Source organism: Bacillus sp. 0909A (assembly GCF_036765115.1).
Lineage (GTDB): Bacteria > Bacillota > Bacilli > Bacillales > Bacillaceae > Bacillus > Bacillus mojavensis.
The window spans coordinates 403,701-458,689 of record NZ_JBAIZU010000001.1; the positions used below are offsets into that span (position 1 = coordinate 403,701).

Consider the following 54,989-nt stretch of genomic DNA (forward strand, 5'->3'; position numbering starts at 1 on the left):
AAGAAGTTAGGTTTCTAGAAGAACCATATGTACCTCACCAAATAGTTGGTCATCATTAATTGTGGTCGAAAACGATATTGTTGGAACAACAAGATATCATGCTTTCGAACTGAGAGAAAGAATAGAGGGCTTATGAATAAAAACTGGTCTATTCCAATTCTTTAAGGAATTCTCAGGCCTAAGGAGCAGGGAGAATGATAGAAAAACAGTATACAATTATCGCGAGTACAGGCTTCGCACGTGCAGCGGCCTTGTTAGTACGTGCGGCTTGTCAATTTAGCTCCAGTATATATCTTGAATATCAAGGGCAAGCTGTCGATCTGAAAAATACACCCAAGTCCCTCATTGATGTGATGTCACTAGGAATTAAACCTAATACCCACATTAGGATAAGAGCTAATGGTGTTGACAAGTATCAGGCTTTACAAGCGATAGAAGATCATTTGCAACAAAATAATTTCACAAAGAACTGAGTGAGAAAACCTTCTCTTTTTTTATTAGCATTTTCAGGGACTCGCTCCAAGTCCCCCTTTTTTTATATGAGAGTTTTATTAACTGCTTTTCTTCAAAGAAACCAACTCATTCTTCATTTAAAAGCCGATTCATATCAAACCAATTAGATTTTTAATCTTACAATAGGGAATGCAATAGCTCTGTAAACACAAGATCCTTTACAAATTTTCGGCTGTTTTTTCCGTAATAAAAAAGGCATCCATAAGGATGCCTAAAATGAGTCTTTACTAGATGTTTATCTGTTGCATCTTTTTACTGGTTTACAACATGGATTTCTTAAGTCACTTCCACAATCATATTCCTCAACGATATTTTCATTCTCTACAGATTGTGTCACTGGATAATAATTTTCTACTCTTGTAACATTTCTATTAACATTAACAATATGAGTAGGCTGAACACGTCTAACAGTACGTTCATTTGTTGTCGTATTTACAACATTTCGTGTGGGAGAAACAATTGTCTCTACATTATTGCCCCCATTACTTCCATTAAAGCCATTAAAGCCATTGAAGCTATTGGTACCGTTGTTCCCGCGGCGAGAGCCGAACATGAATTCGTCCACATTTCTAAACCCACCGTTGCTGCAGCTCATCAAAATCACCCTCTCCAAAAATCTTGTCTTACAATATAAGTTATGATGAAGAAAAAAGGTTGTCCTAGACAAGAAACTCATATTATAAAAAATCCGCTATCATTTTAGGATTTCGGATACACATGACAAGAAAGAGGGCATAGTTTTCTATCATTTTGATTTAGAAAACTAGAATGAGTAATCTATGCAGCTTTTAGTCATAACATTGGTGACGAGTTCAGAAAGTGGTTTCAGATAACCATGTGACTGGAAGCTATAAAAATGGAGATTCTACGGCTGCTGGTTGATAGAAAAGGCATACTGTGTCCTTATAGCTACGAAACGTGTATGAAAAACAAGTGTATGTGGTTCTTTATTTTTCAGTCTAATGATGTAGCTTATATAAGCTAAATGTATAAAGAATTTTTTCCCCATTTTAGATATATTAGAAGAGGAGGTGCAAATGGTGAAAATAAAAAATCTTGAGATATTTGTTTCTAATTTCCATGAAACTGTAAGCTTTTATAAAGATACCCTACAATTTAAAAGGCTGTTGCTGACTGATACATTAGCCACATTTCAAGTGGGAGAAAGCATTTTAACCTTGCATCAAGATAAAGCGAATCGCTATTCCTATCATTTTGCGTTTAATATCCATTCGAATATTTTCGCAGAAGCTAAAGAATGGCTGAAAAAGAGGGTTGATTTACTTGAAGAAGATGGTGATGATGTAGTGTATTTTTCAAATGCAAAGGCAAGATCGGCATATTTTGAAGATCCAGCAGGTAATATTGTTGAGTTTATTTCTCGATTAGAAACTTCTCCGGAAACGACGTCAAAAGAATTCACGCCCGACAATGTAATAGGGATAAGCGAGATTGGTTTATCTACAAATCATGTTGAAGAATGTTTTGATTACCTTTTAAAGTTGGGAATTCGGCAAAGAAATGATGAACCTTTTTCAAAAAGTCATTTACATTTCATGGGGGAGTATGAAGAGGGAGTCTATATTTTATTAGGTCCTGTCGGCAGAAGGTGGATATTCTCGGATAAATACAGTATAGATGCACCACTTATGATTGAAACTGACCGAGGGATCATCAAAAATTTTGATTAGTAATCAAGCTTTTAATTGGTGTGTGACATATCTTTCATGCATTATTTTTGCTTGCATTGTAATCCCTATATTCCCAAATTTTATCCTCCCTGATGTCGGAAAATTCAGTAATAATGACACTTCTCATATACCTGTTTGATGGTAATATGATCAATACCTGTATTCTCATGGTCTTCAAAATTAACGATTTCTACTTTGTTTGTACGTTTCGCATGCTGTAAGCGATAGTTTACATAGTCAACTGCTATGACACGTTTTGCGCCTTTTAGCCAACAAAACTTTTGAGCAAACAGGCCGACTGGTCCGCAGCCGAGAACGATAACTGTATCGCCGTCTTTTACGCTGGCATTGTCCACACTCCAAAAGCCGGTGGTCATGGCATCGGCAATCACGCTTAATTTCTCATCGGGTTTCTCACAAGATTCAGGGATTTTAAAATGGGTGAAATTCGCAAACGGCACTCTTAAATATTCGGCTTGCCCGCCTGGATAACCGCCAGTTTGCCCTGAATAGCCGAAATAAGTACCCATTTCCCCATTGTCATTAGACTGATCACATTGGCTTTCCAGCTGGTTTTTACAAAAAAAAGCATTCCCCGCAGGCGATCGTAAAAGGGATAATGACGCGGTCACCTTTTTTTACCTTTGTAACCCCTGGCCCAACTTCTTCAACAATTCCCATCGGTTCATGGTCGATGACATAGTCTTCATGCATATTAGGAATGAATCCATGGATTAAGTGTAAATCTGATCCGCAAATGGCTGTACTGGTGACTTTGATAATCATGTCATCGGATTTTTCAATCTTTGGATCGGGGACATCTTTGACAACAAACATTTTTAGTGCCTTGATACGTTACTGCCTCCATGCTTAAAACCTCCAGTGTTAGTGTTCATCAGGTGTCCGATCAAACATCCCTTTGCGATTTGTTTCATCAGGAAAGAGGTTCATATTGCTGACCATGATCGTGTTTTTTGCAGAGAGCTGATCCAGCTTATACTGTTCGCTCAGCTCATATTGATGGAACCATTTTTTGCTGATCATCAGTTCCGTAATCTCTTGGTGCATCGCAATTCCTTGCATCAGCTGTTTCCGCAGCAAGGCTCTTACATCTGGTGAAGCGGTTTCTATCAAAGCTACAGCAGTATTCCTTACGCCTTCCTTAGCTCGTATAAGAAAATCCATCGCGAATGTAGTGTCTGCTAGTTCAGGCACATTCAGCGAATTAATGGGGTCTAAATGATCATTATTCAAAGAGGCTTACCTTCCTTTCAATTGATGATTGGCGTTGGGCGGCTTTGAGGGACAGGGGCCTGAAATGAGGCACGCTCATACACAGCCTGTAATTCAGTAAGGTCTTGAATGGATTGCTGCACATCTTTTTGCATCAAGTCCTTCAGTTCTTGGTCAAACACAAGCCCTTGCATTAACTTTGATTTCGCTATACAAAGTGTTTTAAAGTTCACGATGTCATGTAAGTCAACAGCCTCGTGAGCTGCCAATGTTTGAGGATCCATATTGATGTAACCTCCTTTTATCAACGTTACATTTCCCGAAATGACGTTGAAGCTTACAGAAAGTACACTCGGTATCATTTTTTGTTTTAAGAATCGCTGTTTTTGCTCGTTAGCGTACATTTCTTATGACATGGAATAAACTGCACTTAAATCTGAAATAAGGTGAAGTATGGAAATTTATTTATGTAAACTTGACATAGTGCTGTCAGGTTTCCTTTTGTATCATTAAATTGGATGACCAGTAAAAAGTATGGTTTTATAGGAGGCACTCGATATGAAGCTGTTACAAATTAGACTTTTGGTGAATGATTTTAAGAAAAGCGTCGAGTTTTACAAAGATTCATTAGGACTTCCAATAAGTTGGTTAGAGAATGAAATGGAATATGCACTCTTTGATAATGGGGAAACGAAAATAGAGCTTTTATCTCGAGAAACGATGGCTGATATCGTTGGAGAGGAAAAAAAGCCCTTGGAAGGAGAAGCTCAATCAAAATTTTTGCTTCAGTTTAAGGTAGAAGATGTTGATAGAACATATGACGATTTACACGAAAAAGGAGTTAAATGTGTGAATAAACCGCATGATCGCAAGGAATGGAGCGCCCGAGTTGCTCACTTCAGAGATCCAGATCATAATCTGATTGAAATATATAAAATGTTATGATTTTTCGACTCGCAAAATCATAGAATAACGTTTGATAACGTACCTAAACATTTTTATACGCCCTGGTAAAAGAAAGCAAAGTCATAATAGGTTGCGGACACTGAACTTGCAGCATTTACGCTGATTTGTTTGGTGTCCGTTTTTGATTGGTGAAAAAGGTGGAGTATCCATGAATCGAGGAGAAGCGTGGATACAAGGCAGCAGTACACTGATTGAGTTAATTGGTGGGCACGAAACCGCTAGATCCATGTCCTTTTTCCTAATTGTCAATCGTGATTACTGACTGGATAAATGATTAAAAGCCAAATTTAACACACCATCAGTATCAAGCCTGACTACCATTTATTTTGTATCCTTAATTGTCGAAAACATAGGAATAATTCCACTTTTGAAAGATCTAGTTTATGGTACATTGATAAATATATGGGAGGGGGCATGGTATCTGAAAGTAAATCCTTAACTGGATGTAAGAAAGTCAAAACGTACGGCATTTATAAGGGGAGGGTATAAGATGAATAAGCTAAAGAGGCTAAGTATGCTAACGGTGATGATTGCATCTGTGTTCATTTTTTCTAGCCATGCACTTGCAGTTCAGTATTATACGGTTTCAACAAGCAGCGGTGCTCCTGTCAATATGCGCAGCGGCCCAGGTACAAGTTGGGGGATTGTGACTACTATTCCGAGCGGAACCCGCATCCCGATCTACTGCTACAAAACCGGTACAACTGTAACTGGAAAGTATGGAACGAGTAATATTTGGAACTACACAGAACGGACGCTTGCAAGCGGAGAGATCGTTCCTGGATTTGTCTCTGATACATATATGTATACAGGCTCAGACGGCCCGGTAGTTCCTAAATGCAGCTGGTAGCATATGTTCTATCGTTCTTAAAATGAAGAAATTGAAGAAAGAGGGATGACATTGACTAAACTGAAAAAGCTGAGTATGTTAACCGTGATGATCGCATCATTATTCATTTTTTCCAATCACGCACTTGCCGTTCAGTACTTTACTGTCTCAACAAGCAGCGGTGCTCCTGTCAATATGCGCAGCGGTCCAGGTACAAACTATCCTATTATGCTTTCCATTCCTAGCGGCTCACGTGTTCCTTACTATTGTTACGCTTATGGGACGACTGTTACTGGAAAGTATGGAACGAGTAATATTTGGGATCAAATCCAGTGGAAAGATTCACGTGGTGTCGTGAATATTGGATATGTTTCTGACACGTATGTGTACACAGGTTCAGACGGCCCGGTCGGTTACAAATGCAACTAGCTGTATAATTCGTACAATAGAGTATCTTCAAGAGAAACCATACCAACAATATTGGTATGGTTTTTGCTATTATTATGTCTTCCGCACCTGCATTAGTGGAATGTCGCTATCGAGCGCTTCATCCATAATACGGAACGCGGTCTTTTCATCTGTATCGACCCACCTAAACATAAACGGCTGACCCGCAATCCTGTTCTTCCTTAAAAAGGTATACTTCACAACAAATCTCTCCTCATGGATTATCATAGATTTTCGTATTTTAAAAGAATATCTGATTAACGAAGTAGGATTCTAATGAAATCGCCATCTGCTCCCGGCAACATTCAAGCGAGATTAGAACCATTTTCCCTTTGATTTTTGAACAAGATAATTGTATAATACAAATCGTAATTATTTCGGTTTGGGAAAAGGAGTGTTGTAATGAAAATTTTATTTGCAAAGAGATTAGGGATATTTATGATTGGTTTATTACTAATATTGGCAGGATGTCAGACTTCAGGTTCATCTAAAGGTGAGTCTAATAAAACAACAACATCATCCTCAGCAGGTGAAGAAAAAACTTCTAACACGCAAGAGCAAACATCAGAATCTCATGATCACGATCATGATCATAGCCATAGTCATGCACATGATGAAGAGACAGAAAAAATTTATGAAGGCTATTTTAAAAACAGCCAAGTAAAGGATCGCTCACTTTCTGATTGGGAAGGAGACTGGCAATCTGTATATCCGTACCTGCAAGATGGTACTCTTGACGAAGTATTTTCATATAAATCAAAACATGAAGATGACAAGACAGCTGAAGAATATAAAGAATATTATAAAAAAGGGTATCAAACCGATGTTGACCGTATTGTAATCCAGAAAGATACTGTAACGTTCTTCAAAAATGGAAAAGAGTATTCAGGTAAGTATACGTATGACGGGTACGAAATTCTAACCTATGATGCGGGAAATAGAGGGGTAAGATACATATTCAAACGAGCTAAAAAAGCTGAAGGACTTCCTCAGTATATTCAGTTTAGTGATCATAGTATCTACCCGACTAAAGCTAGCCATTACCATCTGTATTGGGGTGAGGACCGTGAAGCTTTACTTGATGAAGTCAAACACTGGCCTACCTACTACCCGTCAAAAATGGATGGACACGATATTGCCCATGAGATGATGGCGCATTAAATGAAGAGGAACATACCATGCATTTCTATTACACAAACGGTGATTTTTTCACTGTGGAAAATTGATAAAATGGGGAAAAACAAGCTTAGTCCTTTATGGAGTTTGAATGTTTAAATACTTTTAGCTGCTGACTCCTCGTCAGCAGCTTTTTTGCCCTCTTTCGTTTTTATCCGTTTCTTTCTCTTCGCAACGGGGATTGACGGCTCATTAACAAAGTTAAGATACGTAATAACTTAACGGGTTGGGTAAAAGCTTTTTGGAGATAGGGTGAAGAGTAGGGGAGAGTATGAGGAAAAAATGAAATGACTAAAGATGAAGAAGCACTTGGTAGTGGCTTTATTTTCTCTGGTATTATTTCGAAGTTCTGTGAGTGTATGTTATGCGAACACAATAACGAAAGCAAAAACAGTAAGAAAAAGAACCAATGGTTTAAAGCCAACGGTTCTTTTTCAATGTCCTATTTAATGCAGGAAAATTGATTAAAATGTGGCATGTGTAGCCGTGAGTTGAAAGCAGTTAACGGTGCAACCGTTCTATTGAAATTAGCACTCCATGCTTTGAACAACAAGAGACATGCCGTGCTCGTTAAAGCAAATATCATGAAAAAACGATGTAACCGGAAATGCTGTATATCTATACGCGATTTTCTTCCATCGTTCCACTTCCTATCGAACGAAAGCGCGGGTGTTCTGCAAGTATGGAGCTTCTCATTTCTTTTACTGCTGGAAGGTCTGATGCAAAGAACTGAAGTTTGGACTCGTATAGCTCAACTAATTTTCCGTTATCTAGAACACCTAATGTGTCACTCAATTGATAAGCGGCTTTCAAATCATGCGTAATAAAAAAATACGATAACCCAAACTCGTCTTTGAGCTCTTTTAACAAATCGAGTATAAGCGTTTGGGTAACCATGTCCAGACTGCTGACTGATTCGTCTAAAACGATCAGTTTCGGTTTGAGTGAGATTGCCCTGGCGATATTGATCCGCTGCAATTGCCCGCCGCTGAATTGGTGCGGATATTTTGTTAAATCATCTTCACTTAGGCCTACTCTTTCCAACAACTCAATAATGGTTCGTCTTTGTTCCGCCGCAGTGAGGGTTTCATAGTTTTCTAATGGTTCTGCAATAATCTGTTCCGCCGTCATTCGCGGGTTGACGGACGAGTATGAATCTTGAAAGACAGCTTGAAGGTCACGGCGGATTTTTCGCCGGATCGATTTATCTACGCTATACATATCATGGCCTTGAAAAAGGATTTGACCTGATTGCGGCCGTTCTAAACCAAGCAACACTTTTCCCAATGTACTCTTACCGGCTCCACTTGGCCCAATCAAGCCTAAGCATGTACCCTTCTCAATCGAAAAGCTGACATCAGATAGGACTTGTTTAGATTGAAATTTCCATTTGAATAATGAACGCTCCGCATAACGATGAGAGACTTCTTTCACTTGTAATAAACTCACTTGTTCACCTCATTAAAATGCGCTCTTCCGTCAAATTGACCCAATGGCACGTTCATCAATTGGCAATGTCAAACGTGCCCCTAATAGCTTCTTTGTATATTCATGCTTTGGTGCATCAAACAGCTGAAACACATCTGCTTTTTCTGCGATTCTTCCTTTCTGCATCACAGCGACTTCATCCGCCATTTCAGCAATGACGCCCAGATCATGAGATATAAGCAAAATCGCCGTTCCGCATTCAGAGCGCATGGCGTCTAAATGTTTCAGCACGGTCTTCTGATTATTTACGTCTAGTGCGGTTGTTGGTTCATCCGCAATGAGAATGCTTGGATGTAAGCATACCGCGGTTGCAATCATCACCCGTTGAAGCATTCCGCCGCTTAATTGAAAAGGGTAAGATTTTAAAAGTTTAATAGGATTGGATAAGCTCACATTATGCAACGCTTCGATTGCAAGCTCCTTTGCCTGCTTTTTGTTAAAAGACGTATGAGAGCGAATCGTTTCAATCATTTGATGACCAATCGTAAAAACGGGGGTAAAAGCGTTCATCGGATTTTGCATAATATAGGCAATTTCTTTGCCGCGCATTTTGCGCATTTCTTTATCTGCCAATCCGTTTAATTCTCGGCCTAGGAGTGAAATGCTTCCTTTCACCTTGGTTGTTTTCTGATGAAGCATTTGAAGAATGGACATGCCTGTTACTGTTTTTCCACATCCGCTTTCACCAATCAGGCCGAGGACTTGACCGCGCTTCAGTTCGAAATTGACGTCTTGCACTAGAGTAGAAACTCCTTTGTGCGTTTTCGCCTGTACATGCAAATCTCTAACTTGCAGCACCGGTGATTGTTCTGTTCCCAACTTCCTCATTCCTTTTTATCATCGACGTTTGACTCCGTATTTTTCTGATAAGCTTTCGCCCAATAAATTGAACGTTACAACCACAATCATGATCATCATCCCTGGATAAATCATCAACTCAGGGTTCGTCCGGATATACGATTTACCTTCATGAATCATCGCTCCCCATTCCGCAGCCGGTGGCTGGACGCCTAGTCCAAGAAACGACATAGCGGATATGTCCATAATGGCCCAGCCCATTTCCAATGTACCCATGACAACGAGGGGAGGGAGCACATTAGGTATGATATGTTTTTTCAGAATCTTCCATTGTGATGATCCATTGATTTGTGCGGCTTTTATAAAGTTTTCCTCTTTCAGACTAAGCACCATTCCTCTAAAGATTCTCGCATAATAGACCCATTGCACAAGCATGAGGGCAAGAATGACTTGAGGAAGTCCAGGTCCGAATATGCCCACTAGACCAAGAACTAAAATTAAGTTCGGGAAGGCCATCACACCATCACAACATCTCATTAACAGATGATCAATCCATCCGCCTTTATATCCCGAAATCGTACCGACGATGAGACCGATCACAAGTGAGGAAATAAAAATGAGCACTGCAAATCCCAAAGAAATTCGTGTTCCGTACAAAAGGCGAGATAAGTTGCATCTTCCTAAATGATCAGTTCCTAAAGGGAACTCCAAGGATGGAGGGTGCAGCTTATATGCCAAATGAACAGCAACAGGGTTATTCGGCGCAATCCAAGGGGCAAATACAGCGATGAGAAATAGAATTGATAATATGATGATACATGCTGTTATCACTTTTTGACTTTTACATATCATGCGTATGCTTGTGATCATCAATACTGCCCTTCTTTCCTGGAAATGCGCGGATCAATAAACATTTGAATGAGATCAACGATTAAGCTACTCAATATAAAAAATGTGGCGGCTATGAACACATAGCATTGAATGACAGGGATGTCACGATTGAAAATGGCCTCAATAAAATAACGGCCAAAGCCAGGCCAAGAAAAAACCACTTCAACAATAATGGTTCCGGTGAGAAGTTTGCCAAGATTCATTCCTAGGCCTGTAATCATCGGAGAAATGGCCATTTTCAATACATGCTTAGCCATAATGCTTTTATTCTTCAAGCCTCTGATTTTTGCGTATACTACATATGGTTCTTGCAGGTTTTCTATAACACTGGCGCGCAAAAGTCTTGTATACATAGCAATTAAAGGAAGTGCCAGCGTCATTGACGGCAGTACGAGGTGCTGCCATGTCCCAATTCCTTCTACTGGAAAAAGATCTAATTGAACAGAAAAGAAAAAAACCAACATATACCCTAACCAAAAAGTTGGAATGGATGCCCCGAAAAAGGAAATGAAGCGACTGATATGATCAATTGCACGATTTCTTTTCATTCCCGCAAGGAAGCCGAGAGGCACGCTGACAAGCACCGCGATCAATAAACTACCAAGCGCAAGTTCGATCGTTGCTGGCATTCGGAGTGTAACCTCGTCCCAAACCGGCTTATTCGAAACATAAGAAATGCCGAAATCGAATTGGCATTTCTTCAAAATAGAGTTTACATATTGAATAAAGAATGGTTGATCTAAGCCAAACTCATGTCTTTTTTGCTCTAGGATGTTATCGGTTGGCTGGATATGCGCTGCGGCTACATACGCTTCAGCCGGGTCAACCGGTGAGAGTTGAATCATTCCAGTTGTCAGAAGTGTAGCTAAAAGAAACACTGGTATAATGGACATGATTCGTTTCAATATATAGATGCCCATAAAAGCCTCCTACTGCTTAATGCGAATACCTGTAAATGGATGTTCATCACGGTTGGCAGGGAAAGTAAAGTCTGTAATATTCTTTTGGTAGATCGCTGTCTTTTTTATATAAGAGATCGGAACGATGGCTCCCTGATCTTGAAGGGATGTTAAAATAGATGAGTAAAGATGTTGACGCTCTTTTTTATCAGTTGTTTCAGGAACTTTTGCCATCTGCTTCAATAGCTTATCCTTGTTTGGATATGCCGAAATCGCTTCATTAAATCCAAATCCTTTTGACGCGGCAATGTTTACAAATGTATGCGGATCATAGGGTGCGCCATAGTTGCTAAAGAAGTTCATATCAAATTCATTCGCTTTGAACCGTTTAACCTGAGTCGCCAATTCTACTCCTTCAAGATTCAACTTCACCCCGATCGCTGCCCACTCTGCTTGCAGCGTTTCTGCCATTGCTTTTTGAATGGATTCCGCTGAATCATACATTAAACTAAATTCAAGAGGCTTTCCGTCTTTCTCACGCACTGTCTTGCCATTCGGAAGCTTCCAACCTGCTGCATCTAATAACGCTCCCGCTTTTTCCGCATCATATTTCACTGGCTTTACATCAATATCAGACGTGTATGGTAAGGTTGTCGGCAAAATATAATCTGCTTTTTCTTCTAATCCGGAGGTAATGCCTTCCACCATGGCGTCTTTATTAAAACCATAGTGCAGGGCTTGGCGAACACGTTCATCAGAAAGCTGTTCTTTTTTTGTATTCATGACAAGCTGTCTCGTCGCCACCGGTTCGGAAAGGCTTGTTTCATATTGACCTGTCGATTGCAGCTGCTTATATGCATCCAAGCTGATGACGCCTTCACCGTAAATTAAGTCCAGTTCACCTTTTTCAAATGCAAGTACTCTTGTTTCTGCATCTGGGATGACTTTCACCTTGATTTTCTCGACTTTAGGCTTTTCACCCCAATAATTTTCATTGCGTTTAAAAATCGCATATTCATCGGTTTTATGCTCTTCCAATACCCATGGGCCTGTCCCGACCGGTTTTACTACACCTTTTGATGTATCGCCACCCTTAGGGAACCCAGCCTCACCTAAAAACCGAACAGGCCGTACAACTGCAAGCTCCTGAATGGTTGGATAATATGATTCAGTCAGTGTCAATTGAAATGTATGATTATCGATCACTTTTGTTTGAGCTATTTTTGTAATAAATCCTAACCAGCTATGTAACTCAGGATGTTTTAAAATGGAGTCAAAATTCTTTTTCACGATTTTTGCATTAAATGTTGTCCCGTCAGAAAATGTTACATTCTTACGCAAATGAAACGTATACACTTTGCCGTCATGAGATATATCCCAAGACTCAGCCAAATGCGGCTTAAGCTTTCCGCCCGCTTCATAAGAGACCAAAGGCTCGTACACCATTGACTGCGTAAACAATTGGGAAGGATTATAGACATGTGGGTTTATTTCTCCTATATCTCTAGGCCAAGCAATTGTGACCATATTGTGAGGAGCTTTCTTCTCTGTTTGTCCTGCATTTGTACATCCTGCTAATAAAATAGAAAAGATGAGTATCGATACGAAAGTAAATTTAATTTTCAAACGAATCTTCCCGCTAAGCATCTGTATTTCCCCCTAATTGATGTTGATAATCATTTTCATTTTAAGGAGGCAGCATACCCTTGTCAATGTAAGAATATAGGTATTGTTTTGGAACCTGATGTTCTGCCAACGGCAGTGGGCAGTAATCGCAACAAAAACAAGTAATTGATTTCGAAAAGGGTAACAAGTAATCCTTCGAATGATTAAGATGCACCGACTTAGCATAACCAGACGGGAAAAGTTGTCATATATTACTATCTTTTAATAGTGGAGAAGATCTCTCCGAAAACTCCAATAGAATTGAAAGAGAAAGAACAGAAAACTTTTATACGCTGAAATAAAGTAGAGAAAGGACATCTCCTGCGGGGAGTTTTTTAATACAGAGGAGTTGAAAAAACTGAGTCAAATTAATGTACTTCTAAGATTTTCACAGGGAGGGGTGCTTAGAGTATTCTTTAACTTTAGTTTGACCAATTGTAGTGATTTATTATCTGGGCCATATTTGCAGGCAAGGATCCTAGTCGAAGCGGTCAAACTGTAATAGCCGTGAACAAGATTATTTATTGAATTATTGATCTTTGTCACTTTTTTTGTTTTATATTGCTACACTATATAATTCAGCTGAGCGTATAAAATGGCTCTGGATCAATATGAATGATGTAAGGTAAAACTGTGGACGTTTTAAAAAAGCTCATAGAGTTTCAGAAAGATCAAGATTTGTAATTTATATTTCTCTGTTACAGAAAATTTGTCAGGATAAGGAGTTATCACATTACAATACAAAACGCCATAAAGATTTCTTATGGCGTTTAGCCGAACAGGGAGGTGCTGCTACGGAGGAGTTAGTCTAGATTTAACTTAATATCTAAAGAAAGCTGCTCCGACAATGATTAACAAGATGAATAGCACCACAATTAACGCGAAGGAACTACCGTAACCATTAGACATATTGCCACCTCCTTTAGTGAGGGTAGTATAAGATATGCCAAACGATAGTTTTCGACATAGATTTACGTCTAAATGAGAAAAAATGAATTTTTTGTCTAAAAAACAAATGAAAACGCCATAAAAGTTTCTTATGGCGTCAAACAGAACATGGAGGTATTCCTGCATATCGCGTTAAATAGGAACGCCTTCAGGATAGCCTCCGAAGAAAGCTGCTCCAACAATGATTAGTAAGATGAATAGCACCACGATTAATGCGAAGGAGCTACCACAACCATTTGAGTATCCCATATGTCCACCTCCTTTAAAAGAGGATAGTACATGATATGCCGATCGAGTTCCTTCGATAGGGATGCTAGTTGAAATAAATTTTAAATTGATATTTTAGTCTAAATTGAAATAGAGATCATTGTTAGGCAAGTATTGTCCACATCGGATCTTGCCAGAGTTAAGGCTGTCATAGAAGCCGATTGGAAGGTGCCGGGCGGGAAATCAGGCTCAAGCCAAACAAGTGCGGCCAAGAAAAAACCATTAGCCCAAGCAGCAAACAAACGTCTTATACGCGCCGTCTGGCATTTTCAAGTGAAGGGCCCAACGAGAGAGGGGAAGGTAACACAAATTCAAAAAGTACTGGCGGCAACCAAGATAAAGGAGCGAACAATACCGATAAAGACGGCAATTATGGAACGTAAACGATATCGGAAATTGAGTCTCTCTTGAAATAAACTGGAGAAAATACGTCGGCACACAATTATATACCTGCTCTTTTTTATATGCACCTCTACTTGGATACTATGTTCTAGGTAGGGGGCTTATTTTTGTTTGTATATCTCAGGCTGTTACACTCCTTAAAGAAAACTTTTACTCATGGGAACTTCATTAATGTTGTACATTATTAAAAATTTTATCCTAATTCTTATGTAATATGTGTTTCTTTCTGATTTGAAGTGTATACATAATTAGCAATTTAATTATAAATTGTGAAGAAATAAACCTTCTCAACTATCCCCCTGTTGTCTTGGCAACGATTCATGCACCTTACAAGTGATGAAGCATTATAGCCCTACACTTAACCAAACGATAAACTAGAAGGATTGGATTAAAAAAGAGTTGTATCCTGATATTAATTTGGGTATATTGTATATAAAGTATATATACAATATGATAGCGGGGTTTTATATGCAAATTATCATTTCAAATCATTCAAAAGATCCTATTTATGAGCAAATTTATACTCAAATTAAAAAACATATTTTGACCAATGAATTACATGCAGGGCAATCCTTACCTTCAATGCGACAGTTAGCGAAGGATTTGGATATTAGTGTTATTACAACAAAACGCGCCTATGAGGAACTGGAGAAGAACGGATTCATATATTCGGTTGTTGGGAAAGGTTCTTTTGTATCGGACCAGGACAGTGAGATGATGAAAGAGAGAAAAATGAAGGTAATTGAAGAGCAATTGTTGACGGCAATTCAAAACAGTAAAGAAATTGGCATCTCACTTACAGAATTAAAGGACATACTTACACTGTTATATAGGGAGGAAGAATAGTGGAAAATGTTATTGAATTAAAACATGTTTATAAATCATTTGGTGATTTTCAACTAAAAGATATTTCAATGACAGTTAAAAAAGGATTTATAACTGGGTTTATTGGTGGTAATGGTGTTGGAAAATCTTCAACGATTAAACTTATGATGAACTTATTGCAACCAGATAGCGGGTCAATATCAATTTTTGGGCTAGATCATAAAAAACATGAAAAAGAGATTAAGCGACGGATTGGCTTTGTCTTTGATGAAAATATGTTCTACTCACACATAACATTTGCAGAAATGAAGAAGATGATAAGGCCCTGCTATATGAATTGGGATGATAGCCTATTTAATTACTATGTTGAAAAATTTGAACTGCCGTTAAATAAAAAAATCAAATCATTTTCTAAAGGAATGATGATGAAAGCTTCTTTATCAATAGCCTTATCACATCATGCAGAGTTAATTATTATGGATGAACCTACATCGGGGTTAGACCCAATATTTCGCAGGGAGCTTCTAGATATTCTACATAATATAATGCAAGATGGAAAGAAAACGATCTTCTTTTCTACTCATATTACAACAGATTTAGATCGTATTGCAGATTATATTACTTTTATTCATAATGGCGAGCATATTTTCACAAAGAAGTCTTATCAAATTCAAGAAGAGTATGCCATTGTAAAAGGAGGCATAGAGCTATTAGATCGAGATACAGAACAGGAATTTATCTCCATTCGGAAATCTAATGCTGGTTTTGAGGCATTAACAGCCAATAAAGCACGTATAGAAGATGTGTTTGGTGACTTAGTTTTGATCGAAAAACCAACGATTGAAGAGCTGATGTTCTATACAAAGAAAGGGGCTAAGTAAGGTGTTTCAATTAATAAAAAAAGATATCATTTTACAAAAGAAATCTCTTATGATATTACTGCCTGTTTTATTTGTTTATTTAACGTTAAATATATCATATATCTGGTCAGGTTTTGTGTTTAGTATTGTCATAATAATGAACGCTTTTTCAATGGATGAAAAAGACCGAATAAATACTCTGCTGAATTCACTTCCTTATACACGAAGGGAAATTGTTAGTTCAAAGTACATCGGGGTGCTTATCTTTACTTTAATTGTTGTTTTTACAATTTTTATAGGAAACTTGATCATTCATAGAGAACTAACAATATGGATAGATCTAATGTTTATCGTATGCCTTGTGATGGTATCTGCTTCATTTATCTTTCCATTTAGTTATCAGTTTAAAAGCCAATATTTGTTCAAAGGCTCACTTATCTTATTTGGTATTTATATGGTATTAGTTAATACCTTGTTCCGAAATTTGAATGATATAATCAGAGAAAATGTTAGAATATTATTATCATTACAAAATCTTAATGTTTATTTGTTAATTCTGTTTTCGGTTATCATTTTATATGTTTGTTCTTGGCTTCTATCGATACGTATTTATAGAAATAAAGAATTTTAAAGGAAGGGTGTAGAATTCTTAAGAAAGCCTATTCTCATATGTTGCAAAAGGAACGGTATCTTAAATCAATGTTTTTTCGTTTTTTTCATTTCGCGTAAATGCATGATGAGGATTTTATTATTAATTACAAAAGGGGGGAGCATAGATTTTCCATCACTGATTGATTAAATAAATGTTGGGTCAGCTTCCTGTAAACATGTTCAAACGGGGTACTGCGCATGTCTTAGAAGCTCCTGAGCTTGGCAGAACAGTGATTCAAACTGTAAAGGGCAGCTTTGCGCGGATTAATCATCAGATAGATTTTCAGGTTATGTAAATGAATAATTGAAAAAAACCACTAAAATGTGGGTTCTTTATATGCGCTAACGGGGTAATAACTATTCTTCATCTTCAAAGAAACCGAATAGTTTTTCTTCATCATATTCATATTTACGTCCTAGATTATCTGTATCTCTTTCGTGCTGTAAAAGAACTTTATAGTTTTTTCCCTTTGAAGATTCGTTTTCAGTAACACTTAGGACGGTTACTTTATCGTTCTCATATGTCTTTGCAAAAAGTCTAATCTCCTCAATTGTATCCTTTAAATCTGTTTCATCACCATTAAAAAAGTCTAAAGAAACTTCAGTTGTGTATTTTTCAATCATGGCTAGCTCCCTGCAAAAAATGTATTAGTTCTTAAAGTATAACGGAAAATCTAATTAACAGCTATCACTGGATGGTCAAAGAGGTTCAACAGTTGGCTCTATGGTTCAGCAACTCTAATGTAAAATTGGGGTGTTGCTCAGTATGGATGAGATGGTGATCAATGGCCGGTGGGATTGCCTTACAGGGTGGATAGAGTTGCCGTTAACTTTAGTCTGGAGAAATTTTGAGTTTAATAAAAAGTTTTTAGGTTCATACGCTGATGTGCATTAGAAGTTTTACACGAGGCTCAAGAGGAATTAGAGGATGAGTTTAAAATAATAATAGAGTAGACTTTCTTTTTTGGTTTTATAAATTTGAAAAGAGTACCTCAGCGGCCTTACTTGAGTTCAAGAATGCTGCTGAGGTATTTTATTTTCAAGAAAGCCTGTCCTCATAAGTATACTTTCTACTTTGAATTAATGTATTGGCGCACTATGGCCTATCACTACAGCCTTTCTGAACGAGCCCTAAACAAGCAATTTTTACGATCGTTGTCGTTTCCGCTTGGAGGGAGCAGGTTCAGATGCTCATTTTTTTAGCTTTGGTAGTACTGTTATTCTTGCAATAGTTAAATAAAAGGCATCGACAAAATATCTACTATTGCAAAAGCTGATTCAAAAGTTACTGCCTTAAAAACATTATAAGCATCCAAAGTCAGTGCTAATAAAAATGGTGAATATGTTAAACTCCCATATGTATTAGAACTGCAATATGCAATTGCTGATGGCGTATCATTTCCTTTTAACACAATCGATGAAGATAGTTATAAAAGATCTGTATTTCACTTATTTAAGCAATCTTCCGAAACAAATAGCACATGCGTGTAGCTACCCGAGCTAGCTATATATAATTTAGGTAACTAATATTCCTTATATATTTAACATTGCATTTTTTATTATGCAATCGTTCACTCTATTTCTGCTTTCAATTTTTCGAACCACTCTAAATTAACCAAGTGATGTGAACGGGAATTTTCATTCATACGGCGAAAGTAATTGATTGTGCCGGGAATTTCTTGAGTGATGGACAGGTATTCATCAAGGAGCTCGATTCGAGTTTTCGTCTGGTCGATTTGTGATTGGATCAGATCCAGTAATTTATTTTTGTCGAATTCATCGGCAAAGAGTAACGCCCCATAAAATTGCAGGTTCACATATTCAGATTTGGTGCCGTATTTGATCATTAATTTCTCGAATTCTGCCCTTCCTGATTCTGTGACTTTAAAGTTACGGATTTCACGCCCACTGGTTGAGGGTTTCTGCTGAATCTGTTCAATAAAACACTTTTCTTCAAGTTGCTGCAGATTGTAATAAAATGAACCTTTCGTGAAGTTAACAATGTATTTGTAATGGCGTTTTTCCATTAAGGCCAGAAGTTCATAGCCGTGAGCTCCGGGATTTTGGATAAGCAAGCCAAGGATAAGTAAGGGAATCATGGTTTCATCACCTTCGCCATCCGCGCCTCAAATTCCGCGTACGTAATTTTACCCGAAGCCAAATCCATACTATGAAGGTAAATCTGTTCTGTTTTAGAATAGTCACCATTCACTTTCAGTGATTGCTCCTCTCCCGAAAGGGGTTTCAAGATATGGTGCTTTTTTGAAAAAGCCTCGAAATAGCGGTAACCGAATTTGCGTTGTGAAGCTGCGTCTAAATGAATGCCATCAGGATTCGCAGTCAAACCTGCTGCAGTAACAAAATAACAATTCTGTTGTTCATTAGCAAAACGCAGCAATTGTTCATTAACCTGTTGAAACTCAGTCGCGTGCTGTCCAAAACCGGTCTTCCCAAGAAAGTCACCAAGCCCTCCAATAATCAACGGTTCCTCATCAAGTTCCAACTCGTTTCTTAGCGTCTCGATGATAAGGGTTAATTTCTCGTAATACGTTTCATGTAGCGAACGATAACTGTCACTCTCACCCTGGTGCCAAAGGATTCCACAAATTTGACTGGACCGGAGGGCGAAGCGGGCTTCGGACAAAGCATGCTGAAAAAGGATGCCTTCCGGATGCCAGTCATTCAATGAACTGCCACCTTCCGCACAAGGGATCAAGCCAATTTCTTCATCGGGATGAGCTTTCGACCATGCATCTGCAAAAGATGCCGCCAGGCCAACGCCGGAAACCGGGCGGTCGTAATTAATCGGCTCTGTCATCATCTGCCACTGTCCATTGCGCAGCATTTTTATTTTTTCATTATAGATAGGATCTACTTCATTCAAAAATCCACGGCCCGCCATATTCGACTGCCCCAACATTAAAAAAGACTTTATCATCTCATTTTCACTTCTTTACATTAATATTTTAGTCTAATTAGACTATAGTCAACTCAGTTTGTCTTGTAAAGTTTTAATAAGGTTTTACTTTTATTATGAGTATGTATGAAAAACAAACTAACATTGAAAATTTGGTGGATGTATTTGAGAAATAGCAAGTTCTTTTGCTTTTGCTTTTTCTTATCCAACTATCGGGGGCTTTCGTTCAATAACGATCTTCCACAATCGGGCGCTATTATTGAACAAGAACTATAGGAGTGATACATATTAGTCATGTATAATATGTATCACTCCTTACTTTTTTATGGCTTTTTCTGATTTAGGTCTTGATAAACAATGAAAAAACAACAAAAATCCTGTCATGTAAGGGTTTCTATGAGGTTCAAAATCATTTCTCATAGGAAATACGTTCAATGATGGGAGTGTATCTCAGATGAAATGGATTGTTAAAAAGGGAGGGCTATGTTGAAGGGGATCAATAAAAAATTTTTAAAAAGGTTAACGATTGTACCAATTCTATTCATTTGTTATGTTTTATTTTTAAATTCTAAAGTTATACTTGAAGAGCAATGTCCTAATAAGCCTTATAGTGTAACAATCGTAAAGCACGGGACAGGTATATTCGATAAAAAATTGTTTTAATATATTACAAGATCAACGGAAAAACAGTAGCTGTTGGGGATTTGGTGTTTTTTGAGAATTTTGACAGAGATATAGATGTTACTTGGGATACGAATACTGATGATGGAACTTGGTGGATAGATAAAAGCGTACATTTAACCATGAGCTATGCTAAAAATTTTAAGGGGGATTTAGACAAGAAAGATATTGATTTTGATTATGGTACTGTCCAATAATAATGAAGCAGTTAATAAAATAGGAATATACACTAAAAGAACCGCTAGCCGCGGTTCTTTTGTGTTCAGATTTAAACTGACTTAGGAGCGGTTTTTTCTTTCCTTACAAATACCATGATTCCAGGAATGATTGTAAGTACTGCTGGTATTAAGTAGAACCAATCAATACAGATAAGTCCTCCAATCCCTGAGATAAAAAGTAAAACACTGCTCAACCTTGGTTTGAATAAAACAACAATTGAAGCGGTAAACCCAACGCATGAAAAGATCAAAGATCCCCATGCCCCTATAAGTTCTTTTAATCGTATAAAAAATAATACCATGGGAAAGAAAAAGCGAACTTAAAATTATCTTGATTGACATATCAAAGATACCGAATATTAACTTTGCGGTTTTTTTGCGGTCCAAACACTTTTTGGAAATGTTAGAATATTACATAAAAAGACATAAAAGGAGGGGTCCTGTGAATCCGGTTTTATCATCGTCAGAAGTTGGCGTAAAGATCAATGAATGGTATAAAATGATACGTCAATTTAGTGTCCCGGATGCAGAGATTTTAAAGGCAGAGGTGGAGCAAGAAATCCAACGGATGGAGGAAGATGAGTATTTACTCATTTACTTCTCCCTAATGAAATTCCGTCATCAGCTCATGTTAGATTATTTGGAACCCGTAACAACACGTATAAGACCAACTATTGACGAACTTCTCGAAAAAATTGAGACTTCAAATAAAGGCATATCTGGTCTGTTGTCGTATTATTCTCTGTTTTTCAGGGGGATGTACGAGTTTGATAAGAAGCAATACATGAAAGCTATCTACTATTATAGAGAAGCCGAAAAGCAGCTTATACATGTCCCTGATGAGATTGAAAGGGCAGAGTTTCATTTTAAGTTAGCTGAAGCATATTATGGTATGAAGCAAAGTCATGTGTCTATGCATCACGTTAAACAAGCATTGGATATTTATAATCAATATGAACTTTATAAGGTGCGGAAAGTTCAATGTATGTTTGTTATCTCAGGGAATTATACTGATTTTAAACATTACGAAAAAAGTCAGCCGCATCTTGAAAAGGCATTAGAGTTATCTAGGGAATTGAATAACAAAAGGTTGATTAGCTCTGCACTATATAATTTAGGCACTAACTTTGCTGACAGTGGTGATTACGAACAGGCGGAAGTATACATAAAGCAAGCAGTGGAGATTACAGAAAAAGAAAAGCTCACAAACTTGCCACATTCTTTATTTTCTTATGCAAAAATCCTTTTTAAACAAGGAAAAATGAATGAGGCTATCCAAGTAAGTAAGAAAGGTTTGTCAGCAGCTCTTTATCAAGGTGATGAGCTTTTCGCAAAATTACAGGGATATTTAAATGCTCTTTATGTCGATGCAGTGGACCAACAAGGTGTTAATAAAACCATAGAATACTTAGAAAAAAATAAGAACTATTCATATATTGAAGACATTGCCTGTGAGACCGCAGCTGCTTACGCAAACTCAAAAGAATTTGAAACATCCTATGTATATCATCAGAAAATGCTTGAGACTCAAACACAAATTCAAAGGGGAGAATGCCTGTATGACTTTTAAAAAGAAGGTATGCCTAATCCTGGGTTTGTCACTTGTTTTAGTGTGTGGTTTCGGATCCTTAACAGAAAATCAAACTCAAAACACATTTCATATTGCCTCTGATCGTTTTCAAACTTGATAATATTACATTCAACCTCCTTCAGAAATGGAGGTTTTTTTATTTGATATCAACAGAAACATTGGAATCAAATGCGATATAATTAGTCCCCCCCTTTAAATCCTTGAGGCCTAATCTTATTTTTTGGAGAGAAAAAGGCAATAGGGCACCGCTATAACTTTTGGTTCTCCAGGAAATCTCTCAGATGGGAATTAAGTGGTTTTGGGATGCAAAAAAGACGCTTTCTTATAAAAGAATAGCGCACGATTGTTGAATACCTTATCTTTCTAACTGAATGAGTTACATTTAAAGTGATTTTGAGGCATGGCTGACCAATAACACTAGCTGCCCGGTATCAAACGAATCCCCTTCACAGAGCTTCAGTGTTTTTCTTTCTGATGGACCATCGAATATGTCTTCAGGAAGTTCCAGTTCGGTAGCATTAAAGATTGTAAGTGAACAGCATTTGTCGATGTCGTGATGACAGCAGCATATTTTCTGTTATTCGAAAAATGGGGCTTCTTATCCTGAATTCATGGACTTCCGTTATATCCTTATGGACGTCTTACATAGATTTGTGGAGAGTTCCTTTGCCATGGTTCTTTTAACGCTTCAATAAAATCCTGATTCATTTTGCATAGTTTACGGTTTAGTAATCATCCATGTAACACCAAATTTATCTATCACTTCTCCATAGTATGCGCCCCATGGCTGCAAAGCAAAGGGATATTTGTTTTCTCCACCCTCACCAAGCTTGGTATATGCCTCTCTTGCTTCGCTCTCATTATCATAGGTTAAAGCAAGACTGATGCTACGATTACCGACCACTTGTTCAAAGGAATCAGAAAGCATCAGAATATTGTTTCCAGCTATCTTCAAAGACAGATGCATAACTTTCTCCTTCATATCTTCTGGAGTGTCTGGTACCTCACCGAATGTTTTAAGTGATACAATTTCTCCACCGAGTGATTCTAAGTAAAAATCCGCCTGGCTTCTTGCGTCCTCTGACATTAGATAAGAGTTTAATTGTGCTCCCATGATTTCAACAACCTTTCCATTTTTAATTGTCTTTCTACGAATACAACGAATACGACTTAATGAAATCGACAAAGGAAAAAACTTTTTTAAAATCTTTTTAACATGTGGAGTTGTTCCATTAAATTGATTTTCATAAATCAGAACATTTGAGTCCCTTAAGAACCCCCCCTATCCTCCTGGATTACTTTTCGACAATTACTTTCGACGTGAAGCAGAAAATTCCTGCCAGTCATAAAAGGGTAGTACGGACGTTTATTGTTTGTGCTCACCATTTTTAAACCATAATTCATATAAATGTAAGGAAATGAGGGCAAATGAATATAAGGAATGTAATGAAAATAAGCTTCCATAACCAATGATATGGATTTACTATGTTGAGGGCCTGCTGGTTATATAAAATTCATGGTTTTTAAACTATCGGTTTTTTTAGTGTTTTTTTCATACTCCCTGAAAATCTCCTCATTAGGATAATCAGTTATTACATAGCATCACCTAAGGGATGATGCTGCTTGAACGTCTGGCTAAATCTTAATGGCGGGTGAAAGCAAATAAGTAAATAACCTGCAATGACTGAATTTTTCATTGGCAGTATGGATTAACATAGCATCTTAAATATTTACTCACTTTGTAGATACAGACAGAGCTTCAAATGTTAGTTTCATAATAGTTGGAGATCAAGTTAGGGACTAAAGGAAGGAAAAAATCGTGCCCATTTTGTGCCCAAAATAGATATAAAATGATGCAATGAGTGTGTATTGGATAACTTCAGACGCTTGAAAGCTTCTGTAACTGACAATATACTTCCACTTTATTGAGGGCAACGAACTAATAAAGAAGATACCAAAAAGCCATTTTGGTATCTTCTTTGTTTGTTTTTTCTTTAGAGCTATTAAATCCATCTAGGAGTACCATGACTTGGCCTCAACAACAGTAACTAAATACTATATCGAATCTATTTGAGGAAACTGATTGATGATATATTGCTTGAAGTTTTCAGTGACAGGTGATAGATACTTCCCTTCAATCCATGAAATACCAACTATGCGCTCGAACCTTGGCCAACTAATGCGAACCTTTGCGATATTTGTTTGGTCTAAGCCTTTAAAATCAGGAAGAATTGAAACGCCAAGACCCGCTGCAACAAAACCTGCGATTGTAGCAGCTTCTTCGCCTTCAAATACAATGTTTGGAGTAATATTAACCTGTTCAAATATATGATCTATTGTTACTCGAAGAGCAAAACCTTCTTTCATTAAAACAAAAGGCTCATCAGTAATTTCGTTTAAGGTAATCTCCTGACGAGTAGCTAACACATGATGTTTGGGCAAAAATAAAAAGAGCTCCTCCTTCCATAAGGGTTTCCACATTATATTTGATTCGACTGGAAAAGAAGCAAGCAGGCAGAGATCTAGTTCACCTGATTTTAGTTTATCTAAAAGCTGATTAGAGTGAGACTGGTTTAGTTGGAAATGAACATTTGGGTATTGATCTCTAAATGCTCCAATTAAATTTGGAACGATGGTTGTACCCAGAGTGTGTAAAAAGCCTAAAGACACTTCACCTTGATCTGGTTGTAAAAGGGATTGAATTTCTTCCTTTCCTTCAGTAAATTCTCTAATGATGGTATCGACCCTCTTGAGGAATCTTTCCCCATATTTATTTAATGTAATGGAGCGGCCTTGTCTATCAAAAAGCGGAACCCCTAAGTGATTTTCTAATCTAACAATAGACCGAGAAAGTGCTGGCTGTGTTATTGATAACGTTTCAGCAGCTTTCGTTACATGCTGTATACGAGCAAGAGTTTGAAAGTACTCTAATTGTTCCCATTCCATTAAAACATCCACCTTTTTATAAATCATTACATAAATGAATTAAAATCATATTTATTATGCATTATACATCATAATTTATTAGTGCTATGATAAATTTATCGAAAAAATATATGAATTTTAAACTAATTGTGTATTCTGAAGGAGGACTATTTTAATGAACTATCGAATTGAAAAAGATACTTTTGGCGAAATAAAGGTGCCTGCTGATAAGTTTTGGGGAGCGCAAACACAACGTAGTAAAGAGAACTTCAAGATAGGTTCTGAAAAAATGCCTATCCGTATTGTTAAAGCTTTTGCTATATTGAAGCGCAGTACAGCTATTGCTAATAATCGTCTAGGTAATTTAGATAACGAAAAAACAGAGGTTATTACAGCAGTTTGTGATGAAATTCTTGAAGGCAACTATGATGACAATTTTCCACTCGTTGTTTGGCAGACGGGAAGCGGTACACAAAGCAATATGAATGTTAACGAAGTGATAGCAAACCTTGCAACAGCTTTATTAAAAGAGAAAGGCTCTAAACAAACCATACATCCAAATGATGATGTCAACCGCAGTCAAAGTTCGAATGACACTTTCCCAACAGCGATGCATGTTGCAGGTGTATTAGCTATCTATGAACAATTAGTTCCTGCACTTGATCAACTTCGGAACACATTAGATGAAAAAGCAAAAAAATTCAATGACATTGTAAAAATAGGTCGTACACATCTTCAAGATGCTACACCTTTAACCCTTGGACAAGAAATTAGCGGTTGGGTATATATGATTGACCGTTCGAAAGAAATGATTTTGGAAGCAACTGAAAAAATGCGTGAGCTTGCTATCGGGGGTACGGCTGTAGGGACAGGCATTAATGCACATCCACAGTTTGGAGAAGTTGTCTCAGAGGAAATCTCGACATTTACAGGCCAACATTTTAAAAGTTCACCTAATAAGTTTCATGCCTTAACTAGTCATGATGAAATAACGTATGTACATGGTGCTATGAAGGCATTAGCTGCTGACTTAATGAAAATTGCAAACGATGTTAGATGGCTTGCAAGCGGTCCTCGCTGTGGTATCGGGGAAATTTCAATCCCGGAAAATGAGCCTGGCAGCTCCATTATGCCCGGTAAAGTTAACCCTACTCAATGTGAAGCCCTTACCATGATTGCGGCTCAAATTATGGGGAATGATGCAACGATTGGTTTTGCTTCAAGTCAGGGCAACTTTGAACTAAATGTATTTAAACCAGTTATTATCTATAACTTCCTTCAATCCGTGCAGTTACTGAGTGATGGAATAAAATCTTTCCATGACCATTGTGCGGTTGGTATTGAACCTAATGAGAAAACCATTAAAGAAAATCTTTCCGGATCTTTGATGCTTGTCACAGCATTGAATCCTTATATCGGATATGAAAGTGCTGCAAAAATTGCTAAGTTTGCTCATAAAGAAGGCTTGACGTTAAAAGAGGCTGCTGTGCAACTCGAATTATTAACGGAAGAACAGTTTGATGAGATGGTTAAGCCAGAAGATATGGTGAAACCAAACATTTAAAACATTTTAAGATAAAAAACTAGTTATTCACCAGTAACTAGTTTTTTATTTTATTTTGATGAAACCATTGATATAAGGTTTCAATAGAGAAAAAAGCATTATGTTGATATAATAGGTATTTATAACCTTAAACCAAATGACTTCAAACGCTTGAAATAACAGGCTTCTGTAACTGATAATATGCTTCCACTTTGAGGGCCTAATGGGTGAATAATCCGTCAATGTTCAAGTCCTTTCGGCCGCATCAATGATACCAAGGGTTGTAGATCCTTGGTTTTTTATGCTCTTTTTTTGTTAAAATAATTCACCCAGCTTATCAACTGTTTGCTGGTGTTGAAGATTTTCTTTCTGCTGAAATTAGGCATTATTATTATCATCGTGAATATGTAGAGCTATCTTATGAATAGGTTCGTATGAGTATTGGAGACGAGAAAAACATAAAGAAGGGAAATGATAAATGAAGATAGCCAAGTTCTAAGTGGTATCTCAACATTTACTCACTTTGTAGAATGCAGACAGCGCTTCAAATGGTGATTTCAAAATTGCCGCAGATTGAGTTGGTGCATAAAGAGGAAGGGATTACCCCCCTTCCTTAAAGACCCTTCAATTCCTCTTGCTTCATCGTGAAATAATTTACTTTTTTGAAATCGGTATCCAAATTTCACTTCTAAAAGATGGCGATGTTACATCCTTATGTTCGTTCCACAGTATTTCTGGACCTTCTATTTGTTCATAATTGGACGATGGAAACCATTCGGAATAAATGCGTCCCCATACGTCTTGCAGTGTATCCGGAAATGATCCGATTGCTTCAAATACAGCCCACGTTGAGGCAGGAACCTCAAGCTGTGAGAGGCTATCTGGACACTGTTTCGTTGTGGCTGCGCCAATATAGTGATCAAGTTCGCCATTCTCCTCTGTCCGGCCTTCAGAAAAGTTCGTGGATGCACTAATGAGTCCCAAAGGCGCTACATTAGAAAGCTTTTTAAGATTATTTATTGCGTCTTCATCTAAACTTTCCCACATAGATGCAATTTCCGGGTTAACCCCTTTGAACATAATAGGAACTCTTTTTTTAATGCCAACGATGCGAAATGCCTCTTTTTCTTCAATACGATAGTTCATTTCATTGCCTCCTTGGATTGTTAACTGGAAGGTCATTCGTGGATAAGCTTTAAGTGAATGGCCATTATTTCTAGCTTCTGATGGTCTTATGCCATGCAAATTTTGAAATGCCCGTGCAAAAGAATCTGGTGACTTATAACCGTACTTTATTGCAATGTCTATCACTTTTACACTGCTGTCTTTCAGTTCAAAAGCTGCAAGAGTAAGACGTCTGCGACGAATATATTCCGATAGTGAAATGCCTGCAAGGAAGGAAAACATCCTTTTAAAATGATATTCAGAGCAGAATGCAAGCTTTGCTACTTCTTTAAAATCAATATCATTAGTGAGGTTTTCTTCAATATAATTTAATGCTTTATTCATACTTTTAAGCAAATTCATTTATTTGACCTCCTTTAACAAAAGAATAACAGGGGTGAAATGTTTCTACCCGACATTCCGTGCACCGTTTTGCAGGATTCCTTATATGTAATAAAGTATGTTATTCACCTTTGTTTGTATAGTTTTTTTAAATAAACACCTATTTGCGAAAAAATGAAGTGTAAAGAACTGCTGCTAGAGTATCCACAAAAAAGCAAGTGATCATTGTGTTATAAACAGCACATTCTTATAATTGAGTGAAAAAAGGATGCGTATTATGCCGATAAATTCTTTTGAAAACTATCCGATGAGCTGGAAGCCATCGATTGATAAAACGGAAAAGCCTATTTATAAAGCACTTGCGGGGCAGTTGGAACAGGATATAATAAACGGAGTTTTATTACCTGGAACAAAACTTCCTCCACAGAGAGAACTTGCTGATTATTTAGATTTAAATGTAAGCACCATTTCAAAAGCCTTTAAAGTTTGCGAGTTAAAGGGCTTGCTAAGTGCATCTGTAGGAAGCGGCACATTTGTATCATACGATGCGTTATCGAATGCGTATTTACTTGAGGACACAAAGCCAAAGCATTTAATTGAAATGGGAGCCACACTGCCAGATAATGCGTCTTATGAGCCTCTGTTACTCCAACTAAAAAACATGCTGCAAGATGAGGATTATGAAAAATGGTTTGGTTATGGCCGGGCAGGCGAGAGCCTTTGGCAAAAGGATGCAGCTGTAAAGCTAATCCGAAGAGGCGGGTTTGAAACAACCGTGGATCACATATTATTTGCAAATGGGGGACAAAATGCGATTGCTGCTGCATTGGCAAGTCTTTGTAAGCCTGGAGACCGCATTGGTGTTGACGATCACACGTATCCTGGATTAAAAACTGTTGCTTCAATGCTTAGTGTGCAAATCGTACCGATAAAATCAAAGAACGATGAAATGAGTCCGGAGTCACTTGAATATGCGTGTAAAAATGAAAATATTAAAGGCATTTATTTGATCCCGGATTATCATAATCCGACAGCTTCCTTTATGTCTGTTGAGAATCGAAGAATGATTGCAGAAATAGCAAAGAAATATCATCTGTTTGTTATTGAAGATGCATCGTACCACCTTCTCAACAAAAATCCGCTTCCCGCACTTGCATCGTTCGCGCCGGAACAGGTTATCCATATTGCAAGTTTATCAAAATCGTTAGCACCAGGACTGCGCCTGGCCTATGTAGCGGTGCCGAATCAATTTAAGGAGCCAATGTCAAAGGCGCTTTATAATTTAAATATAACGGTTTCCCCGCTATTAGCAGAACTTACTGCACGCACGATTGTATCAAATCAATTTGAAGCCTTAATTGAAGGTCATCGGGAAGAAACGATCCGCAGAAACCAAATCGTAAACCGATATTTGGCGGACTATACATGTTTAGGTGTTGAAACAGGCATCTTTCGTTGGCTGGTGTTGCCGGGTGAAATGACTGGTGCTGAATTTGAAGAGCTAGCTGCACAACATGGCGTGCAAGTGTATGCCGCTGAACGCTTTGTAGTGGGAAATAGTTGTCCGAAAAGAGCTGTCAGGGTTTCAGTATGTGCACCAAAAACAATTGAAGAGCTTGAGCAAGGACTAAGGATCCTAAAACGTTTGTTAAACGGTTTTAGCTAATATTGTTCGCCATACAATTATAACATTGTATGGCTTTTTTGTGCGTGTTATGATGATCCACATCTAGAGGGAAGTTTATATCATTAGGCTTTACGAAAGGCAGGTCAGAGTATGTTAAAAACAACAGACGTTCAAACAGCTTCATTACAAAGCTACATCAGTTCTCCGGAAAAACAAAAAGCATTATACAAGCGTACATTATTCGTTGTAAGTATTTCACAAATTTTTGGCGGTGCAGGTCTGGCGGCAGGAGTTACTGTCGGTGCGCTTATTGCACAGCAAATGCTTGGTACAGATGCTTACACAGGGGTACCAACAGCTCTATTTACATTGGGGTCAGCGGGATCAGCCTTATTTGTAGGCAGACTTTCTCAACGTTATGGACGCCGTACGGGCCTAGCTACTGGTTTTATTTTAGGTGGACTCGGTGCAATTGGCGTTGTTATTGCAGCCATGCTGAACAGTGTTGTTCTCTTATTTGCTTCCCTGCTGATTTATGGGGCAGGTACAGCAACTAATTTACAAGCCCGTTATGCAGGAACTGATTTAGCAAGTAAAAAACAGCGTGCAACGGCTGTTAGTGTGACAATGGTTATGACAACATTCGGAGCAGTTGCTGGTCCAAATCTAGTAAATGTAATGGGGAAATGTGCTACTTCTATTGGTGTTCCTTCGCTTGCAGGCCCATTCATTTTAGCAGCAGTAGCATATATCTTAGCAGGTATTGTACTTTTTATTATGCTTCGTCCAGATCCATTAGATATTGCAAAACGGATCGCAGCTTATAAACAACAAAACGGCCATGAAGTTGATTCAAATTCGGCAAGTCAAAAAAACAATAAAAGAGGTCTGGCAGTAGGTGCCACAGTTATGGTTATGACACAAATCGTTATGATAGCTATTATGACGATGACACCAGTTCATATGAAACATCATGGGCATGGTCTAAGTGAAGTAGGGATCGTAATTGGTTTTCATATAGGTGCCATGTATCTTCCTTCTCTTGTAACAGGTGTCCTTGTTGATAAAATTGGTCGTACAGCGATGAGTATTGCCTCGGGTATAACATTATTATTAGCTGGTTTATTAGCAGCACTAGCTCCAAGTGATTCAATGGTTCTTCTAGTAATTGCCCTATCTCTACTTGGATTGGGATGGAACTTTGGTTTAATCAGTGGTACTGCTCAAATTGTTGATTCTACAAAGCCTTCAACTCGTGCGAAAGTTCAAGGTACATTGGATGTTCTAATTGCATTAGCAGGGGCTTCTGGCGGAGCTCTTTCTGGGATGGTAATGGCTAATACAAGCTATGCCGTGTTATCTCTAAGTGGAGGGCTTTTATCTATGGTTCTTATACCGATTGTGATTTGGGTCTACAAGAAATAAAGATATAATTAAAGGGTAGTCAAAAGACTATTCTTTTTTTAATATTTATGGATACATTAAGAGACTGGCACCAATGACACGGAATTAACTGGATGGCGGCAATGAAAAGCACTACTTTATTTTACGAGGAAAAATGAAAATCGTAATCAATAAGATGTAAAAGTTAGGACGGGCGTTTATCGTTTTTTGGGATCGGTGTTAAAATCCCTTCAACAATAACAGATCGATTACAAACGATAGAGAACGAAAAAGAACAGAGTAAAAATAATGCAGACAAAGCTGCTGGCTAAGCCAGTGGCTTTTTTTTATACAGGCCAGAAGGAGAGAGTATATATGGCCATCAAAGTTGTAAAGAATTTAGTTTCAAAATTAAAATATGGGTTGAAGTGTCCTAATCCAATGAAAGCTGAATATATCACTATCCATAACACTGCGAATGATGCTTCAGCAGCCAATGAAATCTCTTACATGAAGAATAACTCTAGCTCAACAAGTTTTCACTTTGCAGTAGACGATAAACAAGTCACTCAAGGAATTCCAACAAATCGTAACGCTTGGCATACAGGAGATGGAACAAACGGCACAGGGAATCGAAAGTCGATTAGTGTCGAAATTTGTTATAGCAAGTCAGGAGGAGCTCGATATAAGGCAGCGGAAAAGCTCGCTATTAAGTTTGTGGCTCAACTACTTAAAGAACGCGGCTGGGGCATTGATCGTGTCCGTAAGCACCAAGACTGGAACGGTAAGTATTGCCCGCACCGTATTTTGTCAGAGGGAAGATGGAATCAAGTTAAGGCTGCAATTGAAGCAGAATTGAAAAAGTTGGGCGGAAAAACACTGGTGGCGCTTTATTTCTACCCGGATAAAGGGGCAAGAATAACGGCATTGACGGAGTGTATGGTCCGAAAACAGCAGATGCAGTTAGACGATTCCAGTTAATGCATGACCTTTCTGCTGATGGAATTTATGGACCTAAGACTAGAGAGAAAATTGAAGCGTTAATATTAAATAAAAAGGCTCTCTTTTCAAGAGGCCTTTTTTATAATATTAATCCTCAATATTTTCGATTACCTGTCTAACCATCTCATGTATTTGGTCAAACTGCCATTCTATATCACCTATTACTAAATGTAACTGTAGTAATTCAGAAGTTAGTTTTTCTTTAACTTCAATTTGACTTAAGTTAGCTAAAATTTTATTCATTCTTTCATCTATTTGCGGAAGTTCTTTAATATTTTCCTCTTCTTCTAAAAGTTCTTCTGTTGAAATTAATGTACTATTATATTTTTCATTTAATTCTTTTAAAGCACTAAAGATTTTATCAATATTTTTCATCTATCATAATTCTTCCAATGGCATTCTTAGTCTTAACTTCGTTCAATGTTCCATCCAAATTCAACAATACTCTTAAATTTCCTCTTTTATCAAAAACTTCTAAATGATCCTTGTGTAAATTATCTAAATAAAATCTATCGCCTTTTTTCAGATACGGATTATCCAATTTTTTATTGACTTCATAGATTGATTGGCCTTGGAATTGATTTTTTGTTTTTGTAACATTGTTTTTTATACTTTTTCCAAATCCATCATAAAAAAATTCTTTCATATTCGATACGGATTTAGCTTCACTGGTTACCTTACTACTATTAGTATTCCCCTTAGAACCATGATCAACATCAAAAGACTTTTTAATTTGTTGAAGCAAAAGGATTTGGTATTGACTCTAAACCTCTTTTTAGAAGTTCCCCAAAATCTTTGGTGTCTTTTATTACTTTTTTTGATGCAGACTTACCAACATTTCCGGCGCTGTTTAATCCTTTTTTACCCGACTTGCTGGTTCCTTTCTCTGCGATTCTCCCGACCTTTGAAACGACGGATCCACTCTTTGTAACAGCGCCACCGCCACCTGATATGAATAAGCTGGCTACATTTAAAGTGAAATATGTGGTGTAGTGTGATTGTGAATACATATCTCCGTGTACAAAGTTTTTGTCCCAGCTTTCTTTTACCTCATCCCAAGTAGAATCCCAGGCTTTTTTATAGTCGAATTCAAAAACGGACTTTATCGTTCCTTTTGGATCTAAACCGAGATCGATCCCGAATTTTGCAATTCCTAAAAGTCCTTCACCAGTTTCCTTCGAAAAATCATAATATGCCATTTGTTTGCCTTTATAGTATTCATATACTGGACCTAGATATTTTTACCCGCTGCATCTATAGGGCTAAATATGCTTTAACTGTCTTCTCTGTATCATCTATACCGGCTAATAAACCTTCATATACACCGTCAATCTGTTCTTTCAAAATATCCTTGGTCGCTCGAAGAGGATTATCCCAAAACTCGAGGGATTTAACATACTCCTGTTGTTCATTGGTGAGGTTGTCTTATCCAATCTCTTTAGCAACTTTTAGATACTCGTCAGGATCATCAACCAACGTATTGAGCTTTTTCTGTAATTCTTTGATTTCCCGTTCTTTTTCTTCTTTCTTTTTAATCGTCAAATAAGCTTCCGTTCGCTTCTCAATATCGCCTTTCTTCTTATGTATATCACTCTCACGGTACGCCTTGGCGTTGTAGTGAATGGGCGTAGCGTTTTTGCCTTTGCCCGTTGCTTCTTGGAGCTTTTGGAAATCTGACTTGATGAATTGTTCATTTGGCTCTGACATAGCATGGTTCTGTCAGTAAATCTTCGTCAAGTTCACCTAGTTTTTCAATTGTTTTTTTTTGCGTTTGTCATTGGCGTCTGCAAGCTCATCGACTTCTTCAAGTAAATCCCCATTAACCTTTTTTGGGGACTATTTGTAATTTCTGCGCAGTGAAATTATACCTGTGCTAGCCCGCCATCTACGAACAATTCAACACCCGTCAAGTAACTGCTTTCGTCTGAAGCAAGGAAAGATACAGCGTTTGCTACTTCTTCAGGTGTCCCAACTTTTCCAGCTGGAACAGTATTTCTGGTATTTTCCAATGCTCCTTCAAGTGCATCACCAAAAAGCTCATCGTATGCAGGTGTAAGAATAACTCCTGGACTAACCACATTTACACGGATTTCAGTACCTTTTAGGTCAAGAATCCAGTTGCGAACTAGTGCTCTTAATGCTGCTTTAGACGCTCCATATACACTAAACGCTGGGTTGCCAATTGATCCAGCAGTAGAGCCCGTTACAATAATAGAACCTACTTTGTCCGGGAATAGTGATAACGCTTTTTGAACAGTAAAGATGGTTCCTTTAACGTTAATGTCGAACGTTCTATCAACCTGCTCTTCAGTAATTTCACCTAATGGAAGGAAGTTGCCGATGCCTGCATTAGCAAAAAGAATGTCCAACTTACCTTTTTCCTGCTTTATCATGTCATATAGTTTGTCTAAGTCTTCAAGCTTAGAAATATCACCTTGAACACCGGTTACGTTCTTGCCAATTTGGTTAACAGCTTTATCAAGTTCGTTTTGTCTACGTCCCGTGATATAAACATATGCACCTTCGTTTACAAATGTTTGTGCTGTAGCAAGACCAATCCCACTTGTTCCACCCGTTACAAGCGCTATTTTACCTTCAAATTTACCCATACTTAACACTCCTTTAGAATTAATATTATTTTATGTCTAGTACCTTTAAGTACTTGAAGAACAACTTACAAGATATAGTATCCTTCAGTAAGCACATTATCGGAAGTACCCACTTTTTTGTGATATAGTAACTAAAAAGTAATAAATGTGGAATGGAGAGGTTTAGACTTGAAAAAATTTAGTTGTGGGTTTGAAGTGACAAAGGAAGTTATTGGCGGAAAATGGAAAGGTCTTGTATTATACTTTTTAATGAATGGACCAAAGAGAACGAGTGAATTAAAGCGCATTATCCCAAATATAACTCAGAAAATGCTAATTCAAACACTTAGAGAGCTTGAAGACAGTGGACTTGTGAGCAGAAAGATGTATAATCAAGTACCACCGAAGGTTGAATATTCATCCACTGAACTTGGAGAATCTCTTAAACCTATCTTGCAGGAGCTCTGTCAATGGGGAAGCCATTATGCGGAGCAAGAGTATGCAGAAGGTGAATATGAAATTGTACAACCAGAACAAGTTTCATATTAAAGATAATATAATTTCATAGAGATCTAAAGGTATTAGTCATCTTAATCAATACCTTCATAATAAGGTTTAGGAATACTTGAACGCACTATCAAGATATAATATACATAATGTAATACAGCTTTACCTAAAACACGGAGGACTACTTTAGATTAGATGAATCTTATTATTATTTTAACTTACTTAATTACTATAGTATTTGTAGTTTGGTATCTGATATATTTTCTGAAATTACAAAAAGAGAAAAGTGGGCGTGGTATATGTCAGAAAAGAAACCGATGATTCAAAGGGGGACTGACCCCTGTTTTTGAGACAGGGATCAAAACACTTTTTAAACATCAACTCAATGCGGCATCTCGCCGTGTTCAATTGTTTAGTTCTTTTTTTTCATAATCTTTACAAATCTGAAAAAGTCATCATCATTCGGCAGGGGCTTGTCATCTTCGCGTCCATTGCGCTGCATATGCGGATCAGAGTGATGTTCATTGTAGAACTCCACGATATGGAATCCGCACTTATTCACATAGAAGTTGATATTTCGCTTTTCAAAATAAGGTGTTACGGTTTCCCAAAGCACAGTATCCGGATACTGTGCTTCTATGGCTTTCCAAGCAGAAAGACCAATCCCCTGGCTGTGATGTTCTGAAGATACATAGAATAAATCTAGCGAATTATGATGTGTTTCGCTGTTGATACGTACTACTGCACCACCTACCTTCTTACCATCCCGAAGAATATGATATACGACTGCTCCGGGAGCGTCGAAAGACTCCTGAACATCATTGTCTGATGGAATCGGTCCATCTTCGAAATCACCGAACGTTTCAATCACGGCGATCGCAAAGGCTTCTTGTAATTTTTTTTGGAATTCTGGCAGATCAGATTCCTTTGCTGGTTCCAGAATAACTTTTGGTTCCTTTTTTGTTTTCATGATTACTCACTCCTTCAGTTGCTGAAATACCGAGTTCAGTCGTTCAGTAAAACATTCGAGATGCTCTGCGAGGCCTTTTCACAAAAAAGTGATTCCATCGCTCTTTCTTCCGCGGTAAATTTGGCGTTAAAATACTTCAAAAGCTTTCTCCTGTCTTTTTGTATGATTTCTTTTTCTTTGTTTCATTGGAAAACAAGCTGCACAATGCACATTGAGTAAACTCTGGTGGATTTATTAGCCCAAAGAAGCCTAAATGAAATAAAATAACTAGTCCATATATCAAATCTGTCCGTTTAATGCCGCTCCATTCAACAACACTAATTTGAAGTCATGCAATCTGTGCAAGGGGGTTATTTCTGAATAGATTTTTCCGAATGCAGCGGAGTTGCTTTGGGACTCCCGTTTACTTTGCCGTACGTCAGCTTGCGCCATACTAATTCCATCGGACCGTACCTAAACCGTTTCAAGCACAATGTACTAAAGCTCATAAGCACGAAGTACACGGCCAGACTGAACATGAACGTGCCGGCGGGTTGAATATGATCCGCAAGCCCGAATCCGTACCTGAGGAACAAAACTGTTCCAATGATAGAGTGAAGCAGATAACAGGTCAATGACATCCGTCCGACTTTGGTGAATATCATCATAGGGCCTCGCAGCTGAGGAACGTATAGAAACAGCATTGCAAAAGTGCTCATATAAAACATACTTCCGGTTAAGCCGCCATTTTGACCCAAGACAGAGGAAATGTCCTTCCACAGCATATTCTCAGAAAGATTAAACATGTCTAGTAATATACTGCCTTGTGTTATTAGAAAAGCGATTGTGCTAATGATCCAGATACGCTTCCATATAGGCTTTTTCGCTTCCATGTCTTTGAAAAATTCCATCTTAACAAAGTACACGCCCAGCAGAAACATGAGAAACATGGAATAGATCATAGAGAAAGAGCCAGCAGCCATCGTGACCATATCTGTCCACCGAGTGCTGATGGATTCTATGTAGGTAAGGCTGCTGTGGCTAAACAAAGTAAACTCTGAAAAATTCGGGTTTTTTGCCCCTGCAGTATTGATGACATCGTACAACATTGTGAAAACAGGAGTCAGGAATTGAAACACGATAAGTGCGATAATCCATCTAAGCACCGTTTTGGCCGTGCGTTTATAGAAGGCGAGTAACAGGAAGCCACTTACGGCGTAAAAGGCCAATATGTCACCGACCCAAACAAATGTGATGTGCAAAATGCCAAATCCCAACAGGATAGATAACCTGCGGGCAAACAGCTTGTTGGGACTATCTACCTTCTGCGCGGCTCGATCCATAAAGATCATAAACCCGACTCCGAACAGGAAGGAGAATAACGTAACGAATTTCCCTTCGGCAAACCAGGAAACCAGCTTGTGCAGTACGTCATCGGAGGCCATTTCGAATCCCTTTACTGAATCTACGATCAGAAAATAATTGACAATAATAATGCCGAGCAAGGCAAATCCGCGTACGATGTCCAGAAAATGAACCCGTTCCCGCAGACTCACCGGTTGCCCGCGTCCTTCTTTTTGTACAATCATATCAATACTCCTTTCCCATTTATCACGGCAATGTGTAGTGCGGATCTGAAAAACTGGAGCCTTACAATGGATAAATATAAAGACCGAATCTTAACAATTTATGAAGAGTCATCATGTTTTTTAAAAATGTGACAAATTTGTGGCGAGCATCAGCTTTCATAAATTGTTAAGATTTACGTAGTATCTTATAACGTACTTATTACTATGAACGATATATAGTAAGGACACACGAGAAATAACAACAAGAATCATGAGGTGAGAGAGACATGACCCATCAAATATTAGTCGTAGAGGATGATGAGGATATTGGTGATCTTTTGGAGGAATCCCTTACACGTGCAGGCTACGAGGTGCTAAGAGCCAAGGATGGAAAGCGAGCATTGCAACTTGTGAATGACTCGCTTGATTTGGTTATTTTGGATATTATGATGCCAGGCATTTCGGGAATTGAAACATGTCAGCACATCAGGAAGTCCTATAACGTCCCGATTCTGTTTCTGACGGCCAGATCGAGTACACTCGATAAAACTGAGGGATTACTCGCCGGCGGCGATGATTATATGACTAAACCATTCTCGGAAGAGGAACTTCACGCTAGAGTGATTGCTCAATTACGCAGATATACTATCTATCAGGAAAAGAAGGAACAGGAAGAAACATTTCTTATCGGGGGCAAATTAAGAGTGAGCGAAGAATTTAATGAGGTGTGGAAAGAGGAGAAGCAAATCAAGTTGTCAGATCTGGAGTATCGTATCCTGAAACTTCTGATGAGCAAACGCAACAAAATATTTTCTGCCCAAAATATATATGAGAGTGTGTGGGGACAGCCTTACTTTTACTGTTCCAACAATACGGTGATGGTGCATATTCGGAAGCTGCGCTCCAAAATTGAGGATGATCCGGCACGTCCGGTTTATATAAAAACTGAATGGGGAAGAGGATATCGATTTGGTGCATCGTAAATTTACGCTAACTAAAAAACTGGCTTTGCTGATCGTGGTTGCTGCGATTGTGAGTGGTGTGATCTTTCTGACGTTGCAAAAGATCACAGATGATCTGATCGAGGGGTATCTGAGTTCGGAAGAGTATTATCACGAGGAGTCAGCAAGATACATTCAAAAATTCAGCAAGTACGTTTCAGAAAATGAGTTGTCTACATCAGATAGAAAAGAGTTTGGCGAGTGGGTCAAAAAAGAAAATTACATTAACCTCACCATATTCAAGGATCAGGAGCTGCAATATGATTCTATTTATTCCGAATCGGATTATGGAAAGGAAAAGCTGACTCAGTACGCTCAAAATCATTCACATCCTGTCAAGTTTAGCGATGGTGAAGGACGAGTCATTATCGACGGTTTCTACTCTTCCCGATACTATGATCTGGCCTTCGCATTGGATTTGCTCGGGGCAACCCTCATCTTTTTAATCATTGTTCTCTTCGGAATTCGCCAAAGTCTTCGCTACCTTAAAACGATTCACCAAGAGATTCATATTCTTGAAGGGGGCGATCTGGATTACGAGATGACGATAAAAGGGCATGATGAATTAGCGATGATTGCAAAGAGCATTGAGGATCTGCGGAAAGCTTTCCTGGATAAACTTAAAGCTATCGAGGAATTGCAAGCTGAGAGCCGCAGCCTGGTTACCGAAATGTCGCACGATATGCGCACACCGCTGACGTCGCTGATCATGAATCTGGAGTTTGCCAAAAAAGAGGGAGGCGAAGCGGGTACCAGCAAAGATCGGTATGTAGCCAATGCTTATGGTAAAGCACTGCAATTAAAAAGCTTGTCTGACAATCTGTTTGCGTATTTCCTGCTGGACAAGGAATATGAGGCCGATCTGGAGACCGTTGCAGTGAAAGAAGTGATCTACGATCTAATATCAGATCAGATTGCTATTCTTCATCAGGAGCATTTTCGGGTCCATATTTCAGGCGAGCTGCCGGAAACCTATATTAACGTGAATTTGGAGGAGCTTGGTCGTGTATTTGATAATGTGATGTCAAACTTATTGAAATACGCAGATCCGGAAGAAGAAATCAGCATCACGTTTGTATCGGATCAAGAGATATTTGAGATCCATGTTAGCAATACGATTAAACTTGCAGATATAACACCGGAAAGCAACGGACTCGGTGAAAGAAGCATTGCGCGAATGATGTCCCGCATGCAGGGACAGTTTCAAAGTATACAAAAGAATTCTAAGTACTACATCGTGCTACGATTTTGGAACACCAAGATGTAGGCTGAGAATAAAAACCACGAATATATTGAAATAGGAGACAACATGATGAGATTTTCTAACAAATTCAAAAAGGTGCCTTACCTGTTACAAGCGCTTCTCAATGTCTGTCTGTTCTTCCTGGCGTTAGCCTTAAGCGCACTTCTGATCAGCGAGACTTGGTACATTGTGCTTTTCGTATACAAGTCACTGTTCAACAAAGTGGACAGCTATTATGAGATGCTTGGAGAACTGCTTATATTCTTCATGTACTTTGAGTTCATTGCTTTGATTATCAAATACTTCAAATCAGACTTTCATTTTCCGCTTCGTTACTTCATTTATATTGGCATCACAGCTGTCATTCGTTTGATTATCATCGATCATGATCAGGCGATCTCAACGTTCTGGTGGGCGATGGCCATTCTTGCAATGATTTGTGGGTTCTTTATTGCCAATAGACGAAATTCTGTTGTTGAACATTAATAAATTAGATCGCTTTATGCCGATACGCCGCCGAAATGTCCTAATTGTGAAAGGGAACTGGTACAGATTTTTATAAGTCTATCTGTTTAATGTCAGCTCAGAAATTTGTAGTGGATCAAATTGAATCGTGGTTGTAAGTGGATATCTGAATGTATGTATTGGCTACTTTAACAGACATGTCCCAATGAAATAGCATTAACTGTCTGGAGATGAAAATCGCTTCTTTATTTTGCAAGGAAGAGGTTAAAATTCTTAATAAATAAGATGAAAAAGTTAGAATGGACGTTTATTGGTTTTCATCACCATTTTTTACCATAATTGATATAAACGTATAGAAATGATAACAAATGAATATAGAGTGTGTAATGAAAATTAGCTTTCATAACCAATGAGCTAGATTTACTATATTGAGGGCCCAGTGATATAGAAAACAGATCGATGGTTCAAACCATCGGTTTTTTTATTTGTTTTCATACTCATTGAAAATCACCTCATTAGGACAAACAGTTATTACATAGCATTACCCATGGGGGGATGCATTTTATGAAGGTAATAATCATCGAGGGACCGCAAGCTGACAAATGCATGAACGATTGCTATCATTATTTAATAAAACTTTATAGGAAGGAGATCCAGGGTGATAGCAATATACCGAGGAACAAGCGATCAAGGGATCGAACATCGACAGCCAGATCGAGGCCTGCATAAAGAAAGCAGGGACTAAGGATGTGCTGAAGTATGCCGATGAAGGATTTACTGTGGAGCTTTTAGAACGTCCGGCTTTGAATGCCTGAGGGAGGATGCAAGCAAGGGACTTATAAGTCAAGTTATTTGTTACGATCCTGCCTGTCTTTCTCGGAGAGCTTATCAGCGATGAAAAAATGATTTTCATAACTCTTTCAAATAGAGAAAGCCGGAATATGAGATCCGGCTTCTTCTGCATTATTTCCCCTTCGCTTTCTTCCGCTTTTCCTTCTCCGCCCGATAGAACTCATGAAACATCTTCATCAGCGCCCGTTTCTCAATCCTTGATACATAGCTACGCGAAATACCGAGTTCTTTGGCAATCTCACGCTGCGTTTTTTCCTTCTTCAAATCAAGCCCAAACCGCCCGACAATTACTTCCTTTTCACGGTCATCTAAAATGTCAATGTATTGCTTCACTTTTTCAAGCTCCATATTGAGCTGGATTGTATCAATCACGTCTTCATTTTCTGATTTCAGGACATCGATCAGGCTTATTTCATTCCCTTCTTTATCCTGCCCGATCGGATCATGAAGGGACACGTCTTTTTTTGTTTTTTTCAATGCGCGTAAATGCATGAGGATCTCATTTTCAATACACCGCGCAGCATACGTCGCCAGTTTTGTCCCTTTTCCGGCGGAATAGCTTTCAATTCCTTTGATTAGCCCGATTGTTCCGATGGAGATTAAGTCCTCTGCGTCTTCACCTGTATTTTCAAACTTTTTTACAATATGGGCGACCAAGCGAAGATTATGCTCAATCAGCATGTTTCTGGCATGTTCATCCCCTTTAGCCATGAGCTCTAAGTATTTTTTTTCGTCGCTGCTTGAGAGCGGTTGTGGAAAGGCATTGTTTTTCACGTAAGATACTAAAAAGACAAGCTCTTTAACTACAAAACCGAGCGCTGCGAAAACACCTGTCACCATCGTCACCTCCACATGATTATGTAGGCAAAAGCCTATATGTCAATGTATGTGATCGGAAGGCTGTCTGTGTCTGTACCGGGAAAATTCTCAATGAGAGCTTAGGTTATGTTTTTTAAAATAATCTTTACGCTGCCCCCATACATTTAAATGAACGTAACTGTATGGGGGGATGAGGATGAAAAGATGGATGGCAATGCTTCTTCTGGCGGCAGCAGTTTTTCTTTGTTTGTTGGGAAAGGATATGACGGCTCCGCAACAGGTCAAGGGGGCTGCTTTATATGACAAAGTTTTATATTTTCCGTTGTCTCGTTATCCGGAAACCGGGGATCATATAAGAGATGCGATTGCCGAAGGACATTCTGATATATGTACAATTGATCGTGATGGAGCGGACAAAAGGCGGGAGGAATCATTAAAAGGAATTCCGACGAAGCCTGGTTTTGATCGAGATGAATGGCCGATGGCAGTTTGTGAAGAAGGAGGCGCCGGAGCCGATGTCCGCTATGTAACGCCTTCTGATAATCGCGGCGCCGGTTCATGGGTAGGAAATCAAATGAGTGGTTATCCAGATGGCACCAAAGTGTTGTTTATTGTTCAGTAATAAAAGAAGAGGCTCAATTCTGAGCCTCTTTTGCTATGATCCTATGTTGCCGCTAGGCTGATTTTCCTGAGGAGGATACGTTTCTGCTTCTCGCCAATACTGGCGTGTGCCTTCTTCACGTACAACGATCCCGATCCTTGCAAGTTCAAGACGAAAATCTTCAATGTCGTCTGTTTCCTCTTTTTTCAGTGCTTTCTGACGAGCCTTCAATATAGCATGAGCGCTCGGAGAGAGATCGGGTGATTCAGGTACCCATCGTCGAAATTTATCTTTAAACGGGTCACCTTCTGCCGACCATATGTAATGGTGTTTTTTAAAGGCCTGCTCAATGATTTTAGGTTTTTCATCTAATTCTTCACGTGCCAGTTCATATCCGTCTGTTCCTAAGAGGACAAGCCGTTTATGATCAATAAATACCAGAGCAATGTCTTCGGAGTTGATCGTTTGAACATGCTTGCCTTTCAGTAATTCCACAGAGTCGTCTGTAATGTGTACAGTTAATAGCAATTTGATGATTGAATGAGCAAACCATATACCGGCAATCAGGCCAAGCGCCGCGGTGATAAACTTCGCCGGTGATCCATGAAAAGAGGCAACAAGCCGAAGAGGGCCTTCTAATGGAATCCACGGCAGGGATAATGCCCATTTCGCAAGCTGGTGAAAAAAATACCCAATGAGGAGACCGATGATTGCAAGTGTACCGTATAATAAACATTTCGCGGTTTTCTTAATTCCAATGATTGTTTGTGTTTGATCCTGCAAGTTGTCACCTTCTTAGCTAGAAATAAATTGAATTCGCTTCCCATATTTTAACTTAAATAGAGAGGAAATCAAGGATGTTTCCACGATTTCTGCTGTAATACATGAAGGCGCCAAATGATTATCACACCCTCTTTCTGATAAAGATCATACAGAAACGATATGACACGGGAAAAGGAATCACTCTGGCTGATGATCACGGCCTTTGAGAAAACAGGACGTATCACAAAGCAGTTCACAGGGAACATAAAGAGTAATGGCTTTAGAGTTTAGACAACCAGGAGGATCTCACATGAAACTAGGATTGATCGGCTTAGGGAAAATGGGCATCAACATAGGAAAGCAATTGATTGATCGCAATTATCATGCAGTCGGGTATGACGTGAATCAAGCGGCTGTTGATGAACTGATGTCTTATGGGGCTGAGGGGACAACGAGTATAAAAGAGTTGATTTCTTCATTAGACATGCCGCGAATACTATGGGTTATGGTGCCCCATGGCGTGGTCGATACTGTTTTGCGTGATGTAACACCTTTATTAAGCAAAGGTGATATTATCATCGAAGCCGGAAATTCTCATTATAAAGAATCGATTCGTCGCTATAATCAAATGAAAGAAGCGGGTATCTATTATCTCGATGCGGGAACGTCGGGCGGAATGGAAGGTGCACGGCACGGAGCCTGTTTTATGGTGGGGGGAGACCCGGAAGCATGGGAGATTGCCGAGCCGCTGTTTCGGGATACTGCTGTTGAAAATGGATATTTATATGCCGGAGAAGCGGGCAGCGGCCACTTTTTGAAAATGATTCATAATGGCATTGAGTACGGAATGATGGCTGCTATTGGCGAAGGATTTGAAGTGCTGGAAAAAAGCCCGTTTGAGTTTGACTACGAGAAAGTTGCAAGGGTATGGAATCATGGATCTGTCATAAGGTCGTGGCTTATGGGGCTGACTGAGCGAGCTTTTTCTAAAGACGCGAAGCTGGAACAGATCAAAGGCGTCATGCATTCCTCAGGGGAAGGGAAATGGACAGTGGAAACGGCACTTGATTTGCAGACAGCCACCCCGGTGATCGCGATGTCGCTCTTGATGAGATACCGTTCGTTAACAGACGATACGTTTACAGGAAAGGTCGTTGCTGCGCTCCGTAATGAATTTGGAGGACATGCAACAGAAAAAAAGTAAGGGGGCGAAACGGGCCGCCCTTATTTTTTTGAGACTTTCACAAGATGAGGAAACTTTTTATATATGATCAGCATCAGGATCAGAACGTAGGTCCCGTAAATACTGAAGGATAGTAATTTGTTGCTGGAGAAATTGGCGCCGGCAATGGTAACAACTAAAATATTTGGGATTTTTCCTATTAAAGAGGCCAAGAAAAAAACATGCCACCGAACACTGCTTAGTCCGCATACAACATTCATGACAAGAGAAGGAATAACAGGGATAAGTCTTCCCAATAAAACAGCGGTAAACGCATTTTTATCGAAGGAAGCCTCGTATCCTTTTATAGCAGGGTAAGCTTTTATTTTTTTCCTAGCCCAATCACGAAAGCTGTACCTCGCGAGAAAAAATAGCAATATCGTACCGAGCATTGAACCGGCCAGTGTAATCCAAACGCCATTTGCAATTCCGAACACAGCGCCATTTAAAGCTGCAATAATTGCAAACGGCACAATCGGGAAAAAGACGTCGGCTGCAATCAGAAGCATACTACATAAAACGGAGATCAAGCCGCCTGCTTTTATAGCATCAAGCCAAGCTTCTTTCTGATAAAACCCGACTGCAATAACGGCGATGATCAAGATTATACCTAAAGTCTTTTTTAACATATCAATTATCCACTCCCAACACTTGTGGCGATGTCAGGAGGTAGAATCTCCGGCATCTACGTTAGTATAACTTGTACCATTTCGGAGGTTCAACTGTCATACGAGTGGGGGGAAATACAATTCTTTTTTAGCTAGTAAAATAGGCTGTCCATTTCACTCGTTTCTACATTCTTTAATAGTAGGGAGGGATAGAAATGGTAGCGATAAAAAAGGATTTTATACCAAAATCAAACGATAACCGTCCCGGTTATGCGATGACACCTGCCTATATTACGGTGCACAATACAGCAAATACCGCCAAAGGTGCCGATGCAAAAATGCACGCTGATTATGTAAAAAACCCAAGTACATCTGTCAGCTGGCATTTTACAGTAGACGATTCAGACATCTATCAGCATCTGCCTCTTACTGAAAACGGGTGGCATGCTGGCGACGGCACCGATGGGACAGGGAATCGCAAATCAATCGGGATTGAAATCTGCGAAAATGCAGACGGCAATTTTGACAAAGCAGTAGCTAATGCGCAGTGGCTGATCAAAAAATTGATGAAGGATCACAATATTTCGCTGGATCGTGTTGTTCCCCACAAAAAATGGTCCGGAAAAGAATGTCCCCGCAAACTCTTAAATCAATGGAGTGCATTCAAAAACGGAATTTCTTCCTCTGATACGCCATCTAAAGAATCACCCAAATCTTATCCTCTGCCTTCAGGAGTAATAAAACTTACTGCGCCTTATAGAAAAGGCACAAAAGTTCTTCAGCTGCAAAAGGCTTTAGCAGCACTTCATTTTTACCCCGATAAAGGTGCGAAGAATAACGGTATTGACGGCATTTATGGACCGAAAACAGCAAATGCCGTGAAACGTTTTCAGCTGATGAATGGATTAAAAGCTGATGGTATCTACGGACCGAAAACAAAGGCCAAGCTTAAAGCGAAATTAAAATAAATGCAGAGGTAATCAGTAGCCTGTTTCCTCTGGCGGAAGCAGGTTATTGCAATCAACTCTCTGAAGTGTTTTTTCGCAGGAAAAGACGGGAACTGAAATAGATATATCACCCCTTAATGGAGAGAATGATTTTAGTCGAGAGGGACACGTTAACATTAGAGAGAACGCTTAACGAAAAAACTCTGCGTTGAATGAAACAGAGCAGAGGTATAACATAAAGGTGAAGCTTTTGGGGGTGTAAAGATGAAGTATATGTTCATCCTTTTCCTAGTGCTGTTCGTTACAGCAGGATGCGGAAGGGGATACGAAGACGTGGTAGCATTTGGTGACAGCAATACACGCGGCTCTAATTGGGATTATCGTGACTATCCAAAAGCGCAGCAGTGGGTCAATATATTAAAAACGGCTGAACGCGGGAATCTTGATATCCTCAATGCAGGAATTGGAGGACAAACGACAGAAGATGCCCGTTTACGGTTTCAAACAGATGTACTCGATCAAAAACCTAAGCATCTTTTTATTATGTTTGGCACTAATGACGCCGCGATTCTGGCTGAAGGAAAGCCGAGAGTGTCAAAGCTGCGTTTCAGAGAGAATCTGGTTTACTTTATAAAAGAAAGCAGAAAACACGGCATCAAGCCTGTTTTAATGACGTGTATTCCTATTATTGAAGGAAACGGAAAGCATCACCTCTTTTACTATTCCAGGTATAAAGCGGCTGCTTTTGAATCAAAAGGCGGGGCGAGAAAGTGGCATAACTCATACAATGATATTACAAGAGATGTCGCGAAACATATGAATGTGCCTCTCGTAGACAACTGGAAGCATTTTATTGAAGCAGACGGCGGAGAAGCTACTGATGAAGCGCTTATCCAATCCGGCTTGATAGATCCTTCAGGCAATCATATGACACCAAAAGGGGCAAGGGTTGTTTATGAAGGGATACAAGATGGGCAGGTCCTGAAGCGCTGATCCGGACAAAGGCCTAAGCCGTTTTATTTCTCCTACATAGGCTATGATAGAAACATTTCTAAGGAGGCGCGCTTCACATGTACAGCGGGTATTTATACACGTATCCATTCGGCGGCTGGCCATATGGTGCAAGCAGAGCATACGGATACACTTTTATCGTTGTTTTGATTGTTGTTCTCCTGATTGTGGGCGGAGTGTATTGGCTCACATAAAATCCAGCCCTGAAAACACCTCTTTTTAGGGGTGTTTTTTGCTGAAAACAGTAGTAAAGCGCGTAACTGAAGTGATATAATATCAGTCATCTGAGTAAAAAAAGGAAATACGCCCGGAAAAAATAGACAAATTCCTATTAAGAAGATACGGAAATAATATGTCCGAGCGATCTTCTTTTTATTTCGTTTTCGATTAACTCGATAAAGTCGCGGTTTAAATTCATTTCGGTGGCTTTGAAATAAGATTCTATTAATAGTTCATCAGACAATTTTCTCATGCTAGGAACCCAATTAATGGGAGAGACACCTCCTTCATAGTTGGAATCATTCATGACTTTGTGACATACATTTATAGGTTGCGTTCATCTGAAGCTGAAGATTATCTTTAATCTACCATGAATTGCATATAAGAACAATCGTTCTGTTATCCACACCAAAAAGTGGATAACTTGTGAGTATCATGTTTATAATTTGTCTAAAGAGTGATGTAATAAGAGTGGATAGTGTGTGTAAATTTATCCACACCTGGTGAAGAAACCCAATTTTTGTCGAAATTTTTTTGCTCAGTTTTTCTTTAAGCGCAAGTTCGATTTTTTTCGACATTAATTTTAAGAGAAAGAAAAGGGAAGGGTGCGGGTTTTGTTAAAAAAGTTTTTTTTACCTGACGAGTTTGTAAAAAATATTTTTCATATTACACCTGAAAAATTAAAGGAACGAAATGTAAAAGGAATTATCACTGATCTGGACAATACGCTTGTTGAATGGGACAGACCAAACGCCACGCCGCGATTGATCGAGTGGTTTGAAGAAATGAAAGAGCACGGCATTAAAGTGACGATTGTCTCTAATAATAATGAGCGAAGAGTAAAACTTTTCTCGGAACCGCTCGGCATACCATTCATCTATAAAGCAAGAAAACCGATGGGCAAAGCCTTTAATAGAGCAGTGCGCAATATGGAGCTGAAAAAAGAGGACTGTGTTGTCATCGGAGATCAGCTGCTGACTGATGTACTCGGCGGGAACCGTAACGGCTACCATACGATCCTGGTCGTGCCTGTCGCTTCCTCAGACGGCTTTATTACGCGTTTTAACCGCCAGGTCGAACGCAGAATACTGAGTGCTCTCAAACGAAAAGGGCACATTCAGTGGGAGGAATAAGAATGGAAAAGGTTGTTTGTATCGGCTGCGGAGTTTCAATCCAAACCGAGGACAAAAACGGTCTGGGATACGCGCCGCCGGCTTCGCTTTCTAAAGAAAGTGTAATTTGCCAGCGCTGCTTCAGACTGAAAAACTACAATGAAATACAAGACGTTTCCTTAACGGATGATGACTTTTTAAACATCCTTCATGGAATTGGAGAAACCGATTCTCTCGTCGTTAAAATTGTTGATATTTTCGATTTTAACGGCAGCTGGATTAATGGATTGCAGCGCTTAGTCGGAGGAAATCCTATATTGTTAGTCGGAAACAAGGCGGATATTCTGCCTAAATCGCTCAAAAGAGAACGGCTGATCCAGTGGATGAAGCGCGAGGCGAAAGAGCTTGGCTTAAAACCGATTGACGTATTTTTGGTCAGTGCGGGACGCGGCCAGGGAATCAGAGAAGTCATTGATGCGATTGAGCATTACCGTAACGGCAAGGATGTTTACGTTGTCGGCTGTACCAATGTAGGGAAATCAACGTTCATTAACCGGATTATCAAAGAAGTGTCCGGTGAAGACAACATCATCACAACATCGCAATTCCCGGGCACAACTCTTGATGCGATTGAAATTCCGTTAGATGATGGCTCAGCGCTTTATGATACACCTGGAATCATCAATCACCATCAAATGGCGCACTATGTAAACAAAAAGGATTTAAAAGTGCTTTCGCCCAAAAAGGAACTGAAGCCGCGCACATTCCAGCTAAACGATCAGCAAACGCTGTATTTCGGCGGACTGGCAAGGTTTGATTATGTTTCAGGTGAAAGAGCTGCCTTTGTCTGCTATATGCCGAATGAATTAATGATTCACAGAACGAAACTTGAAAATGCTGACGCGCTTTATGAAAAGCACGCAGGAGAATTGCTCACACCGCCGGGAAAAGATGATATGGATGAGTTTCCAGAACTTGTTGCCCATACGTTTACGATGAAAGAGCAAAAGACAGATATCGTTTTTTCTGGGTTAGGCTGGGTAACGGTGCATGACGCGGATAAAAAGATAACGGCTTATGCGCCAAAAGGCGTTCACGTATTTGTTCGGCGCTCATTAATTTAACAAAAAGGGGAGAGGGGTATGAAGAAGCTGTACGGGGTTATCGGAAATCCGATTGCGCATTCCATGTCGCCGGATATCCATAACGAGGCTTTGAAGGATCTTGGTTTGGACGGACACTACCATGCATTTAAGGTGGAAGAGGATAGTCTTGAAGATGCGGTAAAAGGGATAAGAGCTCTTGGCGTACAAGGCATCAATGTGACTGTTCCGCACAAGGTTTCCATCATGGATCATCTCGATCATATTGATGAGAGCGCAAAAGTGCTTGGTGCCGTTAACACTGTCAGAAGAGAAGGAGACAAGCTTGTCGGATATAATACAGACGGAGAAGGCTTTGTGAAATCTTTAATGAGAATTTTGGACAAACCAATCTCTGAGCTGTCTTTCTTAATGATCGGCGCGGGCGGGGCAGCGAGAGCGATTTTTACGACGATCGTCCGCGACAATCCGGAAAAGTTTGATATTTGCAATCGAACGATAGAAAAAGCCAAACAGCTCACAGAATCCGCTCCCTCGTTCCGCAATGTAGAAGTGTTAAGCATAAAAGAAGCAGAAGAACGGCTTGAGCAGTATGATGTAATTATCCATACAACATCTGTAGGCATGTATCCAAACGTGGAAGATATTCCGCTTTCGCTGCAGCGTGCTGCAAGCAGTGCGGTTGTTTGCGATATCGTGTATAATCCGATTCAGACTTCATTATTAAAAGAAGCAAAGCAAAAAGGTCTGAAAACACTGGATGGAGTCGGCATGTTTGTTGAGCAGGCCGCATTGTCTTTCCGCTTGTGGACGGGACATGAACCTGATGTTGAAAAAATGAGATCTATTGTAGTAGGGAAATTAGGAGGAAAATAATGCTAACAGGAAAACAAAAACGTTTCTTGCGTTCAAAAGCGCACCATTTAAGCCCGATTTTTCAAGTAGGAAAGGGCGGAGTCAATGACAACATGATTAAACAAATTTCTGAAGCGCTTGAAGCGAGAGAGCTGATTAAAATCAGCGTTCTTCAAAACTGCGAAGACGATAAAAATGATGTTGCAGAAACTCTTGTTAAAGGAAGCCGCGCACAGTTGGTTCAGACGATTGGCAATACGATTGTTTTATATAAGGAATCAAAGGAAAATAAACAGATCGAGCTTCCTTAAGGTGGTTGAAATGAAGAAAATCGGAATTTTTGGAGGCACGTTTGATCCTCCGCATAACGGTCACCTTTTAATGGCGAATGAGGTGCTGTATCAGGCGGAGCTCGACGAAATTTGGTTTATGCCCAATCAAATACCTCCGCATAAACAGGATGAAGACTATACAGACAGCACTCATCGGGTGGAAATGTTGAAGCTTGCGATCCAGTCTAATCCATCCTTTAAGCTGCAGCTGGCTGAAATGGAAAGAGAAGGGCCGTCATATACCTTTGATACCGTTTCTTTACTAAAACAGCGATACCCGAATGATCAGCTATTCTTTATCATCGGTGCTGACATGATTGAATACCTGCCGAAATGGTATAAGCTGGACGAGCTGCTGAACCTTATTCAATTTATCGGAGTAAAGCGCCCCGGTTTTCATGTTGAAACCCCTTATCCGCTTCTCTTTGCAGACGTTCCGGAGTTTGAGGTATCATCGACTATGATAAGGGAACGGTTTAAAAGCAAGAAGCCCACTGACTACTTAATCCCTGATAAAGTGAAGAAGTATGTAGAGGAGAATGGTTTATATGAATCGTGAGGAGGCACTTGCCTGCGTCAAGCAGCAATTGACCGAGCATCGATATATCCATACAATTGGCGTAATGAACACGGCGATTGAACTTGCGGAGCGCTTTGGCGCCGACTCCAAAAAAGCGGAAACGGCGGCTATCTTTCATGATTACGCCAAATTCCGTCCAAAAGAAGAAATGAAACAAATTATTGCCAGAGAAAACATGCCCGCGCATCTGTTAGATCACAACCCAGAGCTGTGGCATGCTCCGGTCGGCGCTTACCTAGTCCAGAGGGAAGCGGGAATTCATGACGAAGATATTCTTGACGCGATCAGATACCATACCTCTGGGCGTCCGGGCATGACGCTTTTGGAAAAAGTCATTTACGTTGCCGATTATATTGAACCAGGCCGTAAATTTCCCGGTGTTGATGAGGTGCGCGAACTAGCAGAAACGGATTTGAATCAAGCGTTGATTCAGTCGATCAAAAATACAATGATTTTTCTAATGAAAAAAAATCAACAGGTTTTCCCAGATACATGTTTGACTTATAACTGGCTTGTGTCTGGCAAATGAACAGGAGGAATATGTGAATGAATCAAAAGTCCATATTAAAGATTGCAGCTGCGGCTTGCGACGATAAACGGGCAGAGGATATTTTAGCACTGGATATGGAAGGAATTTCTCTGGTTGCTGATTATTTTCTGATCTGTCACGGTAATTCAGATAAACAAGTTCAGGCCATTGCGCGTGAAATCAAGGACCAGGCAGAAGAAAACGGCATTGAAGTCAAAAAGATGGAAGGCTTCGATGAAGCAAGATGGGTATTAGTTGACCTTGGGGATGTGATTGCCCATGTGTTTCACAAGGACGAAAGAAGCTATTACAACCTAGAAAAACTGTGGGGAGATGCTCCGCTCGCAGACCTGGAACTTGGAATGAACCAATGATTTACCAAGGCTTTGCAAGCGTGTATGACGAGTTAATGTCTCACGCACCTTACGACAAATGGACAGAGTGGATTGAAGCATCTCTGCCTGAAAAAGGCCGTATTCTCGATTTGGCATGCGGCACCGGAGAAATTTCAATCCGGCTTGCCGAAAAAGGCTTTGAAGTCACTGGGATTGATCTCAGTGAGGAAATGCTCTCATACGCCCAGCAAAAAGTGACAGCTAAACAGCCGGTTCTTTTCCTTCAGCAGGACATGAGAGAGATTACAGGCTTTGAAGGCCAGTTTGATGCGGTTGCGATCTGCTGTGACTCCTTGAATTATTTAAAAACGAAAAATGACGTAATGAATACCTTTAAAAGTGTATTTCAGGTGCTGAAGCCGGACGGCATATTGCTGTTTGATGTTCATTCACCGTATAAAATAACCGAGGTTTTTCCTGGCAGCACGTTTGCTGATCAGGACGAAGATATCAGCTATATTTGGCAAAGCTTTGCCGGTAGTGAAGAGCTTTCCGCCATTCATGATATGACGTTTTTTGTTTGGAACGGAGAGGCGTACGACCGCTTCGACGAGACACATGAGCAAAGAACGTTCCGAGTGGATGAATACGAAGAAATGCTGGCAGGCTGCGGTTTTCAGCTTCATAAGGTCACCGCTGATTTTACCGATTCAGCTCCGTCACCACACTCTGAACGCCTTTTCTTTAAAGCACAGAAATCAAAAACCATCGTTTACTAAAGACGATGGTTTTTAAAATGCTTTTTTACCCTTTTGCATACAACAAAAGACTATGGCATACTCGTTTACACATGAAACTGCTTCTTCACCGCGGAAATATCTTCTTCATACTTCAAATGCGTATTTTGAAACACCCGATGAAACATATCCTGTACTCCGCTTTCGAGGGCTTTAATGCCTTCTCCTGTCACACCGCCTTTTACGCAAACCTTTTCCTGTAATGCAGGAAGGGTATACAATTCGGTTTCTAACAGTTTTCCCAGCCCGACAAGCATCTCTTTACACATGTGAATAGCGTCCTGTTTAGACACTGACGTTTCCGTAACGGCTGCATCTATAAACCGCTGAACCAGATAGCTCATAAAAGCGGGTCCGCAGCTTACGATATCTGACGCTACTCTTGTGATGTCACTTTCAATTTGCAGCGGACTAGATATGTGCTTCATCAGCTCGTTGATTTTTGTTTTTGTAGCCTCCCCGCAGCTTTTGCCGAAGGTGACGAGAGAAACGCCAGCAAGCGCCCGGTTTGTAATACTCGGGATTACTCGTGCCACCTGACATGGCACATACTGTTCCAGCTGATCAGTCTGTAGAGGGCTTGTAATTGAAATGAGAATGTGATCCTTTCTTAAATAAGGAACTGCCCTTGACAATAATGGATATATATCAAGCGGCTTTACGCAGATGAAAATCATCTCATTTTCTGCAACAAGCTTTTCAAGGCTCTCTGTTACGTTTAAGCTGCTGTAGCGGTTTTTTATCTTCAACGCTTTTTCAATTGTGCGGTTTGTGATTGTGATGTTTGAGGGATCGGCTGCTTGTGATTCAATAAATGATTCAATAAGGATCGTACCCATATTTCCAGTGCCGATAAAGCCAATCTTCAATGATTTCCCCTCCTTTGAGCTATTATCCTCTAAACCATATGTGATAAAGAAACAAAATATGACGAAAGCGGGGCGCATTCCAGTTGAATTGGTTGAATCAACATAAAACCATAATCATGTCAGTGGCCATTGCTGCTGTTCTCATTGCGGTTCTTTGTCTCTTTTTTTTCATCGGGCATAACAAAGAGCCTGTAAAACAAGTGATATCTAGTGAAAAGGATAATGCTGAGGTCAAGCAGGAAGTGACAAAAGAAAAAGCGGAAGAAAATATTGTAATTGACATAAAAGGTGCTGTTAAGCATCCCGGCGTTTATGAAATGCATGCAGGGGACAGAGTGTCGCAGGCTATTGAGAAAGCAGGCGGCATCGGTGAAAAAGCTGATGAAACGCAAGTGAATTTGGCGGAACTTTTGCAGGACGGTACAGTGGTGTATATACCGAGTGAGGGAGAAGGGGAGCCGCAGCAAGCGGCCGGAGGCGCTGTACAAAGCAGCACGGGGAAAGAGGCCTTGGTCAATATCAATACAGCAACATTAGAGGAATTACAAAACATTTCAGGAGTAGGGCCTTCAAAAGCTGAAGCGATTATTGCATATCGGGAAGAGAACGGGCGTTTCCAGGCAATTGAAGATATCACAAAGGTTTCGGGAATTGGCGAAAAATCATTTGAAAAAATAAAGTCTTCCATTACAGTAAAGTGAATTGACGGTCATGTATGATGATAGGTAAACTAAAGAACAGGCAACACAACATTTGGAGGGAACAACGTGGAACGAATTTCATGGAATCAATATTTTATGGCTCAAAGCCATTTACTGGCACTGCGCAGCACCTGCCCGAGATTGTCTGTCGGCGCTACCATTGTCAGAGATAAACGTATGATTGCAGGAGGCTATAACGGATCAATCGCAGGCGGCGTACATTGCGCGGACGAAGGATGCTTAATGATAGACGATCATTGCGCGAGAACGATTCACGCGGAAATGAATGCGATTCTTCAATGCTCTAAATTTGGAGTGCCGACAGATGGAGCGGAGATATATGTCACGCACTATCCGTGTATTCAGTGCTGTAAGTCTATCATTCAAGCCGGTATCAAAACAGTATATTACGCTGAGGATTATAAAACACATCCGTATGCCCAGGAGCTATTTGAGCAGTCTGGCGTTACGG

General features: G+C 39.4%; 64 protein-coding genes and 11 pseudogenes (2 of these 75 cut by a window edge). 43 read left to right on the forward strand and 32 right to left on the reverse strand.

The features are described from left to right. Positions 1-59 carry the final stretch of an aldo/keto reductase gene (locus V6D42_RS02030; RefSeq protein WP_333512226.1) on the forward strand. The gene continues 922 nt to the left of window position 1, outside the view, so only the last 59 of its 981 coding nucleotides appear in the window; the start codon falls outside the window, past its left edge; the stop codon is at positions 57-59. 135 nt (positions 60-194) lie between these two features. After that, entirely contained in the window at positions 195-473 is a 279-nt protein-coding gene (locus tag V6D42_RS02035; protein ID WP_333512227.1) for an HPr family phosphocarrier protein, read from the forward strand. Positions 474-748: 275 nt separating this feature from the next. Here V6D42_RS02035 and V6D42_RS02040 read toward each other — a convergent pair whose 3' ends face one another. Then, entirely contained in the window at positions 749-1,108 is a 360-nt protein-coding gene (locus tag V6D42_RS02040; RefSeq protein ID WP_333512228.1) for a CotD family spore coat protein, read from the reverse strand. A gap of 442 nt (positions 1,109-1,550) precedes the next feature. On the opposite strand from V6D42_RS02040, the gene V6D42_RS02045 reads away from it, so the two are divergent. Then, entirely contained in the window at positions 1,551-2,204 is a 654-nt protein-coding gene (locus V6D42_RS02045; protein WP_333512229.1) for a VOC family protein, read from the forward strand. 155 nt (positions 2,205-2,359) lie between these two features. Here V6D42_RS02045 and V6D42_RS02050 read toward each other — a convergent pair. The 3 genes and pseudogenes from V6D42_RS02050 to V6D42_RS02060 all read right to left on the reverse strand — a co-directional run. Then, a pseudogene (locus tag V6D42_RS02050) lies at positions 2,360-3,072 on the reverse strand (alcohol dehydrogenase catalytic domain-containing protein); the annotation flags it as partial. Between the two features lie 17 nt (positions 3,073-3,089). Next, positions 3,090-3,458, reverse strand: a complete 369-nt coding sequence (locus tag V6D42_RS02055; RefSeq protein WP_333512230.1) for a spore coat protein — start codon at positions 3,456-3,458, stop codon at positions 3,090-3,092. Positions 3,459-3,475: 17 nt separating this feature from the next. Continuing rightward, a complete protein-coding gene (locus V6D42_RS02060; protein ID WP_333512231.1) occupies positions 3,476-3,721 on the reverse strand; it encodes a spore gernimation protein GerQ in 246 nt (81 codons plus the stop codon). 274 nt (positions 3,722-3,995) lie between these two features. Here V6D42_RS02060 and V6D42_RS02065 point away from each other — a divergent pair, with 274 nt between their 5' ends. From V6D42_RS02065 to V6D42_RS02080, 4 genes and pseudogenes are all read left to right on the forward strand, one after another. Continuing rightward, positions 3,996-4,382 carry a VOC family protein gene (locus V6D42_RS02065; protein ID WP_333512232.1) on the forward strand — a complete coding sequence of 129 codons (387 nt, stop codon included), beginning with the start codon at positions 3,996-3,998 and terminating at the stop codon, positions 4,380-4,382. 142 nt (positions 4,383-4,524) lie between these two features. After that, positions 4,525-4,623: pseudogene (locus tag V6D42_RS02070) on the forward strand (hypothetical protein); the annotation flags it as partial. A 270-nt stretch (positions 4,624-4,893) separates the two neighbouring features. Further along, on the forward strand, positions 4,894-5,253 hold the full coding sequence (locus V6D42_RS02075; RefSeq protein WP_333512233.1) for an SH3 domain-containing protein: 360 nt from the start codon (positions 4,894-4,896) through the stop codon (positions 5,251-5,253). Between the two features lie 51 nt (positions 5,254-5,304). After that, positions 5,305-5,661 (forward strand): SH3 domain-containing protein, encoded by a 357-nt coding sequence (locus V6D42_RS02080; RefSeq protein WP_326195325.1) that lies wholly within the window; start codon positions 5,305-5,307, stop codon positions 5,659-5,661. Positions 5,662-5,760: 99 nt separating this feature from the next. Here V6D42_RS02080 and V6D42_RS02085 read toward each other — a convergent pair. Next, positions 5,761-5,880 (reverse strand): annotated as a pseudogene (locus V6D42_RS02085) (aldo/keto reductase); the annotation flags it as partial. Positions 5,881-6,081: 201 nt separating this feature from the next. Between V6D42_RS02085 and V6D42_RS02090 the strand changes: the two are divergent. Together V6D42_RS02090 and V6D42_RS02095 are read left to right on the forward strand one after the other, a co-directional pair. Next, on the forward strand, positions 6,082-6,840 hold the full coding sequence (locus tag V6D42_RS02090) for a metal-binding protein ZinT (RefSeq protein WP_333512235.1): 759 nt from the start codon (positions 6,082-6,084) through the stop codon (positions 6,838-6,840). Between the two features lie 302 nt (positions 6,841-7,142). Next, positions 7,143-7,319: a hypothetical protein gene (locus tag V6D42_RS02095; protein ID WP_333512236.1), complete on the forward strand. Its 177-nt coding sequence runs from the start codon at positions 7,143-7,145 to the stop codon at positions 7,317-7,319. Between the two features lie 154 nt (positions 7,320-7,473). Here the strand turns inward: V6D42_RS02095 and nikE are convergent, their stop codons facing one another. From nikE to V6D42_RS02130, 7 genes are all read right to left on the reverse strand, one after another. Then, a complete protein-coding gene (nikE, locus tag V6D42_RS02100; protein ID WP_333512237.1) occupies positions 7,474-8,304 on the reverse strand; it encodes a nickel import ATP-binding protein NikE in 831 nt (276 codons plus the stop codon). Between the two features lie 30 nt (positions 8,305-8,334). Then, positions 8,335-9,162, reverse strand: a complete 828-nt coding sequence (gene nikD / locus V6D42_RS02105; RefSeq protein ID WP_333512238.1) for a nickel import ATP-binding protein NikD — start codon at positions 9,160-9,162, stop codon at positions 8,335-8,337. A gap of 18 nt (positions 9,163-9,180) precedes the next feature. Beyond that, on the reverse strand, positions 9,181-10,011 hold the full coding sequence (nikC, locus tag V6D42_RS02110; RefSeq protein ID WP_095713400.1) for a nickel ABC transporter permease subunit NikC: 831 nt from the start codon (positions 10,009-10,011) through the stop codon (positions 9,181-9,183). Next, complete coding sequence (gene nikB / locus V6D42_RS02115; RefSeq protein ID WP_333512239.1) at positions 10,011-10,952, reverse strand: nickel ABC transporter permease subunit NikB; 942 nt, start codon at positions 10,950-10,952, stop codon at positions 10,011-10,013. Before nikB ends, nikC begins: the two co-directional genes overlap by 1 nt. 9 nt (positions 10,953-10,961) lie before the next feature. Next, on the reverse strand, positions 10,962-12,578 hold the full coding sequence (gene nikA / locus V6D42_RS02120; RefSeq protein WP_333512240.1) for a nickel ABC transporter substrate-binding protein: 1,617 nt from the start codon (positions 12,576-12,578) through the stop codon (positions 10,962-10,964). Positions 12,579-13,415: 837 nt separating this feature from the next. Continuing rightward, the gene (locus tag V6D42_RS02125; protein ID WP_024122253.1) at positions 13,416-13,505 is read right to left on the reverse strand and encodes a YjcZ family sporulation protein; all 90 of its coding nucleotides are present in this window, start codon (positions 13,503-13,505) and stop codon (positions 13,416-13,418) included. A 171-nt stretch (positions 13,506-13,676) separates the two neighbouring features. Beyond that, on the reverse strand, positions 13,677-13,793 hold the full coding sequence (locus V6D42_RS02130) for a YjcZ family sporulation protein (protein WP_010335054.1): 117 nt from the start codon (positions 13,791-13,793) through the stop codon (positions 13,677-13,679). A 132-nt stretch (positions 13,794-13,925) separates the two neighbouring features. Here V6D42_RS02130 and V6D42_RS02135 point away from each other — a divergent pair, with 132 nt between their 5' ends. The 5 genes and pseudogenes from V6D42_RS02135 to V6D42_RS02155 all read left to right on the forward strand — a co-directional run. Then, entirely contained in the window at positions 13,926-14,222 is a 297-nt protein-coding gene (locus V6D42_RS02135; RefSeq protein ID WP_333512241.1) for a hypothetical protein, read from the forward strand. Between the two features lie 459 nt (positions 14,223-14,681). Continuing rightward, positions 14,682-15,059 carry a GntR family transcriptional regulator gene (locus V6D42_RS02140; protein WP_333512242.1) on the forward strand — a complete coding sequence of 126 codons (378 nt, stop codon included), beginning with the start codon at positions 14,682-14,684 and terminating at the stop codon, positions 15,057-15,059. Next, on the forward strand, positions 15,059-15,919 hold the full coding sequence (locus V6D42_RS02145; protein WP_333512243.1) for an ABC transporter ATP-binding protein: 861 nt from the start codon (positions 15,059-15,061) through the stop codon (positions 15,917-15,919). Before V6D42_RS02140 ends, V6D42_RS02145 begins: the two co-directional genes overlap by 1 nt. Before the next feature lies 1 nt (position 15,920). Then, entirely contained in the window at positions 15,921-16,529 is a 609-nt protein-coding gene (locus V6D42_RS02150) for an ABC-2 transporter permease (protein ID WP_333512244.1), read from the forward strand. Positions 16,530-16,734: 205 nt separating this feature from the next. Then, a pseudogene (locus tag V6D42_RS02155) lies at positions 16,735-16,845 on the forward strand (XtrA/YqaO family protein); the annotation flags it as partial. A 61-nt stretch (positions 16,846-16,906) separates the two neighbouring features. Here V6D42_RS02155 and V6D42_RS02160 read toward each other — a convergent pair. Then, a complete protein-coding gene (locus V6D42_RS02160; protein WP_010789291.1) occupies positions 16,907-17,173 on the reverse strand; it encodes a hypothetical protein in 267 nt (88 codons plus the stop codon). 142 nt (positions 17,174-17,315) lie between these two features. Between V6D42_RS02160 and V6D42_RS02170 the strand changes: the two are divergent. Further along, a pseudogene (locus tag V6D42_RS02170) lies at positions 17,316-17,503 on the forward strand (barstar family protein). A gap of 617 nt (positions 17,504-18,120) precedes the next feature. Here V6D42_RS02170 and V6D42_RS02175 read toward each other — a convergent pair. Both V6D42_RS02175 and V6D42_RS02180 read right to left on the reverse strand, forming a co-directional pair. Next, positions 18,121-18,648 (reverse strand): PadR family transcriptional regulator, encoded by a 528-nt coding sequence (locus tag V6D42_RS02175; protein WP_003237203.1) that lies wholly within the window; start codon positions 18,646-18,648, stop codon positions 18,121-18,123. Beyond that, complete coding sequence (locus V6D42_RS02180) at positions 18,645-19,487, reverse strand: sialate O-acetylesterase (RefSeq protein ID WP_333512245.1); 843 nt, start codon at positions 19,485-19,487, stop codon at positions 18,645-18,647. The genes V6D42_RS02175 and V6D42_RS02180 overlap by 4 nt, the downstream gene beginning before the upstream one ends. Positions 19,488-20,170: 683 nt before the next feature. Here V6D42_RS02180 and V6D42_RS02185 point away from each other — a divergent pair. Together V6D42_RS02185 and V6D42_RS02190 are read left to right on the forward strand one after the other, a co-directional pair. Further along, positions 20,171-20,344, forward strand: a complete 174-nt coding sequence (locus V6D42_RS02185; RefSeq protein WP_333512246.1) for a hypothetical protein — start codon at positions 20,171-20,173, stop codon at positions 20,342-20,344. 463 nt (positions 20,345-20,807) lie between these two features. Then, entirely contained in the window at positions 20,808-21,935 is a 1,128-nt protein-coding gene (locus V6D42_RS02190) for a Rap family tetratricopeptide repeat protein (RefSeq protein ID WP_333512247.1), read from the forward strand. A gap of 739 nt (positions 21,936-22,674) precedes the next feature. Here V6D42_RS02190 and V6D42_RS02195 read toward each other — a convergent pair. Together V6D42_RS02195 and V6D42_RS02200 are read right to left on the reverse strand one after the other, a co-directional pair. After that, positions 22,675-23,070 (reverse strand): VOC family protein, encoded by a 396-nt coding sequence (locus tag V6D42_RS02195; RefSeq protein ID WP_046160622.1) that lies wholly within the window; start codon positions 23,068-23,070, stop codon positions 22,675-22,677. A 941-nt stretch (positions 23,071-24,011) separates the two neighbouring features. Continuing rightward, entirely contained in the window at positions 24,012-24,902 is an 891-nt protein-coding gene (locus tag V6D42_RS02200; RefSeq protein WP_333512248.1) for a LysR family transcriptional regulator, read from the reverse strand. Between the two features lie 154 nt (positions 24,903-25,056). On the opposite strand from V6D42_RS02200, the gene fumC reads away from it, so the two are divergent. Continuing rightward, on the forward strand, positions 25,057-26,445 hold the full coding sequence (fumC, locus tag V6D42_RS02205; RefSeq protein ID WP_333512249.1) for a class II fumarate hydratase: 1,389 nt from the start codon (positions 25,057-25,059) through the stop codon (positions 26,443-26,445). 633 nt (positions 26,446-27,078) lie between these two features. Here fumC and V6D42_RS02210 read toward each other — a convergent pair. Further along, the gene (locus tag V6D42_RS02210; protein WP_333512250.1) at positions 27,079-27,951 is read right to left on the reverse strand and encodes an AraC family transcriptional regulator; all 873 of its coding nucleotides are present in this window, start codon (positions 27,949-27,951) and stop codon (positions 27,079-27,081) included. A 256-nt stretch (positions 27,952-28,207) separates the two neighbouring features. Between V6D42_RS02210 and V6D42_RS02215 the strand changes: the two genes are divergently transcribed. The 4 genes and pseudogenes from V6D42_RS02215 to V6D42_RS02230 all read left to right on the forward strand — a co-directional run. Then, on the forward strand, positions 28,208-29,596 hold the full coding sequence (locus V6D42_RS02215; RefSeq protein WP_333512251.1) for an aminotransferase-like domain-containing protein: 1,389 nt from the start codon (positions 28,208-28,210) through the stop codon (positions 29,594-29,596). Between the two features lie 111 nt (positions 29,597-29,707). Further along, positions 29,708-30,982: an MFS transporter gene (locus tag V6D42_RS02220; protein ID WP_333512252.1), complete on the forward strand. Its 1,275-nt coding sequence runs from the start codon at positions 29,708-29,710 to the stop codon at positions 30,980-30,982. A gap of 191 nt (positions 30,983-31,173) precedes the next feature. After that, positions 31,174-31,272 (forward strand): annotated as a pseudogene (locus tag V6D42_RS02225) (phage holin family protein); the annotation flags it as partial. 43 nt (positions 31,273-31,315) lie between these two features. Then, a pseudogene (locus tag V6D42_RS02230) lies at positions 31,316-31,986 on the forward strand (peptidoglycan recognition protein family protein); the annotation flags it as partial. Positions 31,987-32,029: 43 nt separating this feature from the next. Here V6D42_RS02230 and V6D42_RS02235 read toward each other — a convergent pair. From V6D42_RS02235 to V6D42_RS02255, 5 genes and pseudogenes are all read right to left on the reverse strand, one after another. Then, positions 32,030-32,317: a hypothetical protein gene (locus V6D42_RS02235; RefSeq protein WP_101864568.1), complete on the reverse strand. Its 288-nt coding sequence runs from the start codon at positions 32,315-32,317 to the stop codon at positions 32,030-32,032. Further along, a complete protein-coding gene (locus V6D42_RS02240) occupies positions 32,304-32,687 on the reverse strand; it encodes a hypothetical protein (protein ID WP_333512253.1) in 384 nt (127 codons plus the stop codon). Before V6D42_RS02240 ends, V6D42_RS02235 begins: the two co-directional genes overlap by 14 nt. Then, positions 32,671-33,141 (reverse strand): hypothetical protein, encoded by a 471-nt coding sequence (locus V6D42_RS02245; RefSeq protein WP_333512254.1) that lies wholly within the window; start codon positions 33,139-33,141, stop codon positions 32,671-32,673. The genes V6D42_RS02240 and V6D42_RS02245 overlap by 17 nt, the downstream gene beginning before the upstream one ends. Positions 33,142-33,370: 229 nt before the next feature. Then, positions 33,371-33,739: pseudogene (locus tag V6D42_RS02250) on the reverse strand (T7SS effector LXG polymorphic toxin); the annotation flags it as partial. 65 nt (positions 33,740-33,804) lie between these two features. Further along, on the reverse strand, positions 33,805-34,551 hold the full coding sequence (locus V6D42_RS02255; protein WP_333512255.1) for an SDR family NAD(P)-dependent oxidoreductase: 747 nt from the start codon (positions 34,549-34,551) through the stop codon (positions 33,805-33,807). Between the two features lie 168 nt (positions 34,552-34,719). On the opposite strand from V6D42_RS02255, the gene V6D42_RS02260 reads away from it, so the two are divergent. Beyond that, entirely contained in the window at positions 34,720-35,079 is a 360-nt protein-coding gene (locus V6D42_RS02260; RefSeq protein ID WP_333512256.1) for a winged helix-turn-helix transcriptional regulator, read from the forward strand. A 370-nt stretch (positions 35,080-35,449) separates the two neighbouring features. Here V6D42_RS02260 and V6D42_RS02265 read toward each other — a convergent pair whose 3' ends face one another. The 3 genes and pseudogenes from V6D42_RS02265 to V6D42_RS02275 all read right to left on the reverse strand — a co-directional run bounded on the left by V6D42_RS02265 (position 35,450) and on the right by V6D42_RS02275 (position 37,575). Beyond that, positions 35,450-36,007 carry a GNAT family N-acetyltransferase gene (locus tag V6D42_RS02265; RefSeq protein ID WP_333512257.1) on the reverse strand — a complete coding sequence of 186 codons (558 nt, stop codon included), beginning with the start codon at positions 36,005-36,007 and terminating at the stop codon, positions 35,450-35,452. Positions 36,008-36,189: 182 nt separating this feature from the next. Next, positions 36,190-36,439 (reverse strand): annotated as a pseudogene (locus tag V6D42_RS02270) (hypothetical protein). Further along, positions 36,358-37,575 carry a DUF418 domain-containing protein gene (locus V6D42_RS02275; RefSeq protein ID WP_333512258.1) on the reverse strand — a complete coding sequence of 406 codons (1,218 nt, stop codon included), beginning with the start codon at positions 37,573-37,575 and terminating at the stop codon, positions 36,358-36,360. The pseudogene V6D42_RS02270 and the gene V6D42_RS02275 overlap by 82 nt, the downstream one beginning before the upstream one ends. Positions 37,576-37,841: 266 nt before the next feature. Between V6D42_RS02275 and yrkP the strand changes: the two genes are divergently transcribed. The 5 genes and pseudogenes from yrkP to V6D42_RS02300 form a co-directional block, all read left to right on the forward strand. Continuing rightward, entirely contained in the window at positions 37,842-38,537 is a 696-nt protein-coding gene (yrkP, locus tag V6D42_RS02280) for a two-component response regulator YrkP (protein ID WP_333512259.1), read from the forward strand. Beyond that, a complete protein-coding gene (gene yrkQ / locus V6D42_RS02285; RefSeq protein WP_333512260.1) occupies positions 38,524-39,822 on the forward strand; it encodes a two-component system sensor histidine kinase YrkQ in 1,299 nt (432 codons plus the stop codon). The genes yrkP and yrkQ overlap by 14 nt, the downstream gene beginning before the upstream one ends. 45 nt (positions 39,823-39,867) lie before the next feature. Beyond that, positions 39,868-40,284, forward strand: coding sequence for a phosphate-starvation-inducible protein PsiE (gene psiE / locus V6D42_RS02290; RefSeq protein WP_003246154.1), 417 nt, complete (start codon positions 39,868-39,870; stop codon positions 40,282-40,284). Between the two features lie 543 nt (positions 40,285-40,827). Next, entirely contained in the window at positions 40,828-40,992 is a 165-nt protein-coding gene (locus V6D42_RS02295) for a hypothetical protein (RefSeq protein ID WP_333512261.1), read from the forward strand. Then, positions 40,950-41,146, forward strand: a pseudogene (locus tag V6D42_RS02300) (recombinase family protein); the annotation flags it as partial. The gene V6D42_RS02295 and the pseudogene V6D42_RS02300, both read left to right, overlap by 43 nt. Here V6D42_RS02300 and V6D42_RS02305 read toward each other — a convergent pair. Together V6D42_RS02305 and sigK are read right to left on the reverse strand one after the other, a co-directional pair. Then, positions 41,112-41,227: pseudogene (locus V6D42_RS02305) on the reverse strand (hypothetical protein). The pseudogenes V6D42_RS02300 and V6D42_RS02305 overlap by 35 nt on opposite strands. Continuing rightward, entirely contained in the window at positions 41,227-41,955 is a 729-nt protein-coding gene (sigK, locus tag V6D42_RS02310; RefSeq protein WP_174754429.1) for an RNA polymerase sporulation sigma factor SigK, read from the reverse strand. The pseudogene V6D42_RS02305 and the gene sigK overlap by 1 nt, the downstream one beginning before the upstream one ends. A gap of 175 nt (positions 41,956-42,130) precedes the next feature. Here sigK and V6D42_RS02315 point away from each other — a divergent pair, with 175 nt between their 5' ends. Beyond that, complete coding sequence (locus V6D42_RS02315) at positions 42,131-42,556, forward strand: NucA/NucB deoxyribonuclease domain-containing protein (RefSeq protein WP_333512262.1); 426 nt, start codon at positions 42,131-42,133, stop codon at positions 42,554-42,556. 33 nt (positions 42,557-42,589) lie between these two features. On the opposite strand, the gene V6D42_RS02320 is transcribed toward V6D42_RS02315, so the two are convergent. Next, positions 42,590-43,318, reverse strand: a complete 729-nt coding sequence (locus V6D42_RS02320; protein ID WP_333512263.1) for a YqeB family protein — start codon at positions 43,316-43,318, stop codon at positions 42,590-42,592. Between the two features lie 289 nt (positions 43,319-43,607). On the opposite strand from V6D42_RS02320, the gene gnd reads away from it, so the two are divergent. Beyond that, the gene (gene gnd, locus V6D42_RS02325; RefSeq protein ID WP_333512264.1) at positions 43,608-44,501 is read left to right on the forward strand and encodes a phosphogluconate dehydrogenase (NAD(+)-dependent, decarboxylating); all 894 of its coding nucleotides are present in this window, start codon (positions 43,608-43,610) and stop codon (positions 44,499-44,501) included. A gap of 20 nt (positions 44,502-44,521) precedes the next feature. On the opposite strand, the gene V6D42_RS02330 is transcribed toward gnd, so the two are convergent. Further along, entirely contained in the window at positions 44,522-45,148 is a 627-nt protein-coding gene (locus tag V6D42_RS02330; protein WP_333512265.1) for a TVP38/TMEM64 family protein, read from the reverse strand. A gap of 194 nt (positions 45,149-45,342) precedes the next feature. On the opposite strand from V6D42_RS02330, the gene V6D42_RS02335 reads away from it, so the two are divergent. The 3 genes from V6D42_RS02335 to V6D42_RS02345 all read left to right on the forward strand — a co-directional run bounded on the left by V6D42_RS02335 (position 45,343) and on the right by V6D42_RS02345 (position 47,279). Continuing rightward, entirely contained in the window at positions 45,343-46,095 is a 753-nt protein-coding gene (locus V6D42_RS02335; protein ID WP_333512266.1) for a peptidoglycan recognition protein family protein, read from the forward strand. Positions 46,096-46,338: 243 nt separating this feature from the next. Then, positions 46,339-47,067 (forward strand): SGNH/GDSL hydrolase family protein, encoded by a 729-nt coding sequence (locus tag V6D42_RS02340; RefSeq protein ID WP_010335020.1) that lies wholly within the window; start codon positions 46,339-46,341, stop codon positions 47,065-47,067. 77 nt (positions 47,068-47,144) lie between these two features. Continuing rightward, entirely contained in the window at positions 47,145-47,279 is a 135-nt protein-coding gene (locus V6D42_RS02345; protein WP_333512267.1) for a hypothetical protein, read from the forward strand. Positions 47,280-47,416: 137 nt separating this feature from the next. Here V6D42_RS02345 and V6D42_RS02350 read toward each other — a convergent pair whose 3' ends face one another. Beyond that, positions 47,417-47,557, reverse strand: a complete 141-nt coding sequence (locus V6D42_RS02350; RefSeq protein WP_003226124.1) for a sporulation histidine kinase inhibitor Sda — start codon at positions 47,555-47,557, stop codon at positions 47,417-47,419. A 361-nt stretch (positions 47,558-47,918) separates the two neighbouring features. Between V6D42_RS02350 and V6D42_RS02355 the strand changes: the two genes are divergently transcribed. Genes V6D42_RS02355 through V6D42_RS02390 form a run of 8 tightly spaced genes read left to right on the forward strand, consistent with a single transcriptional unit; the run spans position 47,919 to position 52,929 of the window. After that, positions 47,919-48,437 carry a YqeG family HAD IIIA-type phosphatase gene (locus V6D42_RS02355; protein ID WP_003226126.1) on the forward strand — a complete coding sequence of 173 codons (519 nt, stop codon included), beginning with the start codon at positions 47,919-47,921 and terminating at the stop codon, positions 48,435-48,437. Between the two features lie 2 nt (positions 48,438-48,439). After that, complete coding sequence (gene yqeH / locus V6D42_RS02360; protein ID WP_010335017.1) at positions 48,440-49,540, forward strand: ribosome biogenesis GTPase YqeH; 1,101 nt, start codon at positions 48,440-48,442, stop codon at positions 49,538-49,540. A gap of 18 nt (positions 49,541-49,558) precedes the next feature. Further along, positions 49,559-50,395 (forward strand): shikimate dehydrogenase, encoded by an 837-nt coding sequence (gene aroE, locus V6D42_RS02365; protein ID WP_333512268.1) that lies wholly within the window; start codon positions 49,559-49,561, stop codon positions 50,393-50,395. Continuing rightward, positions 50,395-50,685: a ribosome assembly RNA-binding protein YhbY gene (gene yhbY / locus V6D42_RS02370; RefSeq protein ID WP_268504967.1), complete on the forward strand. Its 291-nt coding sequence runs from the start codon at positions 50,395-50,397 to the stop codon at positions 50,683-50,685. Before aroE ends, yhbY begins: the two co-directional genes overlap by 1 nt. Before the next feature lie 10 nt (positions 50,686-50,695). Further along, complete coding sequence (locus V6D42_RS02375) at positions 50,696-51,265, forward strand: nicotinate-nucleotide adenylyltransferase (protein ID WP_010335014.1); 570 nt, start codon at positions 50,696-50,698, stop codon at positions 51,263-51,265. Continuing rightward, positions 51,255-51,815: a bis(5'-nucleosyl)-tetraphosphatase (symmetrical) YqeK gene (gene yqeK, locus V6D42_RS02380; RefSeq protein WP_333512269.1), complete on the forward strand. Its 561-nt coding sequence runs from the start codon at positions 51,255-51,257 to the stop codon at positions 51,813-51,815. Before V6D42_RS02375 ends, yqeK begins: the two co-directional genes overlap by 11 nt. Before the next feature lie 17 nt (positions 51,816-51,832). After that, positions 51,833-52,189, forward strand: coding sequence for a ribosome silencing factor (gene rsfS, locus V6D42_RS02385; protein ID WP_010335011.1), 357 nt, complete (start codon positions 51,833-51,835; stop codon positions 52,187-52,189). After that, positions 52,186-52,929, forward strand: a complete 744-nt coding sequence (locus V6D42_RS02390; RefSeq protein ID WP_333512270.1) for a class I SAM-dependent DNA methyltransferase — start codon at positions 52,186-52,188, stop codon at positions 52,927-52,929. Before rsfS ends, V6D42_RS02390 begins: the two co-directional genes overlap by 4 nt. Before the next feature lie 65 nt (positions 52,930-52,994). Here V6D42_RS02390 and comER read toward each other — a convergent pair whose 3' ends face one another. Beyond that, positions 52,995-53,816, reverse strand: a complete 822-nt coding sequence (comER, locus tag V6D42_RS02395) for a late competence protein ComER (RefSeq protein WP_333512271.1) — start codon at positions 53,814-53,816, stop codon at positions 52,995-52,997. An 83-nt stretch (positions 53,817-53,899) separates the two neighbouring features. On the opposite strand from comER, the gene V6D42_RS02400 reads away from it, so the two are divergent. Both V6D42_RS02400 and V6D42_RS02405 read left to right on the forward strand, forming a co-directional pair. Beyond that, positions 53,900-54,517 carry a helix-hairpin-helix domain-containing protein gene (locus V6D42_RS02400; RefSeq protein ID WP_333512272.1) on the forward strand — a complete coding sequence of 206 codons (618 nt, stop codon included), beginning with the start codon at positions 53,900-53,902 and terminating at the stop codon, positions 54,515-54,517. Between the two features lie 66 nt (positions 54,518-54,583). Next, positions 54,584-54,989, forward strand: partial view of a ComE operon protein 2 gene (locus V6D42_RS02405; protein WP_010335007.1) — the 5' portion only. The gene runs 164 nt beyond the window's last position; 406 of the gene's 570 nt are visible here — the first part of the coding sequence; the start codon lies at positions 54,584-54,586; the stop codon falls past the right edge of the window.

What these genes read in the sequence shown, in the direction of transcription:
- V6D42_RS02035 (WP_333512227.1), top strand. Translation starts at nt 195, where the DNA reads ATGATAGAAAAACAGTATACAATTATCGCGAGTACAGGCTTCGCACGT.
- V6D42_RS02040 (WP_333512228.1), bottom strand. Translation starts at nt 1,108, where the DNA reads ATGAGCTGCAGCAACGGTGGGTTTAGAAATGTGGACGAATTCATGTTC.
- V6D42_RS02045 (WP_333512229.1), top strand. Translation starts at nt 1,551, where the DNA reads ATGGTGAAAATAAAAAATCTTGAGATATTTGTTTCTAATTTCCATGAA.
- V6D42_RS02060 (WP_333512231.1), bottom strand. Translation starts at nt 3,721, where the DNA reads ATGGATCCTCAAACATTGGCAGCTCACGAGGCTGTTGACTTACATGAC.
- V6D42_RS02065 (WP_333512232.1), top strand. Translation starts at nt 3,996, where the DNA reads ATGAAGCTGTTACAAATTAGACTTTTGGTGAATGATTTTAAGAAAAGC.
- V6D42_RS02075 (WP_333512233.1), top strand. Translation starts at nt 4,894, where the DNA reads ATGAATAAGCTAAAGAGGCTAAGTATGCTAACGGTGATGATTGCATCT.
- V6D42_RS02090 (WP_333512235.1), top strand. Translation starts at nt 6,082, where the DNA reads ATGAAAATTTTATTTGCAAAGAGATTAGGGATATTTATGATTGGTTTA.
- V6D42_RS02095 (WP_333512236.1), top strand. Translation starts at nt 7,143, where the DNA reads ATGACTAAAGATGAAGAAGCACTTGGTAGTGGCTTTATTTTCTCTGGT.
- nikC (WP_095713400.1), bottom strand. Translation starts at nt 10,011, where the DNA reads ATGATCACAAGCATACGCATGATATGTAAAAGTCAAAAAGTGATAACA.
- nikB (WP_333512239.1), bottom strand. Translation starts at nt 10,952, where the DNA reads ATGGGCATCTATATATTGAAACGAATCATGTCCATTATACCAGTGTTT.
- nikA (WP_333512240.1), bottom strand. Translation starts at nt 12,578, where the DNA reads ATGCTTAGCGGGAAGATTCGTTTGAAAATTAAATTTACTTTCGTATCG.
- V6D42_RS02125 (WP_024122253.1), bottom strand. Translation starts at nt 13,505, where the DNA reads ATGTCTAATGGTTACGGTAGTTCCTTCGCGTTAATTGTGGTGCTATTC.
- V6D42_RS02130 (WP_010335054.1), bottom strand. Translation starts at nt 13,793, where the DNA reads ATGGGATACTCAAATGGTTGTGGTAGCTCCTTCGCATTAATCGTGGTG.
- V6D42_RS02140 (WP_333512242.1), top strand. Translation starts at nt 14,682, where the DNA reads ATGCAAATTATCATTTCAAATCATTCAAAAGATCCTATTTATGAGCAA.
- V6D42_RS02160 (WP_010789291.1), bottom strand. Translation starts at nt 17,173, where the DNA reads ATGATTGAAAAATACACAACTGAAGTTTCTTTAGACTTTTTTAATGGT.
- V6D42_RS02175 (WP_003237203.1), bottom strand. Translation starts at nt 18,648, where the DNA reads ATGATTCCCTTACTTATCCTTGGCTTGCTTATCCAAAATCCCGGAGCT.
- V6D42_RS02180 (WP_333512245.1), bottom strand. Translation starts at nt 19,487, where the DNA reads ATGATAAAGTCTTTTTTAATGTTGGGGCAGTCGAATATGGCGGGCCGT.
- V6D42_RS02195 (WP_046160622.1), bottom strand. Translation starts at nt 23,070, where the DNA reads ATGGGAGCACAATTAAACTCTTATCTAATGTCAGAGGACGCAAGAAGC.
- V6D42_RS02200 (WP_333512248.1), bottom strand. Translation starts at nt 24,902, where the DNA reads ATGGAATGGGAACAATTAGAGTACTTTCAAACTCTTGCTCGTATACAG.
- fumC (WP_333512249.1), top strand. Translation starts at nt 25,057, where the DNA reads ATGAACTATCGAATTGAAAAAGATACTTTTGGCGAAATAAAGGTGCCT.
- V6D42_RS02210 (WP_333512250.1), bottom strand. Translation starts at nt 27,951, where the DNA reads ATGAATTTGCTTAAAAGTATGAATAAAGCATTAAATTATATTGAAGAA.
- V6D42_RS02215 (WP_333512251.1), top strand. Translation starts at nt 28,208, where the DNA reads ATGCCGATAAATTCTTTTGAAAACTATCCGATGAGCTGGAAGCCATCG.
- V6D42_RS02220 (WP_333512252.1), top strand. Translation starts at nt 29,708, where the DNA reads ATGTTAAAAACAACAGACGTTCAAACAGCTTCATTACAAAGCTACATC.
- V6D42_RS02235 (WP_101864568.1), bottom strand. Translation starts at nt 32,317, where the DNA reads ATGAAAAATATTGATAAAATCTTTAGTGCTTTAAAAGAATTAAATGAA.
- V6D42_RS02245 (WP_333512254.1), bottom strand. Translation starts at nt 33,141, where the DNA reads ATGGCATATTATGATTTTTCGAAGGAAACTGGTGAAGGACTTTTAGGA.
- V6D42_RS02255 (WP_333512255.1), bottom strand. Translation starts at nt 34,551, where the DNA reads ATGGGTAAATTTGAAGGTAAAATAGCGCTTGTAACGGGTGGAACAAGT.
- V6D42_RS02265 (WP_333512257.1), bottom strand. Translation starts at nt 36,007, where the DNA reads ATGAAAACAAAAAAGGAACCAAAAGTTATTCTGGAACCAGCAAAGGAA.
- V6D42_RS02275 (WP_333512258.1), bottom strand. Translation starts at nt 37,575, where the DNA reads ATGATTGTACAAAAAGAAGGACGCGGGCAACCGGTGAGTCTGCGGGAA.
- yrkP (WP_333512259.1), top strand. Translation starts at nt 37,842, where the DNA reads ATGACCCATCAAATATTAGTCGTAGAGGATGATGAGGATATTGGTGAT.
- psiE (WP_003246154.1), top strand. Translation starts at nt 39,868, where the DNA reads ATGAGATTTTCTAACAAATTCAAAAAGGTGCCTTACCTGTTACAAGCG.
- V6D42_RS02295 (WP_333512261.1), top strand. Translation starts at nt 40,828, where the DNA reads ATGAAGGTAATAATCATCGAGGGACCGCAAGCTGACAAATGCATGAAC.
- sigK (WP_174754429.1), bottom strand. Translation starts at nt 41,955, where the DNA reads ATGGTGACAGGTGTTTTCGCAGCGCTCGGTTTTGTAGTTAAAGAGCTT.
- V6D42_RS02315 (WP_333512262.1), top strand. Translation starts at nt 42,131, where the DNA reads ATGAAAAGATGGATGGCAATGCTTCTTCTGGCGGCAGCAGTTTTTCTT.
- gnd (WP_333512264.1), top strand. Translation starts at nt 43,608, where the DNA reads ATGAAACTAGGATTGATCGGCTTAGGGAAAATGGGCATCAACATAGGA.
- V6D42_RS02330 (WP_333512265.1), bottom strand. Translation starts at nt 45,148, where the DNA reads ATGTTAAAAAAGACTTTAGGTATAATCTTGATCATCGCCGTTATTGCA.
- V6D42_RS02335 (WP_333512266.1), top strand. Translation starts at nt 45,343, where the DNA reads ATGGTAGCGATAAAAAAGGATTTTATACCAAAATCAAACGATAACCGT.
- V6D42_RS02340 (WP_010335020.1), top strand. Translation starts at nt 46,339, where the DNA reads ATGAAGTATATGTTCATCCTTTTCCTAGTGCTGTTCGTTACAGCAGGA.
- V6D42_RS02345 (WP_333512267.1), top strand. Translation starts at nt 47,145, where the DNA reads ATGTACAGCGGGTATTTATACACGTATCCATTCGGCGGCTGGCCATAT.
- V6D42_RS02350 (WP_003226124.1), bottom strand. Translation starts at nt 47,557, where the DNA reads ATGAGAAAATTGTCTGATGAACTATTAATAGAATCTTATTTCAAAGCC.
- yqeH (WP_010335017.1), top strand. Translation starts at nt 48,440, where the DNA reads ATGGAAAAGGTTGTTTGTATCGGCTGCGGAGTTTCAATCCAAACCGAG.
- aroE (WP_333512268.1), top strand. Translation starts at nt 49,559, where the DNA reads ATGAAGAAGCTGTACGGGGTTATCGGAAATCCGATTGCGCATTCCATG.
- yhbY (WP_268504967.1), top strand. Translation starts at nt 50,395, where the DNA reads ATGCTAACAGGAAAACAAAAACGTTTCTTGCGTTCAAAAGCGCACCAT.
- V6D42_RS02375 (WP_010335014.1), top strand. Translation starts at nt 50,696, where the DNA reads ATGAAGAAAATCGGAATTTTTGGAGGCACGTTTGATCCTCCGCATAAC.
- yqeK (WP_333512269.1), top strand. Translation starts at nt 51,255, where the DNA reads ATGAATCGTGAGGAGGCACTTGCCTGCGTCAAGCAGCAATTGACCGAG.
- rsfS (WP_010335011.1), top strand. Translation starts at nt 51,833, where the DNA reads ATGAATCAAAAGTCCATATTAAAGATTGCAGCTGCGGCTTGCGACGAT.
- V6D42_RS02390 (WP_333512270.1), top strand. Translation starts at nt 52,186, where the DNA reads ATGATTTACCAAGGCTTTGCAAGCGTGTATGACGAGTTAATGTCTCAC.